General features: G+C 71.4%; 54 protein-coding genes, 1 tRNA gene, 2 pseudogenes and 1 riboswitch (1 of these 58 running past the window's edge). Of the genes and pseudogenes, 27 read left to right on the plus strand and 30 right to left on the minus strand.

What is annotated here, in order from left to right:
- The 3 genes and pseudogenes from IE136_RS27300 to IE136_RS27310 all read left to right on the plus strand — a co-directional run.
- Positions 1 to 262 (plus strand): annotated as a pseudogene (locus IE136_RS27300) (ABC transporter); the annotation flags it as partial.
- Positions 259 to 1047, plus strand: a complete 789-nt coding sequence (locus IE136_RS27305) for an ABC transporter permease (RefSeq protein WP_189601688.1) — start codon at positions 259 to 261, stop codon at positions 1045 to 1047. The pseudogene IE136_RS27300 and the gene IE136_RS27305, both read left to right, overlap by 4 nt.
- A gap of 79 nt (positions 1048 to 1126) precedes the next feature.
- Positions 1127 to 2125, plus strand: coding sequence for a hypothetical protein (locus tag IE136_RS27310; protein WP_229819201.1), 999 nt, complete (start codon positions 1127 to 1129; stop codon positions 2123 to 2125).
- Positions 2126 to 2174: 49 nt separating this feature from the next.
- On the opposite strand, the gene IE136_RS27315 is transcribed toward IE136_RS27310, so the two are convergent.
- The gene (locus IE136_RS27315; RefSeq protein WP_158988945.1) at positions 2175 to 2456 is read right to left on the minus strand and encodes a DUF4031 domain-containing protein; all 282 of its coding nucleotides are present in this window, start codon (positions 2454 to 2456) and stop codon (positions 2175 to 2177) included.
- Positions 2457 to 2469: 13 nt separating this feature from the next.
- Positions 2470 to 2826 carry a DUF8819 family protein gene (locus IE136_RS27320; protein WP_189601689.1) on the minus strand — a complete coding sequence of 119 codons (357 nt, stop codon included), beginning with the start codon at positions 2824 to 2826 and terminating at the stop codon, positions 2470 to 2472.
- 102 nt (positions 2827 to 2928) lie between these two features.
- On the opposite strand from IE136_RS27320, the gene IE136_RS27325 reads away from it, so the two are divergent.
- Together IE136_RS27325 and murQ are read left to right on the plus strand one after the other, a co-directional pair.
- Complete coding sequence (locus IE136_RS27325) at positions 2929 to 3930, plus strand: MurR/RpiR family transcriptional regulator (RefSeq protein ID WP_373309149.1); 1002 nt, start codon at positions 2929 to 2931, stop codon at positions 3928 to 3930.
- Positions 3931 to 3984: 54 nt separating this feature from the next.
- A complete protein-coding gene (murQ, locus tag IE136_RS27330) occupies positions 3985 to 4905 on the plus strand; it encodes an N-acetylmuramic acid 6-phosphate etherase (protein ID WP_158988939.1) in 921 nt (306 codons plus the stop codon).
- A gap of 34 nt (positions 4906 to 4939) precedes the next feature.
- Here murQ and IE136_RS27335 read toward each other — a convergent pair whose 3' ends face one another.
- The 4 genes from IE136_RS27335 to IE136_RS27350 form a co-directional block, all read right to left on the minus strand.
- Positions 4940 to 6427: an alpha/beta hydrolase gene (locus tag IE136_RS27335; protein WP_158988937.1), complete on the minus strand. Its 1488-nt coding sequence runs from the start codon at positions 6425 to 6427 to the stop codon at positions 4940 to 4942.
- Positions 6428 to 6563: 136 nt separating this feature from the next.
- Positions 6564 to 7556, minus strand: coding sequence for an HTTM domain-containing protein (locus IE136_RS27340; protein ID WP_158994535.1), 993 nt, complete (start codon positions 7554 to 7556; stop codon positions 6564 to 6566).
- A 142-nt stretch (positions 7557 to 7698) separates the two neighbouring features.
- Positions 7699 to 8406, minus strand: a complete 708-nt coding sequence (locus IE136_RS27345; RefSeq protein ID WP_308432474.1) for a DUF5819 family protein — start codon at positions 8404 to 8406, stop codon at positions 7699 to 7701.
- Between the two features lie 109 nt (positions 8407 to 8515).
- Positions 8516 to 9673 carry an ice-binding family protein gene (locus tag IE136_RS27350; RefSeq protein ID WP_308432475.1) on the minus strand — a complete coding sequence of 386 codons (1158 nt, stop codon included), beginning with the start codon at positions 9671 to 9673 and terminating at the stop codon, positions 8516 to 8518.
- Positions 9674 to 10491: 818 nt separating this feature from the next.
- Here IE136_RS27350 and IE136_RS27355 point away from each other — a divergent pair.
- On the plus strand, positions 10492 to 11304 hold the full coding sequence (locus IE136_RS27355; RefSeq protein WP_189601691.1) for a hypothetical protein: 813 nt from the start codon (positions 10492 to 10494) through the stop codon (positions 11302 to 11304).
- 16 nt (positions 11305 to 11320) lie between these two features.
- Here the strand turns inward: IE136_RS27355 and IE136_RS27360 are convergent, their stop codons facing one another.
- The 6 genes from IE136_RS27360 to thrC all read right to left on the minus strand — a co-directional run bounded on the left by IE136_RS27360 (position 11321) and on the right by thrC (position 16681).
- Entirely contained in the window at positions 11321 to 11872 is a 552-nt protein-coding gene (locus IE136_RS27360; RefSeq protein ID WP_229819202.1) for a GNAT family N-acetyltransferase, read from the minus strand.
- Positions 11869 to 12336, minus strand: a complete 468-nt coding sequence (locus IE136_RS27365) for an SRPBCC family protein (protein ID WP_158988931.1) — start codon at positions 12334 to 12336, stop codon at positions 11869 to 11871. Before IE136_RS27365 ends, IE136_RS27360 begins: the two co-directional genes overlap by 4 nt.
- Positions 12337 to 12481: 145 nt before the next feature.
- Positions 12482 to 14110 carry a chaperonin GroEL gene (gene groL / locus IE136_RS27370; RefSeq protein WP_158988929.1) on the minus strand — a complete coding sequence of 543 codons (1629 nt, stop codon included), beginning with the start codon at positions 14108 to 14110 and terminating at the stop codon, positions 12482 to 12484.
- A gap of 345 nt (positions 14111 to 14455) precedes the next feature.
- Positions 14456 to 14659, minus strand: coding sequence for a cold-shock protein (locus tag IE136_RS27375; protein WP_005315736.1), 204 nt, complete (start codon positions 14657 to 14659; stop codon positions 14456 to 14458).
- Positions 14660 to 15053: 394 nt separating this feature from the next.
- Positions 15054 to 15332: a MoaD/ThiS family protein gene (locus IE136_RS27380; protein ID WP_158988927.1), complete on the minus strand. Its 279-nt coding sequence runs from the start codon at positions 15330 to 15332 to the stop codon at positions 15054 to 15056.
- 38 nt (positions 15333 to 15370) lie between these two features.
- Positions 15371 to 16681: a threonine synthase gene (gene thrC, locus IE136_RS27385; protein ID WP_158994531.1), complete on the minus strand. Its 1311-nt coding sequence runs from the start codon at positions 16679 to 16681 to the stop codon at positions 15371 to 15373.
- Positions 16675 to 16869, minus strand: a riboswitch (SAM riboswitch). (Overlaps the previous gene by 7 nt.)
- A 120-nt stretch (positions 16870 to 16989) precedes the next feature.
- On the opposite strand from thrC, the gene IE136_RS27390 reads away from it, so the two are divergent.
- The 3 genes from IE136_RS27390 to IE136_RS27400 all read left to right on the plus strand — a co-directional run bounded on the left by IE136_RS27390 (position 16990) and on the right by IE136_RS27400 (position 21322).
- The gene (locus IE136_RS27390; RefSeq protein WP_158988926.1) at positions 16990 to 17943 is read left to right on the plus strand and encodes a glucosyl-3-phosphoglycerate synthase; all 954 of its coding nucleotides are present in this window, start codon (positions 16990 to 16992) and stop codon (positions 17941 to 17943) included.
- 56 nt (positions 17944 to 17999) lie between these two features.
- On the plus strand, positions 18000 to 19793 hold the full coding sequence (locus IE136_RS27395) for a DUF7927 domain-containing protein (protein WP_229819230.1): 1794 nt from the start codon (positions 18000 to 18002) through the stop codon (positions 19791 to 19793).
- An 86-nt stretch (positions 19794 to 19879) separates the two neighbouring features.
- Entirely contained in the window at positions 19880 to 21322 is a 1443-nt protein-coding gene (locus IE136_RS27400) for an alpha,alpha-trehalose-phosphate synthase (UDP-forming) (RefSeq protein ID WP_189601693.1), read from the plus strand.
- An 86-nt stretch (positions 21323 to 21408) separates the two neighbouring features.
- Here IE136_RS27400 and otsB read toward each other — a convergent pair whose 3' ends face one another.
- From otsB to IE136_RS27415, 3 genes are read right to left on the minus strand one after another with little or no spacing between them, the layout of a single operon-like run.
- A complete protein-coding gene (gene otsB / locus IE136_RS27405; RefSeq protein ID WP_158988920.1) occupies positions 21409 to 22251 on the minus strand; it encodes a trehalose-phosphatase in 843 nt (280 codons plus the stop codon).
- A gap of 23 nt (positions 22252 to 22274) precedes the next feature.
- Positions 22275 to 22532 carry a DUF3263 domain-containing protein gene (locus IE136_RS27410; RefSeq protein ID WP_189601694.1) on the minus strand — a complete coding sequence of 86 codons (258 nt, stop codon included), beginning with the start codon at positions 22530 to 22532 and terminating at the stop codon, positions 22275 to 22277.
- Positions 22533 to 22570: 38 nt separating this feature from the next.
- Positions 22571 to 23842, minus strand: a complete 1272-nt coding sequence (locus IE136_RS27415; protein WP_229819204.1) for an ABC transporter substrate-binding protein — start codon at positions 23840 to 23842, stop codon at positions 22571 to 22573.
- Positions 23843 to 24062: 220 nt separating this feature from the next.
- On the opposite strand from IE136_RS27415, the gene IE136_RS27420 reads away from it, so the two are divergent.
- From IE136_RS27420 to IE136_RS27430, 3 genes are all read left to right on the plus strand, one after another.
- Positions 24063 to 25013, plus strand: coding sequence for an ROK family protein (locus IE136_RS27420; protein ID WP_189601696.1), 951 nt, complete (start codon positions 24063 to 24065; stop codon positions 25011 to 25013).
- Positions 25013 to 26158: an N-acetylglucosamine-6-phosphate deacetylase gene (gene nagA / locus IE136_RS27425; RefSeq protein WP_189601697.1), complete on the plus strand. Its 1146-nt coding sequence runs from the start codon at positions 25013 to 25015 to the stop codon at positions 26156 to 26158. The genes IE136_RS27420 and nagA overlap by 1 nt, the downstream gene beginning before the upstream one ends.
- A gap of 134 nt (positions 26159 to 26292) precedes the next feature.
- On the plus strand, positions 26293 to 27222 hold the full coding sequence (locus tag IE136_RS27430) for a 1-phosphofructokinase family hexose kinase (protein ID WP_189601698.1): 930 nt from the start codon (positions 26293 to 26295) through the stop codon (positions 27220 to 27222).
- A gap of 79 nt (positions 27223 to 27301) precedes the next feature.
- Here IE136_RS27430 and IE136_RS27435 read toward each other — a convergent pair whose 3' ends face one another.
- On the minus strand, positions 27302 to 28267 hold the full coding sequence (locus IE136_RS27435; RefSeq protein ID WP_189601699.1) for a CBM35 domain-containing protein: 966 nt from the start codon (positions 28265 to 28267) through the stop codon (positions 27302 to 27304).
- Between the two features lie 121 nt (positions 28268 to 28388).
- Positions 28389 to 30020 carry a diguanylate cyclase CdgB gene (gene cdgB, locus IE136_RS27440; RefSeq protein WP_158988908.1) on the minus strand — a complete coding sequence of 544 codons (1632 nt, stop codon included), beginning with the start codon at positions 30018 to 30020 and terminating at the stop codon, positions 28389 to 28391.
- A 314-nt stretch (positions 30021 to 30334) separates the two neighbouring features.
- Between cdgB and IE136_RS27445 the strand changes: the two genes are divergently transcribed.
- Entirely contained in the window at positions 30335 to 30898 is a 564-nt protein-coding gene (locus IE136_RS27445; RefSeq protein ID WP_162467834.1) for a flavin reductase family protein, read from the plus strand.
- 69 nt (positions 30899 to 30967) lie between these two features.
- On the opposite strand, the gene arfB is transcribed toward IE136_RS27445, so the two are convergent.
- Entirely contained in the window at positions 30968 to 31405 is a 438-nt protein-coding gene (gene arfB / locus IE136_RS27450; RefSeq protein WP_158988900.1) for an alternative ribosome rescue aminoacyl-tRNA hydrolase ArfB, read from the minus strand.
- 129 nt (positions 31406 to 31534) lie between these two features.
- Here arfB and IE136_RS27455 point away from each other — a divergent pair, with 129 nt between their 5' ends.
- Positions 31535 to 32110 carry a TerD family protein gene (locus IE136_RS27455; protein ID WP_189601700.1) on the plus strand — a complete coding sequence of 192 codons (576 nt, stop codon included), beginning with the start codon at positions 31535 to 31537 and terminating at the stop codon, positions 32108 to 32110.
- Positions 32111 to 32214: 104 nt separating this feature from the next.
- Here the strand turns inward: IE136_RS27455 and IE136_RS27460 are convergent, their stop codons facing one another.
- On the minus strand, positions 32215 to 33615 hold the full coding sequence (locus tag IE136_RS27460) for a M1 family metallopeptidase (RefSeq protein WP_189601701.1): 1401 nt from the start codon (positions 33613 to 33615) through the stop codon (positions 32215 to 32217).
- A 151-nt stretch (positions 33616 to 33766) separates the two neighbouring features.
- The gene (locus tag IE136_RS27465) at positions 33767 to 34306 is read right to left on the minus strand and encodes a GlcG/HbpS family heme-binding protein (protein WP_158988895.1); all 540 of its coding nucleotides are present in this window, start codon (positions 34304 to 34306) and stop codon (positions 33767 to 33769) included.
- Positions 34307 to 34545: 239 nt separating this feature from the next.
- Between IE136_RS27465 and IE136_RS27470 the strand changes: the two genes are divergently transcribed.
- From IE136_RS27470 to IE136_RS27485, 4 genes are all read left to right on the plus strand, one after another.
- A complete protein-coding gene (locus IE136_RS27470) occupies positions 34546 to 35712 on the plus strand; it encodes a sensor histidine kinase (RefSeq protein ID WP_189601702.1) in 1167 nt (388 codons plus the stop codon).
- The gene (locus tag IE136_RS27475) at positions 35709 to 36329 is read left to right on the plus strand and encodes a response regulator (RefSeq protein WP_158988891.1); all 621 of its coding nucleotides are present in this window, start codon (positions 35709 to 35711) and stop codon (positions 36327 to 36329) included. Before IE136_RS27470 ends, IE136_RS27475 begins: the two co-directional genes overlap by 4 nt.
- A 135-nt stretch (positions 36330 to 36464) precedes the next feature.
- Positions 36465 to 37700 (plus strand): FAD-dependent monooxygenase, encoded by a 1236-nt coding sequence (locus tag IE136_RS27480; protein WP_189601703.1) that lies wholly within the window; start codon positions 36465 to 36467, stop codon positions 37698 to 37700.
- A gap of 234 nt (positions 37701 to 37934) precedes the next feature.
- A complete protein-coding gene (locus tag IE136_RS27485) occupies positions 37935 to 38435 on the plus strand; it encodes a hypothetical protein (RefSeq protein WP_158988889.1) in 501 nt (166 codons plus the stop codon).
- 23 nt (positions 38436 to 38458) lie between these two features.
- On the opposite strand, the gene IE136_RS27490 is transcribed toward IE136_RS27485, so the two are convergent.
- On the minus strand, positions 38459 to 39130 hold the full coding sequence (locus IE136_RS27490) for a pentapeptide repeat-containing protein (protein WP_189601704.1): 672 nt from the start codon (positions 39128 to 39130) through the stop codon (positions 38459 to 38461).
- A gap of 97 nt (positions 39131 to 39227) precedes the next feature.
- Between IE136_RS27490 and IE136_RS27495 the strand changes: the two genes are divergently transcribed.
- The 4 genes and pseudogenes from IE136_RS27495 to IE136_RS36845 form a co-directional block, all read left to right on the plus strand.
- Positions 39228 to 40424, plus strand: a complete 1197-nt coding sequence (locus tag IE136_RS27495; RefSeq protein WP_189601705.1) for an NAD(P)-binding protein — start codon at positions 39228 to 39230, stop codon at positions 40422 to 40424.
- Positions 40425 to 40482: 58 nt separating this feature from the next.
- On the plus strand, positions 40483 to 41481 hold the full coding sequence (locus IE136_RS27500; RefSeq protein ID WP_189601706.1) for a zinc-binding dehydrogenase: 999 nt from the start codon (positions 40483 to 40485) through the stop codon (positions 41479 to 41481).
- A gap of 125 nt (positions 41482 to 41606) precedes the next feature.
- On the plus strand, positions 41607 to 42467 hold the full coding sequence (locus IE136_RS27505) for a hypothetical protein (RefSeq protein WP_189601707.1): 861 nt from the start codon (positions 41607 to 41609) through the stop codon (positions 42465 to 42467).
- Positions 42468 to 42504: 37 nt separating this feature from the next.
- Positions 42505 to 42684, plus strand: a pseudogene (locus IE136_RS36845) (transposase); the annotation flags it as partial.
- Between the two features lie 237 nt (positions 42685 to 42921).
- Here the strand turns inward: IE136_RS36845 and IE136_RS27515 are convergent.
- Positions 42922 to 43398, minus strand: coding sequence for a GNAT family N-acetyltransferase (locus IE136_RS27515; protein WP_158988883.1), 477 nt, complete (start codon positions 43396 to 43398; stop codon positions 42922 to 42924).
- Positions 43399 to 43417: 19 nt separating this feature from the next.
- Positions 43418 to 44338: an aminoglycoside phosphotransferase family protein gene (locus IE136_RS27520; RefSeq protein ID WP_189601744.1), complete on the minus strand. Its 921-nt coding sequence runs from the start codon at positions 44336 to 44338 to the stop codon at positions 43418 to 43420.
- Between the two features lie 133 nt (positions 44339 to 44471).
- Between IE136_RS27520 and IE136_RS27525 the strand changes: the two genes are divergently transcribed.
- The gene (locus IE136_RS27525; protein WP_189601708.1) at positions 44472 to 45863 is read left to right on the plus strand and encodes an NAD(P)/FAD-dependent oxidoreductase; all 1392 of its coding nucleotides are present in this window, start codon (positions 44472 to 44474) and stop codon (positions 45861 to 45863) included.
- Positions 45864 to 45946: 83 nt separating this feature from the next.
- Here the strand turns inward: IE136_RS27525 and IE136_RS27530 are convergent.
- Positions 45947 to 46020 (minus strand) — tRNA-Thr (locus IE136_RS27530).
- A gap of 182 nt (positions 46021 to 46202) precedes the next feature.
- Between IE136_RS27530 and IE136_RS27535 the strand changes: the two genes are divergently transcribed.
- The 3 genes from IE136_RS27535 (at position 46203) to IE136_RS27545 (ending at position 48747) form a co-directional block, all read left to right on the plus strand.
- Positions 46203 to 47300, plus strand: a complete 1098-nt coding sequence (locus IE136_RS27535; RefSeq protein WP_158988879.1) for an ABC transporter ATP-binding protein — start codon at positions 46203 to 46205, stop codon at positions 47298 to 47300.
- Positions 47301 to 47521: 221 nt separating this feature from the next.
- Positions 47522 to 47935, plus strand: coding sequence for a hypothetical protein (locus IE136_RS27540; protein WP_158988877.1), 414 nt, complete (start codon positions 47522 to 47524; stop codon positions 47933 to 47935).
- A 95-nt stretch (positions 47936 to 48030) separates the two neighbouring features.
- Positions 48031 to 48747, plus strand: coding sequence for a nucleotidyltransferase family protein (locus tag IE136_RS27545; protein WP_189601709.1), 717 nt, complete (start codon positions 48031 to 48033; stop codon positions 48745 to 48747).
- Positions 48748 to 48878: 131 nt separating this feature from the next.
- On the opposite strand, the gene IE136_RS27550 is transcribed toward IE136_RS27545, so the two are convergent.
- The 6 genes from IE136_RS27550 to IE136_RS27575 form a co-directional block, all read right to left on the minus strand.
- Positions 48879 to 50480 (minus strand): DoxX family protein, encoded by a 1602-nt coding sequence (locus IE136_RS27550; protein WP_158988873.1) that lies wholly within the window; start codon positions 50478 to 50480, stop codon positions 48879 to 48881.
- A gap of 164 nt (positions 50481 to 50644) precedes the next feature.
- Complete coding sequence (gene rlmB, locus IE136_RS27555) at positions 50645 to 51607, minus strand: 23S rRNA (guanosine(2251)-2'-O)-methyltransferase RlmB (protein ID WP_158988871.1); 963 nt, start codon at positions 51605 to 51607, stop codon at positions 50645 to 50647.
- Positions 51608 to 51728: 121 nt separating this feature from the next.
- Positions 51729 to 53129 carry a cysteine--tRNA ligase gene (gene cysS, locus IE136_RS27560; RefSeq protein ID WP_158988869.1) on the minus strand — a complete coding sequence of 467 codons (1401 nt, stop codon included), beginning with the start codon at positions 53127 to 53129 and terminating at the stop codon, positions 51729 to 51731.
- Between the two features lie 64 nt (positions 53130 to 53193).
- Positions 53194 to 53730 carry a 2-C-methyl-D-erythritol 2,4-cyclodiphosphate synthase gene (ispF, locus tag IE136_RS27565; protein ID WP_229819209.1) on the minus strand — a complete coding sequence of 179 codons (537 nt, stop codon included), beginning with the start codon at positions 53728 to 53730 and terminating at the stop codon, positions 53194 to 53196.
- On the minus strand, positions 53720 to 54469 hold the full coding sequence (gene ispD / locus IE136_RS27570; protein ID WP_158988867.1) for a 2-C-methyl-D-erythritol 4-phosphate cytidylyltransferase: 750 nt from the start codon (positions 54467 to 54469) through the stop codon (positions 53720 to 53722). Before ispD ends, ispF begins: the two co-directional genes overlap by 11 nt.
- A 365-nt stretch (positions 54470 to 54834) precedes the next feature.
- A complete protein-coding gene (locus IE136_RS27575; protein ID WP_003953493.1) occupies positions 54835 to 55317 on the minus strand; it encodes a CarD family transcriptional regulator in 483 nt (160 codons plus the stop codon).
- 610 nt (positions 55318 to 55927) lie between these two features.
- Here IE136_RS27575 and IE136_RS27580 point away from each other — a divergent pair.
- A protein-coding gene (locus tag IE136_RS27580) for a DUF461 domain-containing protein (protein WP_158988865.1) crosses the window boundary here: on the plus strand, positions 55928 to 56413 show its 5' portion. The gene runs 138 nt beyond the window's last position; only the first 486 of its 624 coding nucleotides appear in the window; its start codon is at positions 55928 to 55930; its stop codon lies off the right edge, out of view.

Consider the following 56413-nt stretch of genomic DNA (forward strand, 5'->3'; position numbering starts at 1 on the left):
GCGGCTGCGGTTCGCCGACCCGGCCGCGTACCAGAACGCCACCACCGCGCTCCACGACGTCACGCGGGACGACGAGGCCCTCGCGCTCCAGATCCCCAGCGACGGCAGCCAGCGCGCACTGCGCTCCGTCCTCGACCGGCTGCACACCGCCGGCATCGAAGCCGACGAACTGACCGTCCACACCCCCGACCTCGACGACGTCTTCTTCGCCCTGACCGGCTCCACCACCGTGCCCAGCCAGCCCAAGGAGGCTGTCCGATGAGCTCCTTCTCCCTCGCCGTCCGCGACTCCCACACCATGCTGCGCCGCAACCTGCTGCACGCCCGGCGCTACCCGTCCCTGACGCTCAATCTGCTGCTCACGCCGGTCATGCTGTTGCTGCTGTTCGTCTACATCTTCGGCGACGCGATGAGCGCCGGCATCAGCGGCGGCGGAGGCCGCGCCGCGTACATCGCCTACATCGTCCCCGGCATCCTGATGATGACCATCGGCTCCACCGTGGTCGGTACGGCCGTGTCCGTCTCAACGGACATGAACGAGGGCATCATCGCCCGCTTCCGCACCATGGCGATCCACCGCGGGTCGGTGCTCTTCGGGCACGTCGTCGGCAGTGTGCTGCAGGCCATCATGAGCGTCGTCCTCGTCGGCGCCGTCGCCGCGGCCATCGGCTTCCGCTCCACGGACGCCACCGTCCTGGAATGGCTGGCGGCATTCGGGCTGCTCGCGCTGGTCGCCCTGGCCTTCACCTGGATAGCGGTCGGCATGGGCATGGGCAGCCCCAACGCCGAAGCCGCCAGCAACAACGCCATGCCGCTGATCCTCCTGCCGCTCATCTCCAGCGCCTTCGTCCCCCTGGACGCCATGCCCGGCTGGTTCCAGCCGATCGCCGAGTACCAGCCCTTCACGCCCGCCATCGAAACCCTCCGCGGACTCCTCCTCGGGACCGAGATCGGCAACAACGGCTGGATCAGCGTCGCCTGGTGCCTGGGCCTCACCGTCCTCGGCTACTTCTGGTCGAGGGCACAGTTCAACCGCGACCCCAAGTAGGTCCCCACGCGCCGCGTATCGTCGCGGAGGCCCCCTCTCCGGAGGGGAACACGCCGAAGACGAGAAACAGGGGAGCTCAGTGATACCCAGCAGGATCCGCACCGCAGCGGCGGTGGCCGGGGCGGTCGTACTCGCCGCCGCGGGCACGGTGTTCGGCGCCGCGCCCGCCACCGCCGCCTCGACGGACTTCACCTACGAGGTGACACGGAACGCCGAGACGTACAAGGACGTGCCGGGCACCGCGATCACCTTCGACGCGGCCGCCGGTGAGAGGTCGTACCTCTGGTCCCGGTACTTCTCGACCGACCCCGTCGACACGCTCGCGGCCGGGGACAACATCGGCAACACCTTCGCCATCCGCTGCCGCAACGCCGACGGGACCGCGCTGCCGACCGGGACCGAAGCCGGGTCCTACTGGGCGGCGAATCTGGTCCCGCCCGGCGAGACCTCGCTGACCGCCGGTCTGCGCTGGCTGTTCATCGCGCCCGCCGACGGCAGCTACACCTGCCGCCTGTCGATCGTCTCGTACTCCTCCATCATCGTGAACGGCCGCACCGTCACCATGCGCGTCCCGGCCGGCGCCGAACTGGCCCGCGCGGTCTACCCCGCGATGTCCCGGTGGACCCTGCTCGCCGGCACCGGTGTCACGGTCGCCCGCTCGACCACGGTCTCCACCCTCGGCTCCACGCACACCCCGTCGGGCGGCGACGAGATCGCCGTCTACCAGGACGCCGCACTCTCGACCTGCGCGGCCGGCTCCCCCATCTGCTCCGGCGGCACCACCGCCTACACCGGCACCACCGTCGAGACCTGGGTCGAGGCGCAGCCCAAGAACCCCGACGGCTCTCTCTGCGGAGCCCCGGTCAAGGGCCCGGTCTCCCGCTGGAACATCTCCAACGCCAAGCACCACCAGACGGCGGCGAACACCCTCAAGCTCACCACCGCCCAGCTCGGCGGCTGCACGCAGATCCGTACGACGCTGAAGGTACGGAACGTCGACGGCAACCCGGTCAAGATCCATGACGGGTACGCCTCGGGAACGCTGGCGGCGACGCACGGGGCGGCGATCACCTACTGAGGCCGCGGGCCGGAGGGCGCAGGCCCGGGAGGCGCTGGATCGTCGGCGATCAGCCGGACGGATCCGGCGCGGGCCTCCCCTTCGGCCGGCGCAGTCCCGCCTCCGTGATCCGGCGGACCAGCTCCTTGGAGCCGACCTCGACCGCACCCGCCGCCACCGCGTCGGCGTAACGCTCCGACGGGATGTCGTAGTGGTCGCGCTCGAAGGCACGCGGCGGGGCGCCGATCGCGGCGGCGAAGGCGTGGAGCTCCTCGTAGGAGACGTCGCTGACCAGGTGCGACCACATGCGGCCGTGGCCGGCCCAGGTCGGCGGGTCGATGTAGAGGGTCACCTCGCGGCCGCCGTCACTTCAGGCCGCCGACCGGGGCGACGACCACGCCCGCCTTGCCGCAGACCCAGTGGGGGTCAGGACCGAGTTCGGGTTCGACGTCCAGGGCGTGCGGATCGCCCGAGAAGCAGACAGGACAGAGCGGCCACCGGCCGTAGCGCTCCAGGAGCGCGTCCTGCACGTCCTGGGCCACGAGACCGGCGACGTACGTGATGCCCTCAGGCCACTGCTCGACCCACCAGCGGCGGTGCGTGACCGCCTCCTCGACCATCGAGACGACCTCCGCGGCGGCCACGTCCCGCGCCGCCAGATCGGCGAGGACGAGCGCGCGGGCGGCATGCAGCGCCTGTTCCAGGGGGTCGATGTCGTCCATGAGCTCATTGTCACCCGACAAGCCTGGGGCCGGCGAAGGTCCTCCGCATCCGGACGCCCCGGAGGTCTTGACGCACCCTGGGGCCGAAAATATCTTTCAGATGTGACCGATGACGTGAAGGAAAGTTTCAGAGCCCCGGCCGCCCGGACCGGCGGGTCCGGCTCCGGCCCCACTTCAGGCTCCGCCCCCGCACCAGCCTCCGGTTCCGGTTCCGGGAGTGACGCCCCGCCCGCGCCCGCCGCCCTCGCCGCCAAGGTCCGTACCCTCGCGCCGTCCATGACCCGCTCCATGCAGCGGGTCGCCGAAGCCGTCGCCGGAGACCCGGCCGGCTGCGCCGCCCTCACCGTCACCGGACTCGCCGAGCTCACCGGCACGAGCGAGGCCACCGTCGTCCGCACCGCCCGCCTCCTCGGCTACCCCGGCTACCGCGACCTGCGCCTCGCCCTCGCCGGCCTCGCCGCCCAGCAGCAGTCCGGCCGCGCCCCTTCCGTCACCGCCGACATCGCCGTCGACGATCCCATTGCCGACGTCGTCGCCAAGCTCGCCTACGACGAGCAGCAGACCCTCGCCGACACCGCCGCCGGACTCGACACCGTCCAGCTCGGCGCCGTCGTCGCCGCCCTCGCCGGGGCCCGCCGCATCGACATCTACGGCATCGGCGCCTCCGGCCTCGTCGCCCAGGACCTCGGTCAGAAACTGCTCCGCATCGGCCTGCTCGCGCACGCGCACAGCGACCCGCACCTCGCCGTCACCAACGCCGTGCAGCTCCGCTCCGGCGACGTCGCCATCGCCATCACCCACTCCGGCTCGACCGGCGACGTCATAGAGCCCCTGCGTGTCGCCTTCGACCACGGGGCGACCACGGTCGCGATCACCGGCCGCCCGGACGGTCCGGTGACGCAGTACGCCGACCACATCCTCACCACCTCGACCGCCCGCGAGAGCGAACTGCGTCCCGCCGCCATGTCGTCCCGTACCAGCCAACTCCTCGTCGTGGACTGCCTGTTCACCTGCGTCACGCAGCGTACGTACGAGACGGCGGCGCCCGCCCTCGCGGCCTCGTACGAAGCCCTCGCCCACCGCCACTCCCCTCGCACCCGCTGATCTCGTCACCCTGCCTGACCCGTCAACGACGACGACGCACCGAAAGAGCCGCACGTGTCCTCTACGTACTCCAAGCTCCAGGCGCAACTGGCCACCCTCACCACCGAGGCGTTCCGTCCCGAGCTCGCGCGGATCGACCAGCTCCCGACGCTCGACATCGCCCGCACCATGAACGACGAGGACCGGACCGTCCCGACCGCCGTCGCCGCGCAGCTGCCGAGGATCGCCGCCGCGATCGACGCGGCCGCCGTACGGATGGGGCGGGGCGGCCGTCTCGTCTACGCCGGCGCGGGCACGGCGGGCCGGCTCGGCGTCCTCGACGCGAGCGAGTGCCCGCCCACCTTCAACACCGACCCGGGCGAGGTCGTCGGTCTGATCGCGGGCGGCTCCGCGGCGATGGTCAAGGCGGTCGAGGGCGCCGAGGACTCGCGCGCCCTCGCGGCCGAGGACCTCGACGCGCTCGGCCTGACCCCCGACGACACGGTGGTCGGCATCTCCGCCTCCGGCCGTACCCCCTACGCCATCGGCGCGGTCGAGCACGCCCGCTCGGTGGGGGCCTTGACCATCGGCCTGTCCTGCAACGCGGACAGCGAGCTCGCGGCCGCCGCCGAGCACGGCATCGAGGTCGTCACCGGACCCGAACTCCTCACCGGCTCCACCCGGTTGAAGGCGGGCACCGCCCAGAAGCTGGTCCTCAACATGATCTCCACGATCACGATGATCCGGCTCGGCAAGACGTACGGAAACCTCATGGTGGACGTCCGCGCCTCGAACGAGAAGCTCCAGGCCAGGTCGAGGCGGATCGTCGCGCTCGCCACCGACGCGCCGGACGAGCGGATCGAGGCCGCGCTCGCCGAGGCGGACGGCGAGGTGAAGACGGCGATCCTGATGCTCCTCGCCGACATCGACGCCAAGACGGCAAAGGACCGCCTCGCCACCTCCCGGGGCCACCTGCGCGCCGCCCTGACTCCCTGACGCCGTCACTCACCTCGGCTCCGAGAGCGGGTGGTCAGCCGCAGTACGTGTCGGAGGCCGGCCGTACCCCCGTACGGAGGAACGCCGTCACCGCCCGGTCCCCGCACGCGTTGCCGTTCCCCAGGTACATCCCGTGCCCGCCCTGGTCGACGGCGACCAGCCGGGCCCGGTCGCCGAGGGCCGCGCGCATCTTCAGACCGGCGGCGTACGGGGTGGAGGGGTCGCGCAGGGACTGGATCATCAGGATGTTGGAGGGGCCCCGGTCGGTGATCCGGGTCGGCTTCTCGGCCGGGGCCTTCCAGAAGGAGCAGGGTGTGATGTTCGCCGGGAAACCGGCCGTGAGCGGGTGACGGACGCGGTCCTCGGCGACGGCGCGCCGGTGGGCGGGGACGGAGCGGGGCCACCGTACGTCATTGCAGATGACGCCGATCATGACCGCCGCGTCCTCCTCGGACAGCGCGTCGGCGAGCTCCCTCGGGAGCACGGGGTTCCGGGCCGGATCCAGAGCCTCCACCACCAGCCGGGCGAACCCGGGGAACGCGGCGTCGCCGTACAGCGCGTTCTGCAGCGCCTGCCGCAGCACATTCCCGGTCAGCGGTACGCCCGGCTTCGACGACTCCTTCGGCTCGCGGTCCAGCCTCTCCGCCAGCGCGATCACCAGCGGCCGCACGTCCTCCGGCCGCTCCGCGAGCCGCAGCCCCTGCTTCGTCCGGTCGGGGTGCGCCGCCCATTCCGCGAAGTCGGGGAACCTGTCCTCGGCGCCCGGGCCCAGAAAGCCGAGCCAGCCCCGGGCCACACGCTCCGGGTCCGGATCGCTGCTGCTGTCCAGGACCCAACGGTCGGTCCGGTGCGGGAACTTCTGTGCGTACACCGCCCCGACGTACGTCCCGTACGAGACCCCCCAGGCGGACAGCTTCTCCTCCCCGAGCGCCTGCCGGAACCGGTCGAGGTCCCGTGCCTGGTTCGCCGTCGTCATGCTCGCCAGCACCTCGCCCCCGTTACGCGCGCACGCCTCGGCGGTACGCCGGGACCGGGCCACGTTCTCGTCGATCCCGCCGTCGGCGTCCGGCCAGGACCGCAGGGTCACCAGCCGCCGGTCGCTCTCGTCGAGCCGACAGTTCGCCTTCGCGCTGCCGCCCACCCCGCGCGGGTCCATCGCCACCAGGTCGTACGCCCCGCCCAGCTCCCCGCGCAACGCCGCCCCCTTCGACGCCAGCCGCCGCACCCCCGAACTCCCGGGCCCGCCGGGAATCACGGCCAGCGTCCCGCGCCGCTCCTCGGGCCGGTCACCGCGGATCCGCGACACGGCGATCCCGATCCGCCGCCCGCCGGGATCGCTGTAGTCCAGAGGTACGGAGAGGGTGGCGCACTGCTGTCCGGGCACCGGCTCGGGAATCGCGCAGTCACCCCACGCGAGGCTCCCGCCCGCGCCGGCCGTGTCGGCCCGGGCCACGGTGAGCGAGGCCGCGGCGGCGGCTGAGGAAAGGGCGAGGAGGAGGGCGGTGCGCCCGTAAGTCGTCATGGGAGCAGCTTCGTTGGCGGAGCAGCACGATCACATCCGGCAGCCGGGCGGGTCCGGGGTGGGGCTTTCCCCCGGGCCCGAACTCGGGTCGGCCACTTCGGGCGGCAACGGCATCACGCTGCCGCCCGAGAGCGGCTCACCGCAGGGCGGAGGCGTCACCCGCCGGTCCCGGCTGCGGCGGCACCGCGGCAGCCGCCGTCCCGGGACGGGCCTCCGCTTCCATGGCGCCTGTTCGTCGGGCGGTACGCCGCCACAGCCGTCCCGCGGCGCGGTAGAAGCGGTCCGGCAGGAACACCGCATCGGCGAAGATCATCGCGCCGGAGAACACCGGCAGTCCCATGAGCACCGCAATGTTCACGTGCATGCCCAGCAGCAGGATCAGGAGCGGGTACTTGAGCCTGCTGAAGAGGGCGAACGGAAACGCGACCTGCGCCAGCACCGTCACATAACCCAGGGCCGCGAGCAGTACATGGTGGCCGTCGATCGCCTGGGACAACTCAGGCCAGGGACGGAACAAGCCGAGGTTCAGGACGTAGTGGAGGGCGGTGCCGTCGGCCCACTTCTGCCCCTGCACCTTGTACAGCCCCGCGCATCCGTAGAGGAAGCAGACCTGCGCCGCGATGACGAACATGCCGCAGTTGTGCAGCACGGTGGTCAGGACGGAGCGCGCGTCCCGCAGTTGGTGCCGCAGGCCGTTCCCGAGAGGCTCGGCGGCTTTGCCGGCCGCGGCCTTGCGCCGAGTCCTGCGCGCGTCGAGGGACCAGCGGCGACCACATGCGGTGAAGACCAGGTAGAGGGCCATGAGAACCATGAGGTTGTCCCCGCCGTCCACCATGTAGATCGCCTTGGCGTGGAACGACACCACCATGACCGCGAACAGCACGGACACCGCACGCGTGCGCCAGCCCAGCGCGAACAGCGCACACGTGACAACGGCAACGGCGTAGCAGACCTCGAAGTACACCCGGCTGTCGGACAAGAGGAGGACGCTGGCCCACCCGGTCTGGTCGTACATGAGCCGGGCCAGTTCGGGAGTCCATGGCGATCCGGGCCCCCACATCTCCTCGCGGTGGGGGAACTCGCGAAGCAAGAAGACGAGATAGAGCACCCCGTACCCGATGCGCAACATCGCCGCCGCGTACAAGGAGACGGGTTGCTCGGTCAGAAGGACGAGGAGAGCGTGGATTCGATCGGACACGCGCTGGAGCACGTGTACGACGGCCTGTCCGATGGCTCCTCGGGGCGCTGGGGACGCCGGGGCCGGTGCCTTCTCAGTGCGCTTCACGCGAGTCCACCTTCCACCAGGGCAGGTACCGGGTCGCGGTCGGTGCAGGTGCCGCCGCGGCCTGACGGGATCCGTCCGCCGGACGGGGAGGGTCGATGTGCACAGTGGTCACCCGTAGCTGGATGGAGTCGAAGGTGCCGCCCCGTTGCGCGGTGACGCGGTCCGTCGCGATGTTGCGGAGATACTCCTGGATCAGAGCAGCTCGCTCCGAGTGTGGCCGGTCGTCGGTACCGTGCGTTTCGGCGTAGGAATTCCAGGCACGGCGCAGCATGTTCTGGGACGTGTGGCTCGGGAAGACGTTGTGCTTGACGGCGGAATCGTCCATGGAGCTCAGATCGATCCAGTCGCTCACGTGCGTGGTGCCGTTCGGCGCTGTTTTCCCGACCCGCGCCGAGACCTGCCGATTAACAGACTGCGGGTCCGGAGCGAAGAGCCGCCAGTTCTGCGAGAACAGGGGCTGGACCCAGGCGTTGATCTGTTGGCTGTACGCCCTGGAAATGGCGTTCGATGGAGCCACGTACAGAAACACCAAGAGCACATGGACCAGGGTCACCGCGAGGCACAGGGCCACGGCGACTCCCGTTCCGGCGATCAGCAGGCGGGGTGGCTCTGAATTCCCGCGATTGCGACTCGGCCCTTCGCCACCGTCCTGCTGTGAATCCTTCGCGTGTGTCGACTCAACGCCGCCCAGCACGGCCCCACCCGGTCCTTCCCATTGCGACTGCTCGCACCTGCTTCTCCTGCTTCCATGGATGGCGCGCGACGGAATCGACGACGATCCGCCGCGCGCCGCCCTTACTCACTCAGTGGGGCAGGGGCGCGGGTCGCCCCTGGGGCTTCAGGTCGTAGGGCCCGGGCTTACCCGGCTTACCCGGCTTACCCGGCTTGCCCGGCTTCCCCGGCTTGCCGTGGTGGTCGCAGTCGTGGTGACCGCCTGTGTGGTGGCCACCCGTGTGGTCGCCGGTCGTGTGGCCGCCGGTCGTGGTGGTGGGCTCACCGGTCGTCGTGGTGGGCTCACCCGTCGTCGTGGTGGTGGTGGTGGGCTCACCCGTCGTCGTGGTGGTGGTGGTGGGCTCACCCGTCGTCGTGGTGGTGGTGGTGGGCTCACCCGTCGTCGTGGTGGTGGTGGGCTCACCCGTCGTCGTGGTGGTGGTGGTGGGCTCACCCGTCGTCGTGGTGGTGGTGGTGGGCTCACCCGTCGTCGTGGTGGGCTCACCCGTCGTGGTGGTGGTGGTGGGCTCACCCGTCGTGGTCGTGGTGGTGGGCTCACCCGTCGTCGTGGTGGGCTCACCCGTCGTCGTCGTCGGCTCACCCGTCGTGGTCGTGGTGGTGGGCTCACCGGTCGTCGTCGTCGTGGTGGTGGTGGTGGTGTCCTCGCACAGAGGGCGGGTGATCTCGTTGGTGTCAAGCGTCACGGCGCCGTTACGGGCCAGCGCGCGGCCCTCGATGTCCGCGCCCGTGGTGACACTGATCGAGGTCAGGGCCATGATGGTGCCCACGAAGGTGGATTCGGTCCCGAGGGTGGCCGAACTTCCGATCTGCCAGAACACATTGCACGGCGAGGCGCCGTTGATGAGGGACACGTTGCTGCCGGACGCCGTCGTCAGCGTCGAGCCGACCTGGAACACCCAGACAGCGTCGGGGTCGCCCTCCGCGTTCAGGGTGAGCGTGCCGGTGATGGCGGCACTGACAGGGGCGTTGTAGACGCCCGGCGTCAGCGTCCTGCCACCGAGCTCCACCGGAGGATCATCGGGGAAGACCACGTCCGGCGCCTGCCCGGCCGCATCGTTGTAGGCCGTCGTCAGGTCGCTCTGGGCTTGAGCAGCCACAGCGTCCGCGACATGCACGGCCCCGTTCACGATTCCGGGAGGGAATCCGGTGACGGACGTCCCCGGACTCACTCCGAGGTCTCCGTTGATCACCGAAGGGCCGGTGTTGGTGACGGCGGAGCCTCCCAGCACCGCGAAGCTCTCCGCCGTTCCCAGTTCAACTTCCGTGGCAACGGCACTTGCCCGTGTAGGCGTCACTGCCACCACGGCCAACGCGACCAGCAGGGTGAGTACCCCCGCGATCCAGGCCGTCATCGTGCGCCGATGCGAGGCATCGGCAGTATTCAGTCTCATCGAGGAGCCAACTCCTGAGGGATGGTGACGTCCGGCGTTCCTGATCGAACGGAATCGCCTCTTTTGTCGGCGGCATATTACGCAGGGGGCAAACTCGGATAGCGATTCAGGCGGTGGTGTTGCCGGAATCAATCAATATGCATCAACGAGTAGGTGCTCAAATACTGAGCCGAATGGCTGACATTGATCCCTGCTGCGTCCTGCCGCGCTTCACTGATACCGCGCGCCGCACGGATCGCTGGTGCCCGCTCGCCACAGGAGGCGGAGAAAAGTCCGCGATTCATCCAGATCAGTAGTTTTTCTCGGCCAGAAGGCGCTTGCCGTGAAAGGGAAGCGGGTGGCGGCGATTGCCCCGGATGGCGGAGGCCGGCGAGACCCCGGTCAAGCCGGCTCCGGGCTCCCGGGCCCTGCCTGAGGGCACTTCGGTCCCGCTCGGTCTCCCGGAGCTCAAGCCCCGGGCTTCGAGCCCCTTTTCTGCGGAAGGGGTGGGGGCTTGGGATCGAACCCGCCCACCCACCCCGCGAGTTGACCCTCGGCGACCGACTTGCCACGCAGTGTCATATGCCTCTAGCGTGTCCGGAAAACGAACGACCCCCGCCGGTGCTGGAACACCTGCGGGGGTCTGACCGATCGATCGAAAGCAGTGGTACCGATCAATGGCTGACGCCGAGTTTAGTCTCGCCGCCCACCCCCTCGCCAACCCCGGCTACGGCAAGCGCTCCACCCCGTACCAACGCCCCGCCACCGGCTCCGACTTCGCGCACCTCCCGCCGCGCGAAGCCGCCATCGCCGCGTACATCGACCGGCTGGCCGAGGGCAGCGACATCTCCGCGAAGACGCTGGCCAAGCACCTGCCGTACGGGCAGTGCGCCGTGCGCACCGCGCTCAACCGCATTCAGCGTGCCGGGCATCTCCGCCGTGGCGTCGAGTGCGTGGACGGTCTCTGGATCACCCGAACGTGGTGGTCCCGTACGGCACGTCACGACGCGTGGTGGTCCGCGTTCCAGCGCGGCGACGTACCCCGCGAGAAGCCCAGCCGCTCCCGGGCGTACATCCTGCTCGCAGCCCTCGGCCGCACCGACGCCGCCATGTCGCTGTCCCACGCCGAGTGCCGGGCCCTCGCGCCCCTGGTCGACGAATGGTTCGCCCGGGACGCCGATGAGAACGACGTGACCCGTGCCCTCACCACGGGTCTGCCGACGCCCGTGCACCACCCGGCCGCCCTCGCCCGCAACCGCCTCACCACCAAGCTCCCGCCCGAGCCCCTCCGCCGCGAGCGACCACCCCTCCGCTTCCTCGAATGCTCCAAGTGCGGCGCCCCGGGCTACGCCGGTGCCCTCAGCGACGGCGACTGCGGCCCCTGCCGCCGAGGCGAGACCGCCCCCAGACCCCCTGCCGGCGTCCTCCCCGCCTCCCGCGTCCACGCCCACGCGGCGGCCATCCGAGCCGGCGAAGGGGCTCACCCATGACGCCTGCCGGCGCCGCTCAAGCAGGACGTGAGCCGACCCGCCCGTACATCACCATGTCGCGCCGTTCCCCTCCCACCTCCTGCCACGCGCGCAGCACCCCCTCCCGTTCGAACCCCGCCCGTTCCGCCGTCCGTGCCGAGGCCGTGTTCCAGGGCTCCACGAGCAGTTGGAGGCGCGGCACCGCCAGCGTGCCCAGCGCCCACTCGCTCACCGCCGACAGTGCCGCGCCCGCCGCGCCCTCGCCCCTGTGCGGTGCCGCGATCCAGTAGCCGAGGGTCGCGCGGCCCTCCGGGAGGTCGCGGAGCCAGAGGCCGATCGTGCCGACGGGGCGCGCGTCGCGCCGGCGTTCGATGACGAAGGGGTAGCCGTCGCCGGTCTCCGACCGCGTCCACTGGCGGCGGACGAAGGCCTCGCCCTCCGCCCGCGAGTACACCGGCGGGACGGTGGTGATCAGCGGGATGTACGGGTCCGCCGAGGCCTCTCGTACGAGGGGGAGGTCGGCCATCTCCCAGGGGCGCAGGTCGTGGGCGCCCGCCGTCAGGCGCGGGACCACCAGGCTTTCGCTCACATCGTGCGAAGGTACTCCGCCAGGCGGTCGTACTCCTCCTTCACCCCGTCCTCCATCCCCGTCGCCAGCGCCTGGTCCCGGATCTCCGACGACGGCCAGATCGACTTGCTCGTCAGGGCCGTGCCGCCGTCCGGGGTGGCGTCGAAGGTGAGCGTGACACGGACGGGCGGGCCCGGCATCAGCTCGAAGGTCTCCGTGTAGACGAGCCGCTCGCCCGGGACGATCTCCTCGTACGTCCCCGAGAACACGATCTCCCGTCCGTCCGGCGCCTTCTGCCCCCAGCGCCAGGCGCCGCCCACACGCAGGTCGATCTCGCAGACGACCGTCGGCAGGGCGGCCACGCCGTACCACTGACGGACGTGCTCGGGTCGCGTCCACGCCTCCCAGACGCGGGCGGGCGGGGCGTCGAAGGTCCGGGTGATGACCAGCTCGCGGTCCGCGGGGGTCGTCAGCAGCGTGATCATGGTCCGTTCTCCCGCCGTGGAGGTCCTCCCACCAGCATCACCCCGAACGCCCGAGGGCGGCACCCCCAACAGGGAGTGCCGCCCTCGGCTGGACTGAGGTCGACCCGGACGACCGGACGGAGTCCGGTGCGTCGAGAGATCAGACTCAGAAGTCCATGTCACCGCCCGGCATGCCGCCCGGAGCGGCCGCGGAGGCCTTCTCCGGCTTGTCGGCGATGACGGCCTCGGTGGTCAGGAACAGCGCGGCGATGGAGGCGGCGTTCTGCAGGGCAGAGCGCGTCACCTTCGCCGGGTCGATGATGCCCTCGGCGATGAGGTCGACGTACTCGTTGGTCGCGGCGTTCAGGCCGTGGCCGACGGGCAGGTTGCGGACCTTCTCCGCCACGACGCCGCCCTCGAGGCCGGCGTTGACGGCGATCTGCTTCAGCGGGGCCTCGAGGGCCAGCTTCACGATCGCGGCACCGGTCGCCTCGTCACCGGCGAGCTCGAGCTCGAGCTTCTCGAAGACGTGCGAGGCCTGGATGAGCGCGACGCCACCACCGGCGACGATGCCCTCCTCGACGGCCGCCTTCGCGTTGCGAACGGCGTCCTCGATGCGGTGCTTGCGCTCCTTGAGCTCGACCTCGGTCGCGGCACCGGCCTTGATGACCGCAACACCGCCGGCGAGCTTCGCCAGGCGCTCCTGCAGCTTCTCGCGGTCGTAGTCGCTGTCCGAGTTCTCGATCTCGGCGCGGATCTGGTTGACACGGCCGGCGACCTGGTCGCTCTCGCCGGCACCGTCGACGATCGTGGTCTCGTCCTTGGTGATGACGACCTTGCGGGCGCGGCCCAGCAGGTCCAGACCGGCGTTCTCGAGCTTGAGGCCGACCTCCTCGGAGATGACCGTGCCGCCCGTGAGGATGGCGATGTCGTTCAGCATGGCCTTGCGGCGGTCGCCGAAGCCCGGAGCCTTGACCGCGACGGACTTGAAGGTGCCGCGGATCTTGTTGACGACCAGGGTCGACAGGGCCTCGCCCTCGACGTCCTCGGCGATGATCAGCAGGGGCTTGCCCGACTGCATGACCTTCTCCAGGAGCGGGAGCAGGTCCTTCACGGAGGAGATCTTGGAGTTGACGATCAGGATGTACGGGTCGTCCAGGGACGCCTCCATACGCTCCATGTCGGTGGCGAAGTACGCCGAGATGTAGCCCTTGTCGAAGCGCATACCCTCGGTGAGCTCCAGCTCCAGACCGAAGGTCTGGGACTCCTCGACGGTGATGACGCCTTCCTTGCCGACCTTGTCCATGGCCTCGGCGATGAGCTCGCCGATCTGGGTGTCGGCGGCGGAGATGGAGGCCGTGGAGGCGATCTGCTCCTTGGTCTCGACATCCTTCGCCTGCTCGAGCAGGGCGCCGGAGACGGCCTCGACGGCCTTCTCGATGCCGCGCTTGAGGGCCATCGGGTTGGCGCCGGCCGCCACGTTGCGCAGGCCCTCGCGGACGAGCGCCTGGGCGAGGACGGTCGCGGTGGTCGTACCGTCACCGGCGACGTCGTCCGTCTTCTTGGCGACTTCCTTGACCAGCTCGGCGCCGATCTTCTCGTACGGGTCCTCGAGCTCGATCTCCTTGGCGATGGAGACACCATCGTTGGTGATCGTGGGGGCGCCCCACTTCTTCTCGAGGACGACGTTCCGGCCCTTGGGGCCAAGGGTGACCTTGACGGCGTCAGCGAGCTGGTTCATGCCGCGCTCGAGACCGCGCCGGGCCTCCTCGTCGAACGCGATGATCTTGGCCATGTGAAGTGGTCCTCCCGGACAGGGGGTGGATAACGCTCCAGGACCGCGCCGACGCCCGCGACGGACGGCCTGCGAGCCCGGCGGTTCCTTGCCCCACCTGGTCGCGGACCTCATCTGCCCGATCCTCGTAAGCACTCTCACCTTCAGAGTGCTAACGCAATGATTAGCACTCGACCCATGCGAGTGCAAGCGCCTCTCGACGATCGGGACCCGGTTCATGGAGGCCGCGCGGGGTCGCCCGGGGCCACCCGGGGCCGGTCCCGGGAACGCACGAGGGGTCCGCATCCTGGTCAGGATGCGGACCCCTCGGCGTGAGTGCGTACGTGGTGGCCGATCGCGCCGTACTCAGACGGCGAGCTTGACCATGTCCGCCTGCGGACCCTTCTGGCCCTGCGAGATCTCGAACTCGACTCGCTGACCCTCTTCAAGGGTGCGGTAACCGTCCATCTGGATCGCGCTGTAGTGGACGAAAACATCCGCACCACCGTCGACCGCGATGAAGCCGTACCCCTTCTCCGCGTTGAACCACTTGACGGTGCCCTGAGCCATGCCTAACTCCCCTATTACTGGCCCTTGCGCGGGACCGCACTTCGCGGACCCGGGTCAGACCCTGCGCCGGAACGCGTCGACCGCGGCTGAATGTATCTGCCCAACTGCCCTCTGCAACAGGTCAATCGGGCGAGAATTCTGGGCATGCCAGAAAGGAGGAATGCGGAGAACTCCAGGAGTTCCGGGGCAAGTCGGGCCCGTCAAAGTACGCAGAAGGTACACAAGACTCGAACACTTTGGCTGCATCTCGTCGCGCACGGACGCATTCTCATATGCGCCTGGCATGAGCAGCGGAGGGGGCTTCCCCAACTCTACCGCGCTCAACCATGCAGAATTGCCCCCTCCGCTTTTGAAGCGGAAGGGGCAATTCAGTAACTACGGGTAAGGCGAGGGCTCAGCAGCCGCCGGCGACCGCCGGGATGATCGAGACGCCCGCGCCTTCCGGGGTCGCCGTCTCCAGGCCCTGCTCGAAGCGCACGTCGTCGTCGTTGACGTACACGTTCACGAAGCGGCGCAGCTTGCCCTGGTCGTCCAGGACGCGGGCGGCGATGCCCGTGTGGTTCTTCTCCAGGTCGGCGATGACCTCGGCGAGGGTCGCACCCTCGGCCGCGACCTCGGCCTGGCCGCCGGTGTACGTGCGCAGGATGGTGGGGATGCGGACCTTGACGCTCATGTCACTAACCTTTCGGGGGGCTCAGGTGGCCAGGGGGCTCAGTTGGCCAGGCCGGCGTCGCGGAACGCGTCCAGGCTCGGGCGGATGGTGGCGGTGGCCTGCGAGGTCTCGGCCACCGCGTCCAGGGTCTTGAGACCGTCGCCCGTGTTGAGGACGACCGTGGTCAGGCTCGGGTCGATGAGGCCGGCCTCGATCAGCTTCTTCGTCACGCCGACCGTCACACCGCCCGCCGTCTCGGCGAAGATGCCCTCGGTGCGGGCCAGGATCTTGATCGCCTCGACGACCTGCTCGTCGTTCACGTCCTCCACCGCGCCGCCCGTCCGGCGCGCGATGTCCAGGACGTACGGGCCGTCGGCCGGGTTGCCGATCGCCAGGGACTTGGCGATGGTGTTCGGCTTCTGGGGCCGTACGACGTCGTGGCCGGCCTTGAAGGCCGCCGACACCGGGGAGCAGCCCTCGGCCTGGGCCCCGAAGATCTTGTACGGCTTGTCCTCGACGAGGCCCAGCTTGATGAGCTCCTGCAGACCCTTGTCGATCTTGGTGAGCTGTGAGCCGGAGGCGATCGGGATCACGAGCTGGTCGGGGATGACCCAGCCGAGCTGCTCGCAGATCTCGTACGCGAGCGTCTTGGAGCCCTCGCCGTAGTACGGGCGCAGGTTGACGTTGACGAAGCCCCAGCCCTCGCCGAGCGGGTCGCCGATGAGCTCCGAGCAGAAGCGGTTGACGTCGTCGTAGTTGCCCTCGATGCCGACGAGCTCGCCGCCGTAGACGGCGGCCATGACGACCTTGCCCTGCTCCAGGTCGTGCGGGATGAACACGCAGGAGCGGAAGCCGGCACGGGCGGCGGCGGCGCCGACGGCGCCGGCCAGGTTGCCGGTGGAGGAGCAGGAGAGCGTGGTGAAGCCGAAGGCGCGGGCGGCCTCGAGGGCCTGGGCGACGACACGGTCCTTGAAGGAGTGCGTCGGGTTGCCGGAGTCGTCCTTGACGAAGAGCTTGCCCGGCTCGACGCCCAGCTCGCGGGCGAGGTTGTCGGCCTGGACTAGCTTGGTCCAGCCCGGGTTCAGGTTCGGCTTCTCGGCGACGTCGGCGGGGACGGGCAGCAGCGGGGCGTAGCGCCAGATGTTGGCGGGGCCGGCCTCGATCCGCTTGCGCAGCGCCTCGGGGTCGCCGGTGGGCAGGTCGTAGGCGACTTCGAGCGGGCCGAAACAGAGCTCGCAGGCGAAGATGGGGCCGAGGGGGAAGATTTCACCGCATTCGCGACAGGAGAGCCCTGCGGCGGGACCGAGATCGACGGTCGAGGCGGTGGAAACAGTCTGTACAGCCATGGAGGCGAGGCCCTTTCTCCTCATCTTTCCCATGGCGAATTTCGCCATGAGACGGATTTGGCACCTTCCCTAGCCGGGGACCTCGCGTAAAAGCCTGCGTCCGTCAGGACACCACCAGGGGTGGTGGCCGGGAGACGGGCGGGCGAGACGAACCGACTGGAGGGTTGCCGGGGCTTCAACGGGCCGTTTCCCTCTGCCCCTCTGGATGAGCGGTATTCGGTTGTGAGACGCGGGCGGCACCCCGACATGCATCGGGCATCCGCGTTGTTCAAGACTGTAACCGAAGGCCCGGACGGTTGAGATGGTCGTCCGAACCGCGAGATGGAGATCACGTGCTGGATGAAGTGGAGCGCTGGCTCGAACGGCGGTCCTGGTCCGTGACGGACCGTTCGCTCGACCGGATCCTGGCGGCGAAGCACGCCACCACGGTCAGCGTCGTGCTGCCCGCGCTCAACGAGGAGGCGACCGTCGGCGACATCGTCTCGGTGATCCGGCGCGAGCTGATGTCCGACGCGGTGCCGCTCGTGGACGAGCTGGTGGTGATCGACTCCGGTTCCACCGACCGTACGGCCGAGGTGGCTGCGGCGGCCGGGGCCAGGGTCGTGGCGCGGGACGCGATACTCCCGCGGCTCCCGGCCGTGCCCGGCAAGGGCGAGGTCCTGTGGCGGTCGCTCTTCGTGACGCACGGGGATGTCGTGTGCTTCGTCGACGCGGACCTGCGGGACTTCTCGGCGGACTTCGTCTCCGGCATCGTGGGCCCGCTCCTCACCGATCCCGGCGTCGACTTCGTCAAGGCGATGTACGACCGCCCGCTCGGTGACGCACCTGGTCAGGGCGGCCGGGTGACGGAGCTGGTGGCCCGCCCGCTGCTCAATCTGCACTGGCCGCAGCTGGCCGGCTTCGTGCAGCCGCTGGGCGGCGAGTACGCGGCGCGCCGCTCGCTGCTCGAGCGCCTGCCCTTCCCGGTCGGTTACGGAGTGGAGCTGGGCCTGCTCGTCGACGCCCTGCACACCGTGGGTCTCGACGCGCTCGCGCAGGTCGACGTCGGGGTCCGCAAGCACCGTCACCAGGACGGGCAGGCGCTCGGCCGGATGGCGGCGGCGATCTACCGGACGGCGCAGCTGCGGCTTTCGCGCGGCCATCTGGTGCGGCCCCGCCTGACGCAGTTCGAGCGGGACGAGACGGGCGAGGGGAGGCGGTTCGCGCCCCGGACGTACGACGTGGACACGGAGGAGCGGCCGCCGATGGCCGATGTCGCGGAGTACGCGCACCGCCGCGTGGCGTAACCCCGCATGATGATGCGCTTTGCCTACATTTCCGTTTTATGCGGTTTGTGAAGCGAATGCATCGGTTGGGATCTCTGTCGGCGGCCCTCTGCCTCGTCGCCGGCCTCGCCGTCGGCACGCACTCCCTCATGGTGGCCGGCCCGGCCGCCGCGGACGTGGTCGAGCCTTTCGGCAAGCGGTACGAGGAGTCGCTGTACGGCGACTTCCGGACCGTCGGCAACACGGTCATGGGCTGCCCCACCGCCCCCGCCGACCTGGCCGCGCGCTGCGCGACCGCGGCGGCGGGCCGGGGCGGCGACAACAACAACACCTTCGTGTTGGAGCGGCTCAACACCGCCTCCATGGCCGACGGGTACGGCTCCAGCACCGGCCGCGTGGAGATCCCGGCCGGCGCCAGGGTCGCGTACGCCCGGCTCTTCTGGGGCGGCAACGACGGCACGTACAAGGGGCCGAGCGGAGTGCGGCTCAAGCGCTGCGACCTCTCCGGCGGTGATGTGCGGCCCTCGCCCGGCGACTACGCGACGACGGCGCCGCGCATCAGGGTCGGGGCGGGGCCCGAGACGCCGGTCTCCCTCGACAGCATGGTCGCCGACCCGGCGGACACCGACGGCCCGCACTACTACACGGGCGAGTCGGACGTGACGGCCGCCTTCGCGGGTGTCACCGGCGGTACGGACACCCGGATCGCGGTCGGCAACATCTGGGCGGCCGCCGGCAAGGGCTGCGTGGCGGGCTGGTCCCTGACGGTCGTCCACGCGTTCCCCGGCCCCGAGCCCACGCACGCGCCGGAGCGCCGCAACGTGTACGTCTACGGCGGCCACGTCCTGCAGCGCTCCACCTCCCCCGCGACGACGATCACCGTCGACGGTTTCCACCGGACGGCGGGCACGGTCCGGGCGAGCGTGACGGCGTACGAAGGGGACCGGAACACGCCGGGGGACACGTTCCTCGTCGGCGGCGAGAAGGTCGCCGAGGCGCACACCGGCAGCACCGGAAACTTCTTCACCGGCGACGACGACGGCGCGGTCTCCCCCCGGCTGGTCGACAACCTGAGCATCGACGCCAGGGCCTTCGACGTCCCGGACCGTGCGATCCCGGTCGGGGCGCGCTCCGCCGGGCTGACCTTCTCCACCAGCGGCGACACCTACGTGCCGGCCGCGCTGGCCCTCTCCGTACCCGTGCCGGACCTGGAGATCACCAAGACGGCGCACCCGAAGAAGGCGAAGCCGGGCGACACCCTCACCTACACGATCACGGCGAAGAACACCGGCAAGCTCGACCACCGGAACGCCGAGCTGAGCGACGACCTGACGGGGACCCTCGACGACGGTACGTACAACGGCGACGCGAAGGCGACGCTCGGGACCGTGACGTACAAGGGGCCGAAGATCGGCTACGTCGGGGACATCCCGGCCGGCGGGACGGCGAAGATCACCTACTCGGTGACGGTCGACGACCCGGTGCGCGGCGACGGCAAGCTGGTGAACGGCGTGGTGGTGGAGTCGCCGCGCTCGAACTGCGGGCGCGGCAGCGAGGACCCGGCCTGCGGGGCGGCCCCGGTGATCGACCCGCCCGAGCGGAAGCCGACCCGGACACCGCCTCCGACCCCGACAGCGACTCCGACCGTCCCCTCGCCGTCCCCCGACCCCGTGGAGTTCTCCGCCTTCCCGACGCCGGTCCCGGACGCGACGACGCAGCAGCCGCGCCCGGTCCCGCACGGGCCCGGCGGCTCGATGGCCGAGACGGGCTCCCACGGTGAGCGGCTGTGGCTGCTCGGCGGGCTCGCGCTGGCTCTGGCGGCGACGGGCGTGGTGGCGAAGGCGGCGATGCGCGGCCGACGCGAGAGCTGAGACGGGAGGCACAGCGGGTGAGGCGAGGAGTCGCCACGCTTGTATACGTACGTTTGAGCGTTTACGGGACGGGCTAGGTTCGCCACATGGCTTCTGTGCTCGTTGCCTCCAATCGGGGCCCCCTCTCGTACGCCCTCGCCGCCGACGGCACGCTCAGTGCCGGGCGCGGCGGGGGCGGTCTCGTCTCCGGCCTGTCCGCCGCCCTCGCCGAGCAGCCCGACGCGCTGTGGGTCTGCGCGGCGCTGTCGGACGGGGACCGCGAGGCCGTGCGCCGGGGCGTCTTCGAGCCCGGCGTCCGGATGCTGGCCCTCGACCCGGAGGTCTACGACGACGCGTACAACGGCATCGCGAACTCGGTGCTGTGGTTCCTCCACCACCACCTGTGGGACGTGCCGCGCGAGCCGGTCTTCGACGCGGAGTTCCGGCGCCGCTGGGAGTCGTACCGCGCCTACAACCGCTCCTTCGCGGAGGCGCTGGCGGAGCAGGCGGCCGAGGGCGCGGAGGTCCTGGTGCAGGACTACCACCTGGCGCTGGTGCCGGGGCAGCTGCGGGAGCTCCGCCCCGACCTGCGGATCGCCCACTTCACCCATACGCCGTGGGCGTCGCCCGACTACCTGGGGATGCTCCCGGACGACATCCGCGAGGAGCTTCTGTGGGGGATGCTCGGCGCGGACGAGCTCGGCTTCCACACCTGGCGGTGGGCGTCGGCGTTCATCGGCGGAGCGGGCATCGACAGCGCCGAGGGGGTTGCGCAAGGCTTCTCGCCGAGCGGTGACCCGTGGCGCGGAGTGCACCACCGCCGCGAGGGCGGGCCCAAGCGCTCCACGCGCGTGCGGGTGCACCCCCTGGGCGTGGACGCGGACGAGCTGCGGTCGCTGGCGCACCGGCCGGAGGTGGACGAGCGGCTGGCGGCGCTGCGGGCCGAGGTCGGCGACCGGAGGACGATCGTGCGGGTGGACCGCACGGAGCTGTCGAAGAACGTGCTGCGCGGCCTGCTCGCCTACCGCGAGCTGCTGCGCGAGCGGCCCGAGTGGCACGACCGGGTCGTCCACCTGGCCTCGGCCTACCCGTCCCGCCAGGACCTGGCGGTGTACCGGGCGTACACGGCGTCGGTGGCGGAGCTGGCCGAGGAGATCAACGCCGAGTTCGGCACGGAGAACTGGCGGCCGGTACTGCTCTCGGTGAAGGACGACTTCACGCGCTCCCTCGCGGCCTACCGGATGGCGGACGTGGCCCTGATCAACCCCGTGCGGGACGGGATGAACCTGGTGGCCAAGGAGATCCCGGTGGTCTCGGAGGCGGGTTGCGCGCTGGTGCTGTCGACGAGGGCGGGGGCGTACGAGGAGCTGCGCGAGGACGCGCTGACGGTCAGCCCCTACGACGTGTCCGAGACGGCGCGTGCCCTGCACCGGGCCCTGACGATGCCGCCGGGCGAGCGCGCCGAGCGCACGAAGCGCCTGGCGGCGACCGCGACCGCACTGCCGCCGCAGCGCTGGTTCCTGGACCAGTTGGACGCCCTGCGCGGCTGACCGGCTCCGGCAGCGCGCCGGATGGACATGAGGGGCGCCCCGGGAGACCCCGGGGCGCCCCTCATGTCCCTACGCCTCGCGTGGGCTCAGGCTTCCTCAACCGCCTTCGCCAGTCCCGCGAGGAACTCCACCACCGCGGCCGGCCCCGGGACCGACAGGTCGGCCCGTTCCGCCAGCTCCGTGACCTCGGCCGAGCCGCTGCACACCAGCAGGCCCGGGGTCCCGTCCGAGCGCAGTTTCTCCACGGCCGCGAAGGCCGGCAGGTCGCCCAGGTCGTCGCCCGCGTACAGCACGGACCCGGCGCCCACCTCCCGTACGTACTCGGCGAGGGCCACGCCCTTGTCCACGCCGGGCGGGCGCAGTTCCAGGACCATGCGGCCGGGTTCGAGGACGAGGCCGTGCCGGGTGGCGAGGTCGGCGAGCGGTCCCTTGAGGGCCTCGAAGGCGGCCTGCGGGTCGGTGGAACGGCGGGTGTGTACCGCGACCGCGCGGCCCTTCTCCTCGATCCAGGTGCCCGGCCAGGCGCCGTTGCGGTCCAGGTAGCCCGGAAGCTCGGCGCGGACGGCCGCCACGCCCGGGTGCGGGGCGGCGGCCCGGACGGTGCCGGTGACCGCGTCCCAGCGTTCGGCGCCGTAGTGGCCGAGGACGACGAGGTGTTCCAGGCCCGGCACCCCGGCGAAGCCGCCGTACCGTACCGCCACGCCTGCCGGGCGTCCGGTGACCACCGCGACCGAGGCGATCCTGGGCGCGAGGGCGGCGAGGGCGGGGACGGCGCCGGGGTGGGCGCGGGCCTGTTCGGGGTCGGGGACGATCTCGGCGAGTGTCCCGTCGAAGTCGAGGGCGACGACGGCCTTGTCGGGCCGCGCGAGCAGCGCGGCCAGGCCGTCTCGGCCGGCGGACGTGGTCGGGTGCGGAAGGCTGCTGACCATGGGACGACCCTACCCAGGCGTGCTCAGCGGCGCTGCTCCTTCTCCGCACGGACCCGTCGCAGCCGGTTGACGGTCACCGGATCGTGGGCGAGCGCCCGGGGGTCGTCGAGGAGGGCGTTGAGGAGCTGGTAGTAGCGGGTCGGCGAGAGGCCGAGCCGCTCGCGGACTGCCCGCTCCTTGGCGCCGGGGCCGGGCCAGGAGCGGCGTTCGAGGGCGAGGACGGCCCGCTCCCGTTCGCCGAGGCCGTCCTCCCCGGGTCGGGGGTCGCTCGCGTCGGTCATACGAACAACCTATTACTCCCCCGCTGCCGCGGGCGCTCCTACTCCGCGCTCTCCGCCGTTGTCGCCTCGCGCCCGATCTTCCCCAGGACGTCCACGGGCCGGGTGCCCGGCGCGACGGCCTTGCCGATGTTCTGCTTGATGTTCTCGCTGACCTGGGCCCAGGACGTCTTGCCGACCGGCGGCAGCTGCGAGCTGGGCAGCTCCTTCAGGAACGCGCGGAGGTTCTTGTGCTCCTCCTCGCTCTCCATGCGGGAGTACGCGCTCACGGTGACCGGCAGCAGGTCGTTGCCGCCCGCGAACGCCAGGACGTTCTTGTCGCTGAAGACGAAGTTGAGGAAGTCGCCGATCTCCTGGCGGTGGCCGTTCTGCTTGAAGCCCATGATCCAGTCGGCGACGCCCATGGATGCCTTGGCCTTGCCGTTCGGGCCGGGCAGTGCGACCTTGCCGACCGTCACGCCCTTCTTCTCGGCCTCCTGCATGAGGGACGGGTGGCCGTTGAGCATCCCGACCTCGCCGCGCGTGAAGGCTGCGAAGGCGTCCTTGCGGTTGAGCTTGCCGGGGGCGACGGGCCCGGTGAGCTCCTTCTCGACCAGGTTCTTCTTGAGCCAGTCGAAGGTCGCCACGTTCTGGTCGGAGTCGATGCGGTAGCGGTCCGTGGCGTCGGTGTAGCCGTCCCCGCCGCTGAGCAGCCACATCATGGTCTCGGCCTGCGCCTCCTCCGGGCCGAGCGGCAGCGCGAAGGGGTACGGGACATCGTCGTCCTTCAGCTTCTCCGCGGCGGCGGTCAGCTCGGCCCAGGTGGTCGGGGCCTCGGTGATGCCCGCCCGGTCGAAGAGCTTCTGGTTGAAGAAGAGCAGCCGGGTGGAGGCGGCGAACGGCAGTCCGTACTGGGTGCGCTTCATCTCGCCGGCGGAGGCGAGCGGCGCCAGGAAGTTGGCCTGGACGGGTATGGAGAGCAGTTCGTCGGCGGAGTAGAGCTGGCCGGCGGCCGCGTAGTCGGCGTAGGCGCCGATCTGGGCGATGTCGGGTGCCTGGCCGGCCTTGACCATCTCGGCGACCTTGCGGTCGACGTCGTTCCAGGACTCGATCTGGACCTCGACGTTCACGCCGGGGTGCTCGGCCTCGTAGGCGGCGGTGAGGTCGTCCCAGTACTTCTGGGTGGTGTTGCCGCCGGTGAGGTCGTAGTCGGCGGCGACCAGCTTGAGGGTCACGTCGCCGGAGTCGGCGCCGGTGAGGCCACAGCCGGAGATCACTCCGGTCAGGCCGAGCGCGGCGATGGTCGCGGTCAGTCCAAGAATTCGCCGCTGCACAGCGTCGCCCCACCCTCTTGCTCGTCGTCGAGCCGTGATTCTCACTCCGGGGAAAGCATAAGGTCTACACCACTTGGGTATCGATTCGCCCCCCCTGGGGCCGGGGCGGCCCACGCCGGGCGGCCGTCGCCGCACGTCGGCGGCCCGCATTTGTATGACCCCGCAACAATACGGCCCAGTGGACTAGACCTTTCGGCCGTGTACGCGGGACACTGTCCCCGTGAGACACGTCATCGCCCTCGATGTGGGCGGCACCGGTATGAAGGCCGCCCTGGTCGGGGCGGACGGCACCCTCCTCCACGAGGCACGCCGCGCCACCGCACGCGAGCGCGGCCCCGAGGCCGTCGTCGAGACGATCCTCGAATTCGCCGCCGAGCTGCGCGCCTACGGCCTGGAGCGGTACGGACAGCCCGCCGCGGCGGCCGGCGTCGCCGTCCCCGGCATCGTCGACGCGGAGAACGGCATCGCCGTCTACGCCGCCAACCTCGGCTGGCGCGACGTGCCGATGCGGGCCCTGCTCAGCGAACGCCTCGCCGGCGCCCCCGTCGCCCTCGGCCACGACGTCCGCACCGGCGGCCTCGCCGAAGGCCGGATCGGCGCCGGCAACGGCGCCGACCGCTTCCTCTTCGTGCCCCTCGGCACCGGCATCGCCGGCGCCATCGGCATCGGCGGCGCCATCGAGGCCGGCGCTCACGGCTACGCCGGCGAGATCGGCCACATCGTCGTCCGCCCCGGCGGCACGGAGTGCGGCTGCGGCCAGCGCGGCTGTCTGGAGCGCTACGCCTCCGCCTCCGCCGTCTCCCTCGCCTGGGCCGCTGCCTCCGGCGACCCGGGCGCGGACGCGGCCGACTGCGCCAAAGCCGTCGAGTCCGGCGACACCACGGCCGCACAGGTCTGGCAGGACGCCGTCGACGCCCTCGCCGACGGCCTCGTCACCGCGCTCACCCTGCTGGACCCGCGCACGCTCATCATCGGTGGCGGTCTCGCCGAGGCCGGGGAAACCTTGTTCACACCACTGAGGGCCGCGGTCGAGGACCGCGTGACGTTCCAGAAGCTGCCCGCCATCGTCCCGGCGGCCCTCGGGGACACCGCCGGATGTCTGGGCGCGGGCCTCCTCGCCTGGGACCTGCTCGCCGACCAGCGCCCCACCGATTCGGAGGTATCCGCCTGATGGCCGTTTCCACTGTTCTCGCCGGCGCCCGCGTGGTGCTGCCGACCGGGATCGTCGAGAACGGACGCGTGATCGTCGAAGGCGGCCGCATCTCCGGCAGCACGCCGGAAGGCACACCCTCCCTCGACCTGGCGGGCCACTGGGTCGTACCCGGCTTCGTCGACATGCACAACCACGGCGGCGGCGGCGCCTCCTTCACCTCCGGGACCGTCGACGAGGTCCTCCACGGCGTCCACACCCACCGCCTGCACGGCACCACCACCGCCGTCGCCTCCTTCGTCACCGGCGACATGGACTTCCTCGGCCGGCGCGCGGGCCTCCTCTCCGAACTGGCCGAACAGGGCGAGATCGCCGGCATCCACTTCGAGGGCCCCTTCATCTCCCCGTGCCGCAAGGGCGCCCACGACGAGGCGCTGCTGCGCGACCCCGACCCGGCCGAGGTCCGCAAGCTGATCGACGCCGCCCGCGGCCAGGCCAAGATGGTGACCCTCGCCACCGAGCTGCCCGGCGGCATCGACTCCGTACGCCTGCTCGCCGAACACGGCGTGATCGCCGCCATCGGCCACACCGACGCCACGTACGAGCAGACCGTCGAGGCGATCGACGCCGGCGCAACCGTCGCCACCCACCTCTACAACGCGATGCCCGGCCTCGGCCACCGCACCCCCGGCCCCATCGCCGCCCTCCTGGAGGACGAGCGGATCACGGTCGAGCTGATCAACGACGGGACGCATCTGCACCCCGCCGCGCTCGAACTCGCCTTCCACCACAAGGGCGCCGACCGGGTCGCGTTCATCACCGACGCCATGGACGCGGCCGGCTTCGGTGACGGCATGTACGACCTCGGCACGCTCGCCGTCGAGGTCAAGGACGGGGTGGCCCGGCTGGTCGAGGGCGGCTCCATCGCGGGCTCCACCCTCACCCTGGACCGCGCCTTCAAGCGGGCCGTGACCATCGACCGGCTGCCGGTCGAGTCCGTCGTCCGCGCCATCTCCGCCAACCCGGCCCGGCTCCTCGGCATCGACGACCGGGTCGGCTCGCTGGAGCCCGGCAAGGACGCCGACCTCGTCGTCCTCGACGAGAACTTCGACGTCAAGGGCGTCATGCGCCGGGGCACCTGGGTGGTTGACCCCCAAGTGGCCTGATTTCGGCCGGACGTGCGTACGGGCGGTTGGTTCCGGGTCTGGGCCAACCGCCTTCTCTTTGGCATGATCGGGGCGCGAACGGCAAGCGCTTCACGGGCGCGACGGGGCCGCGAGGCCAAGGAGGGGGTGGGCAGGTGATTCTCACGGTCACCCTCAACACGGCACTGGACCTCACCTACCGCGTCCCCGCCCTCACCCCGCACGCCTCCCACCGCGTCACCCAGGTCATCGAGCGCCCCGGCGGCAAGGGCCTCAACGTGGCCCGCGTCCTCGCCGCCCTCGGTTACGAGACGGTCGTCACCGGCTTCGCGGGCGGCGCCACGGGCGAGGTCCTGCGCGGCCACCTCGCGGGCCTGCCTCTGACCGACGCGCTCGTCACCAGCGCCGGGCCCACCCGCCGTACCGTCGCGGTCGTCGACACCTCGACCGGCGACACCACCCAGCTCAACGAACCGGGGCCGGCCCTCACCTCCGCCGAATGGTCCGCCTTCACCGGCCACTACGCCGGCCTGCTCGCCGACGGCGCCGACGCGGTGGCGCTGTGCGGCAGCCTCCCGCCCGGCATCCACGTCGGGGCGTACGCGGAGCTCATCCGCCTCGCCCGGGCCGCCGGGGTCCCGGTCCTGCTCGACACCAGCGGCGAACCCCTGCGGCGCGGCATCGCGGCCCGCCCGGACCTGGTCAAGCCCAACGCCGACGAACTGGCCCAGCTCACCGGCTCCCGCGAACCCCACCGGGCCACCCGCGACGCCCGCCGCCGGGGCGCGCACGCGGTCGTGTCCTCGCTCGGCCCCGAAGGCATGCTGGCCGCGACGCCTGACGGCGTCTGGCAGGCCGCCCCGCCGGCCGCGATGAAGGGCAATCCGACGGGCGCCGGCGACTCGGCCGTCGCGGGACTGCTCTCCGGCCTGGTCGACGGGCTGCCCTGGCCGGAGCGGCTGGCCCGCGCGGTGGCGCTCTCGGCGGCCACAGTGCTCTCGCCGGTCGCCGGCGAGTTCGACCGGTCGGCCTACGAGGGGCTGCTTCCCCGGGTGACGGTGACGGAGCGGGCCGAGGCGGCGTGACGAGCACCGCATGGCGCAGGCCCCGCGGAACGATGTTCCACGGGGCCCGCCGGTGCCGCACGGCCCGGAGCCGTAGGACTCAGAGGTTGCTGATCTTCACCCAGTCGAAGATCACGTCGCACTGGTTGCCCTGCTCGCAGGAGAGCTTGATCGTGTTCTGACCCTTGTCGAGCGACACCTGGGACCAGGTGGTCTGCCAGTTCTTCTCGTAGTTCGGGTCCGAGGATCCGATGAAGTTCTTCAGGTTCATCGGATTGGGGTTCGCCTTGCCGTTGACGGTCACGGTGGCGTTGGCGTCCTTGGCCGGGATCGCGTACCGCACGGACATCTTGTACTTACCGGCCGCGGGCACCTCGGTCTGCCAGGTGACGGACGAGCCGATGGCGTTGAACCCGGTCACATAGGCGCCGTCCGCGCCTTCCGCGCCCTGGATGTCCTTGGCGAGCAGGGCCGCACCGCCGAGCTTGAGCGTCGCCGCGTCCTGCTGCGGCAGCTCGGCCGGGGTCTCGTCCGGGCTCGGCTGGGTGGGCGGGGTCTCCTGGACCTGCGTGGAGCCGCCGGTCGGCTTGCCGCCCGCCGCCCCGCCGTCGGGGTTCTCGTCCCCGGTGTTGCTGATCAGGGCGGCGGCGATGCCGATCACCACCACGGCGACGACCGCGATCGCGCCGATGAGAAGGCCCTTGGTGTTGGGTCCGCGACCGCCGCCCCCGCGCTGGTGCGGGATCGGGGACTGCCGCGTCCGCTCGCCGGCGTAGGTCTCGGGCGCCGCGTACTGCGCGTTCGGCCGGCCGTACTGCTGCTGCCCGCCGTACGTCTGCTGCTGCGGTACGTGCGCCTGACCGTGACCGCCGTACTGGCGCTCGCCGACCGTCCTGACCTGGTTGTACGAGGTTCTGGGGACACCCGGCTGCGCGGCCGGACCCGGGTAGCCGTAGCCACCGGCCTGGCCGGGCGGCTGGGCGCCCGCCGCCTGGCCGTCCGCGTACAGGTAGCCGAACGGATCGTCGTCCTCGGGCGTGTTCGCGCCGTCGTTACCGGCAGCCATCCCTGGTCACTCCTATCCATGCTCGCCAGCCGTCGCCGACCGGCCGAGCCTACCCCGAACGGGCCACTGGGCGATCCGGCCCTTGACCGACCGTGAAGTGACCCACAGGTGGCTTCGCGGCCTATCCGGCGCGCCGGTGGACCTTCGCGCGGGACCGCTTCTCGATGTACATCCGCTGATCGGCGGAGTTCAGGACCTCTTCGACGGACATCCCGCACTCGGCCCAGCCGATGCCGAAACTCGCTCCGACCCTGACCGCCCGGCCGTCGACCCGGATGGGCGGAATGATGGCGTTACGGAGGCGTACGGCCAGGTCAGCGGCGTCGGCGGCGCCGAGGCCGTCGGCGAGGACGACGAATTCGTCACCCCCGAGCCGGGCGACGGTGTCCCCGTCCCGGACGCCGGTGGTCAGCCGACGGGCGACCTCGATGAGAACGGCGTCGCCGGTGTGGTGCCCGAAGCGGTCGTTGATCGACTTGAAGCCGTCCAGGTCGCAGAAGAGGACGGCGAGCCCCTTCGTACCGTCGTCGACATCACCCCCGGCGGGCGCGACGGTGTGGACGTGATGGTCGTACGGCCCGCTCACCGGCGGTGCCGTGTCGAAGCCGAAACCGTGCTCGTGGCCGTACGGGGAGGGGTACGGGGTGTCGTCCTCGACCTGTGCGGCGTAGGGGCGCTCGCAGAGCCGGGCGCTGAGCCGGGAGCGGAGCTCGGCGCTGTTGGGCAGGCCGGTGAGGGCGTCGTGCGAGGCCCGGTGGGCGAGCTGGAGTTCGTGGCGCTTGCGCTCCTCGATGTCCTCGACGTGGGTGAGGAGGAAGCGGGGGCCGTCGGCGGTGTCGGCGACGACGGAGTTGCGCAGCGAGACCCAGACGTAGGTCCCGTCCCGGCGCCCGAGGCGAAGCTCGGCGCGGCCCCCCTCGGCGGAGGTCCGCAGCAGTGTTCCTATGTCCTCGGGGTGAACCAGGTCGGCGAAGGAGTAGCGGCGCATCACGGAGGCCGGGCGGCCGAGGAGGCGGCACAGGGCGTCGTTGGTCCGCAGGAGACGGCCGTGCTGGTCGCCGCCCATCTCGGCGATGGCCATGCCGGAGGGGGCGTACTCGAAGGCCTGCCGGAAGGACTCTTCGCTGGCGCGCAGGGCCTGCTGTTCGCGCTCCAGGCGGACGAGGGCGCGCTGCATGTTTGCTCGCAGCCGGGCGTTGCTGATCGCAATCGCCGACTGGGAGGCGTACATCTGCAGGGCTTCCTGGCCCCACGGGCCGGGGTGACGCCCGTTGCGCGGCCGGTCCACGGAGATCACGCCGAGGAGTTCGCGCTTGGAGCCGGAGGCGTACATGGGGGCGTAGAGCCGGTCGTGCGGATGCCACTCGTCCTCGAAGCGGGGGGCGGGACCCTCGGTGTGCCACTGCGGCACGTCGTCCTCTATGAGGACCCAGCCCTCGGTGTGCGGGATGAACCGCAGGTCACCCCAGGCGACGCCCATGGAGAGCCGGCGCTCCCACGACTCGCGGGAGCCGACGCGGCCGGTAATCAGGGCTTCGGCGGCGGTACTGCCGGCGAAGGCGGCGACGACGAGGTCTCCGTCGGGTCGGACGAGGTTGACGCAGGCCAGCTCATAGTTGAGACCTGCGACGACGCCGTCCGCGACGGTCTGCAGGGTGTCCGCCAGGCTGCGGGCTGTATTGAGGTCGGCCACGACCTGATGCAGCTGCCGCAGGGTCGCAAGACGGACGTACGGCTCCGACTCGGTCTCCATCGCTCGCTCTCCCCGAGACCTCGACAGCAACTCCAGGGTTCTCATCGGCTCTCGTACTGCACTGTCTCCGCCACTGAATCACAGCGAGCTGTGCACCCGGTACACAGGGTCAACAAATACTGGGCTCTGTGACTCAAGTCACAAGCGGTGATGAAGGGTTGCAAGGGGGCATGGAAAGCGCTCCCGGGGTTTTTTGAACGCAAACTGAACAGGCGCGTACGGCATGGGGCACTGGTCCTAGGACCGGCGGGGGTGGTCGTTCTGGTCCCCGGGCCCGATGTTTCGGCGCGGCGGCCGGGGTTAGCGTGCCAGATGTGCTGACGACGACCCCCGCCCCGCCCCCCGCCTCGGATCTGGCGATCCCTCATGCTGAGGGGGTGAGCAACGACGAGTTCCGGGCGGCGATGTCCCGCCTCGCGGCGGGCGTGGTGCTGGTGACGGCCCATGACCCGGACGACGGGCCGCGCGGTGAGGACGTGGGCATGACGGCGACCGCGTTCATGTCGGTCTCCCTGGACCCGCCCCTGGTCCTGGTCAGTCTCCGCAACGGCTCACGGATGGACGACCTGCTCGCCGAGGTCCCGGTCTGGGCGGTCTCGGTACTCTCCGAGAGCCAGCGTCACGTCGCGGGCCGCTTCGCGATGAAGGGCCGCGTCAGCGACCGCCTGCTCTTCGCGGACATCCCCTGCACCCGGGGCGAGGAGAGCGGTGCGCCGCTGGTGGGCGGCGCGCTGGCCACCCTCGAATGCCGCACCGAGAACCGCGTCGTCGCCGGCGACCACACCCTGGTGATCGGCCGCGTCCTGACCGCGTCCTTCCCGTCCCCCGAGGGCGCCCCGCTGACGTATTTCAAGGGCAAGTACCGCCATCTGAGCTGACGGGCCCTTGCGGGTCCTGTGGGGCTCGGCGGCTTGCGGGCTTGCGGGGCTGGGGGCCCTGTGGGCGAGTCAGGACCAGTCGCGGCCCTGCCGGCCCCGCTTCGTCTCGGAGCGCTGCTTCTTCACCCGCAGACGCCGTTCGTTGATGCCCCGCGGAATCTTCGTCGCGCGGCGCGGCTTCGGGGGCGGGGCCGTCGCTTCGGCCAGCAGGGCCGTGAGACGGACCGCCGCCGTCTCGCGGTTGCGCCACTGGGAGCGGTGCTCCGAGGCGCGGACCGTCACCACCCCGTTGACGAGCCGCGAGGCCAGCCGCTCAAGGGCCCGCGCCTTCCAGACCTCTGGCAGCGCCTCGGTCGACGCCAGGTCGAAACGGAGCTCCACCTGCGAGTCGCTGGTGTTGACGTGCTGCCCGCCCGGCCCCGACGACCGCGAGAAACGCCACATGAGCTCGGCCTCGGGCAGTGAGACGGAGCCGCGGATCAGATACGGACCGGACATGTCCTCCATGTTCCCCGCAGCGGCTCCTCCGCGTCACCCCGTTTTCCCGCCCTGGAACCGACAGGGCGCCGTCGGCGTTATCCCGTGTGACGCGTGACGCGCGACGAGTGACGACAAGTACGAAGAAAGGGACATCCCATGGCTGTAAGCCTGTCCAAGGGCGGCAACGTCTCCCTGACCAAGGAGGCTCCGGGCCTCACCGCCGTCACCGTGGGCCTCGGCTGGGACGTCCGTACCACCACCGGCACCGACTTCGACCTCGACGCCTCCGCCATCGGTGTCGACGCCGCCGGCAAGGTCGCCTCCGACGCCCACTTCGTCTTCTTCAACAACAAGGCGACGCCGGACCAGACCATCGTCCACACCGGTGACAACCGCACCGGCGAGGGCGGCGGTGACGACGAGCAGATCAACGTGAACCTCGCCGCCCTGCCCCCGAACGTGGACAAGATCGTCTTCCCGGTCTCCATCTACGACGCGGTCAACCGCTCGCAGAACTTCGGCCAGGTCCGCAACGCCTACATCCGCATCGTCAACCAGGCCGGCGGCGCCGAGCTCGCCCGCTACGACCTCTCCGAGGACGCGGCCGTCGAGACCGCCATGGTCTTCGGCGAGCTGTACCGCAACGGCGCGGAGTGGAAGTTCCGCGCGGTCGGCCAGGGTTACGCCTCCGGCCTCGAGGGCATCGCCCGCGACTTCGGCGTCAGCCTCTGACGTACGGCGTCAGCCGCCAGGGCCCCGGTGCGTGCGCACGCGCCGGGGCCCTGGCGTTGCGGCGCTCACGTCCCTCACGGGTCCGTCGGCCGGTCGCCCCCCCCTCACGGGCTGGTCGGCCGTCCGTCCCCGTACAACCACACGTCCCACAGGCCGCTCAGGTCCTCCCCTGCGACGTCCTCCACATAGGCGGTGAAGTCGTCGGTGGAGGCGTTCCCGTGACGGTGCTTCGCGGGCCAGCCCGCCAGGATCTCGTAGAAGGTCTCGTCGCCGACCTTCTGCCGGATCTTGTGCAGCACCATCGCGCCCCGCTGGTACACCGGCGGGTCGAACAGGTTCTCCGCCGTGGGCGGTTCGGCGGGCGGGAAGGCCCAGTTGACGTCGGCGGCGAAGGCCTCCTCGAAGCTCTGCTGCGCCGGCGTGTCCTCGAAGTCCTCCGCGTAGAGCCACTCCGCGTACGTCGCGAAGCTCTCGTTCAGCCACATGTCCCGCCAGGTCGCGGGCGAGACGGAGTTTCCGTACCACTGGTGCGCCAGCTCGTGGACGAGCGTCGGGAGGTCGAAGGAGCTCTGCGGGAAGACCGGCCGCGTCTGGGTCTCCAGCGCGTAGCCGACGTCGCCGGCCGGCTCGACGATCGCGCCGGCGGAGGAGAACGGGTAGGGCCCGAAGTTCTCCTCGGCCCACTCCAGCAGTTCGGGGATCCGGTCGAGCAGCGCCCTGCTCGCGGCGGCCACGGACGGGTCGGCGGCGCTGAGGACGGTGACCTTCGAGGGGGTGGTCGCGGTTCTCGTCTCGTACCGTCCGACGGCGACCGTCGCGAGATAGCTCGCCATCGGCTCCGGGGAGTGCCAGACGGCGGTGGTCCGGCCGTTCCGCGTCCGCTCGGACGCCCGCATGCCGTTGGCGAAGGCCCGCAGCCCCTGCGGGACGGTGACGGTGATGTCGTACGTCGCCTTGTCGGAGGGGTGGTGGTTGCCGGGGAACCAGGCCATGGAGCCGACCGGTTCGCCGAGCGCGAGCGCCCCGTCCTTCGTCCGCAGCCAGCCCTCGCCCGCGCCGTCCCCGTCGGTGATCTTCTCCGGAACGCCGGAGTAGGCGACGGTGGTCCGGAACTCCCGGCCCCGGTCGATCTCCTCGCGCGGCCGCAGCGTCAGCTCGTTCCCGGCCCGGTTGACGGCGGCCGGGGCACCGTCCACGGTGGCGCGGTCGACGGTGAGGCCGGTGAGGTCGAGGTTGAAGGCGCTGAGGTCCTGGGTGGCGCGGGCGGTGATCTCGGCGGTGGCGTCGAGGCGCCCGCTCCTGGGGTCGTAGGCGAGGGTGAGGGCGTAGTGGCGTACGTCGTAACCGCCGTTGCCCAGCTTGGGGAAGTACGGGTCGCGCAACCCGGCGGCGCCGGGGGTCCCCCGCACGGAGCCGTCCGTGTCGCCGGTGCAGCCGGCGAGCAGGATGAGGGCGGCGACCGCCGCGGCGGCCGGTGCGGTGCGGGCTCGGCTACGCGTGGTCACGTGGCGATCCTATGCGGCGGCTTCGTACGGCTCTCGTGCGGCTTTCGTACGGACTCGGTGGCGTCCGGCGAGGGTCCGGCGGTGGCGTCCGGCGGGGGTCCGGGCGCGACCGGTGGTCCGGGCCCCGACCGGGGGCCCGGTCGGCGTGGGCCTACTTGTCGAGGGCCTCGACGCCGGCGCGGGCGAACTTCTCGTCCAGGTCGCCGCTCGGGGCACCGGCCACGCCGATGCCGGCGATCGGAGCGCCCTTGACGGTCACCGGGGCGCCGCCGCCGAGGAAGAGGGTGCCGGGGATGTCCTTGAGGTTCGGCGCGGTGGCGAGGCGCTTGGCCAGCTCGGAGGTCGGGGCGTTCCAGGAGACCGCGGTGAAGGCCTTGCGCTCGGCGGACTCGTAGGACTGCGGGCCTGCGCCGTCGCCGCGCAGGGTCACGATGGTGTTGCCGTTGCGGTCGACGACGGCGACCGAGACGCGCTGGTTCTCGTCCTCCGCGGCGTCCAGGGTGGCCTGCGCGGCCTTGGTGGCGGCCTCGATCGTCAGGTGCGTGGACTGCTGGAGGTTCCCGTTCGCCGCGTCGGCCTTGAGGGCGACGGCGGGCGCGGCGGCCGGGGCGGAGGCGTTGGCGGAGACTGCGCCGAAGGTACCGGCGGCGACGACGGCGGCGGTGGCGGCACCGATCAGGATCTTCTTCATGGTGGGCTCCTTCGAGGAAGTTCGGGCGGGCGGCGTTGTTTCCTTCGCTCTGCCATCGATCCTCCGGCCGGATCCGGGTCCGTCCGGTCCACGGAGCGGCTGCCTCCGCCGCGCGGTACGGACGACACGCGGGTCAGCCGATCGGTTGATGCCGGTGTGGTCCCCCGGGGCCACCATGGATACGTACACCCAGGTCAGGGCCGCGCCCGCCGCACAGCGTCTCGAGAGGCACAACCACGATGGAGCAGGACCCGGACGCCCGCTGGCTGGCGCGGGTCATGCACATCGCCTTCTTCCTGCTCCTCGGCGCGTCCCTGGTCCGCTTCCTGCTGCGGCACCCCTGGGAGGACCGCAGCCCCTGGATCGTCGCCCTCTCCGCCACCCTGGCCTCCCTCTACCTCCTCGGCCCCGTGCTCGGCACGCGCGCCACCCCCCGCCGTATCGCCTGGCTCTTCACGGTCGTCGCGGTCTGGATGGTCCTGGTGGTCCTCGCGCCCAGCTTCGCCTGGTGCGCGGTGCCGCTCTTCTACACCGGCCTGCGCACCCTCCCGCCGCGCGCCGCGCTCGTCCTGGTCACGCTGCTCACCGTCTTCGTGGTCACGGCGCAGGTGCAGCTCTCGAACGGCGGCTGGGACCCCAACCTCGTCGTCGCCCCGCCGGCCGTCGCCGCCATCGCCACCGCCGTCTTCGTCCACGCGCAGCGCCAGGCCGACCGCCAGCGCGCGCTGATCGACGACCTGATCAGGACCCGGCGCGAGCTGGCCGCCATCGAGCGCCGCGAGGGCACCCTCGCCGAGCGGCAGCGCCTGTCGATGGAGATCCACGACACCCTCGCCCAAGGCCTGTCCAGCCAGCAGATGCTGCTCCAGGCCGCCGACCGCACCTGGGACAGCGACCCGGCGACGGCCCGCCGTCATGTCCGTACCGCCGAGTCCATCGCCGAACGCAACCTCGCCGAGGCCCGCCGCTTCGTCCACGACCTCGCTCCCGCCGACCTCGCCGAGGGCGGCGGCCTGGAGGAGGCGCTGCGCACCCTCGCCGGCCGCGAGTCCGCCGCCTTCCGGGTCGACGGCACGCCGGTTCCGCTCCCCGACCGGGTGCAGTCGGCGCTGCTGCGCATCGCGCAGGGCGCCCTCGCCAACGTCCGCGAGCACGCCGCCGCCACGTCCGCCGCGCTGACTCTGACCTACCTCGACGACCAGGTGGTCCTCGACATCGCCGACGACGGCCGGGGCTTCGAGCCCCCGTCGGCCCGGGAACCGGGCGTACGCGGCCACGGGCTGCCCGCGATGCGGGTGCGCGCCCAGCAGCTCGGCGGCACGCTGACCATCGAGTCCACGCCGGGCGAGGGCACGGTGCTCTCGGCCGCGATCCCGCTCTCGATCCCCCCGGAGGCCGGTCCATGACCGTACGGATCCTGCTCTGCGACGACCACGCCGTCGTACGGGCCGGGCTGCTCGCGCTGCTCGGCAGCGAGCCGGACATCGAGGTCGTCGGCGAGGCGGGCAGCGGCGAGGAGGCCGTGGCGATGGCGGCGAAGCTGAACCCGGACGTGGTCCTGATGGACCTCCAGCTCGGGCCCGGCATCGACGGTGTCGAGGCGACGCGCCGGATCGCCACCCCCGACGTGCACGTGCTGGTCCTGACGACGTACGACACGGACGCCGACATCACCCGCGCCATCGAGGCGGGCGCGACCGGCTACCTCCTGAAGGCCGAGCGCCCGGAGGAGCTGTTCGCCGCGATCCACTCCGCCGCCCAGGGCCGTACGACGCTCTCCCCGCCCGTCGCCAGCCGGGTCATGGACCGGATGCGGGGCGCGGCCGGTCCCACCCTCACCGATCGTGAACGGGACATCCTGGGCCAGCTGGCGCACGGCCTCGGCAACCGGGAGATCGCCCGCGCGCTCTTCATCAGCGAGGCGACCGTGAAGACGCACCTGGGCCGGATCTACGCCAAGCTCGGCGTCGACACGCGAGCGGGCGCGGTCGCCGTGGCGAAGGAGCAGCGTCTGCTGTCGTAGGCCGTCCGGCCCCTGCGTAGACATTCCGGGCTGCCTGCCCCGGGCCCCGGTCCTCCACATCCCACACGGGGGCTCCACACCCTGCTACCCTGCGTTGCCATTCCGTCACAAGGTGTGAGAGATGGGGGAGCGCGCGTGAAGATCGCCTGCGTCGGCGGGGGGCCCGGCGGCCTGTACTTCTCGATCCTGATGAAGCGTCAGGATCCGTCCCACGAGATCACCGTTCACGAGCGGAACCCGGCCGGCTCCACGTACGGCTGGGGCGTGACCTACTGGGCCGGCCTGCTCGACAAACTCCGGGCCGGCGACCCGGAGTCGGCCGACGCCATCAGCGAGGCGTCCGTGCGGTGGACCGACGGCGTCGCCATCGTCCGCGACGAACGGACCGTCCACCGCGGTGACGAGGGCTTCGGCATCGGCCGGCGCCGGATGCTCGGCCTCCTCGCCGAGCGGGCCGAAGCGCTGGGCGTCCGGGTCGAGTTCGAGCACGGCGTCACCGGCCCCGACTCCCCCGAACTCGCCGACGCCGACCTGGTCGTCGCCGCCGACGGGGTCAACAGCGTGCTGCGCGAGGCCCACGCCGGCCACTTCGGCGCCGAGGTGACCACCGGCCGCAACCACTACATCTGGCTCGGCACCACCAAGGTCTTCGACTCCTTCAGCTTCGCCTTCAAGGAGACCGAGCACGGCTGGATCTGGTGCTACGCCTACGGCTTCAGCGGCGAGCGGTCCACCTGTGTCGTCGAATGCTCCCCGCAGACGTGGCAGGGGCTCGGTCTGGACGTGATGTCCGAGGCGGACACCCTGAACCAGCTGGAGAAGATCTTCGCCGACCTTCTCGACGGCCACGCCCTGATCGGCCGGGCACAGGCCGACGAGGCCGCCCAGTGGCTGAGGTTCCGGACCCTGACCAACCGCACCTGGCACCGGGGCAACCTGGTCCTCCTCGGCGACGCCGCCCACACCACGCACTATTCGATCGGCGCCGGCACCACCCTCGCCCTGGAGGACGCCCTGGCCCTCGCGGCCGCGCTGAGGGACGTCGGCGGGGGACCGGGCCGCGACGGCGGGGATCTCGACTCCGCCCTGACCCGCTACGGCCGGCGGCGGCGCGCGGAGCTCCTCTCCGTGCAGAGCGCCGCCCGCTACAGCGCGCAGTGGTACGAGAACCTCCCCCGCTACATGAGCCTCGACCCGGTCCAGATGTTCGCGCTCCTCGGCCAGCGCCACTCCCCCCTGCTGCCGCACATCCCGCCCCAGCTCTACTACCGGCTCGACAGGGCCGCGGAGCAGCTGGAGCCGCTGCGCCGCCTCAAGCGCTGGCTGGGCCCCCGCCTCGCCCGCAGCCTCCACGCCCGCACAGGGGCTTAGGGGCGGAGCCCGACCCGAGGCTGAGGGGCGGAGCCCGACCAGGGGCTGAGGGGCGGAGCCCGACCAGGGGCTGAGGGACGGGGCTCGACCACCCGCCGCCTGGGGGTCCGGCAACGGCCCCCGCCGAGGTCCGGCCGGCCCCCGCCCCGGAGCGGGCATCGCTCCCGCCGGTCCGGGCCGCCCGCCGGCCCGGACCGGGAGCCGTCCCACGGTCGGCCGTGGGACCATCGTCCCGTGCTCGACATCGGCTACTCCCTCTCCCGTCGCTTCCCCGACCCCCCGCAGACCGACTACCGCCGCGCGGACGTCCACGCCCTGCGCCACGACCTCTTCTGCGGGGACGTCTACCTCGCCGACCCCAAGGCCGACCGCGAGGTGTCCACAGCCTGGGGATGGGTGCCGGTGCTCGACTTCGCCTGGGCGCTGTGCGACATCGTCGAGCAGATCGACCAGGACCCGCGCGGCAACCGGGCCTCGCAGCCCCAGTACGCCGAGCTGGACTTCACCGAGTCCTCGGACCGCATGCTCTTCGAGCGCCGCTTCGGCTGGGTGGACGTGGAGGCCGACTGGATGCCGGGCGACGAGCCCCCGCTCACCTTCAGCCACCGCGAACTGCGCCGCGAGGCCCGCGACTTCCTGCACGACCTGATCGCCGACCTCACCGACATGCACGAGGGCCTCGGCGACAACCCCGTGATCTGGGACCTCCAGGCCCGCTTCCCCCGCGTCCCGTAAGGCATCGCCTCGCCCCCGACCGGTCAGTCCTCCACCCGCACCCCCAGCTGCGCGGCGAAGACCGGCGCGAGGTCGAACAGCTGCGCCGTGCTGATCACCGCCCCGGACAGGGCGTCCACCCCCCGCACGATCTCCAGACGCTCCACCGTCCGCAGATCCACGTCCTTCATCCGCGCCCCGGTGAAATCCGCGCCCGTCAGCACACAGTCACGGAACTCGACCCTCTCCATGACCGCGCCCCCGAAGTCGGGCTCGTTCAACACGCACCCCTCGAAGACGACGTCCTTCAGCTTCGCCGAGCGCAGATTCAGATAGTCGATCTTCCCTCCCTTCACCACCACGCCCATCAGCACCGCCCCGTGCAGCTGCGTCCCGCCGAGCCGCGCGTCCACGATCTCCACGTCCCGCAGCGACGCCCCCGCCAGGTCCGTGCCCACCCCCCGGATCCCGCTCAGGACCGAGTCCAGCACCCGCGCCCCGGTCAGCCGCGTCCCGTCCACCGCGCACTCGCGCAGCGCGCAGTCCAGGAACCGCGCCCCCGCGCCCTCCTGCCCCGCCAGATCGAGCCCCGTGAACGCGAGGCCGTCGTAGTCCCCGTCCGGCTCCAGCCCCCCTTCGTACGCCGTCAGCGGCGGCAGCCGCACCGCCACCCGCCGCGCCGCCGCCACCGCTCTCCCGCCGCTCCGTGTCGTCATGCCCCCATGGTGACGTGCGCCACTGACAACGCCCCGATGTCACATCGCCCACCCCCTCGCCCGTCCCACCCGTGAGACCGACACGAGGGAGAGGCACATGCAGCGGAACACGTGGACCGCACGCGGCACCACCAGGCACATCACCGTCGTCGGCGGCGGATTCGCCGGCCTCACCGCGGCCGTCACCGCCGCCGAGGCCGGAGCGAAGGTCACCCTCCACGAGGCCCACCACACCCTCGGCGGCCGCGCCCGCACCGCCGAGGGCCCGTACCGCACCAACGAGGGTCCGCACGCGCTCTACCGCAAGGGCCCCCACTGGACCTGGCTCGAGCAGCGCGGCCTCCTCGGCCCGCTGGCGCCCCTGCCGCCCCTGGAGGGCGCCCGCTTCCGCTTCCACCGGGCCGGGGCGCTGCGCCGCACCCCGCCCCTCGGCTTCCTGCGCCACACCCTCCGTACGGCCGAGCAGGCGCCCGTGGACACCGACTTCCTCACCTGGGCCACCCGCGTCGCCGGCCCCGAGGCCGCCAGGACCGCGGCCGCCTACAGCGGGGTCGCCCTCTTCCACCACGACCCGGGCGCGCTCTCCGCCCGCTTTGTCCAGGAACGACTGCACCGGGCCGCCGCGCTGCCGCCCGAGGCCCACTACATCCGCGGCGGCTGGGGACAGCTGATCGACCGGATGGCCGCGCGCGCGTGGGAGCTGGGGGTGCGGATCGAGACCTCCTCCCGGCTCGACGAACTGCCGCTCACCGACGGGCCGGTGGTCGTCGCCACCTCCCTCTCGGCGGCCGCGCGGCTCCTCGGGGAGCCCGGCCTGACCTGGGAGAGCGGCCGCACCGTCCTGTTCGACCTGGCGCTGCGCACCCGTAAGGGCGATCCGTTCGTCATCTCGGACCTGGACGCGCCCGGCTGGATCGAGCGCTTCACCGCGCAGGACCCGTCCCTGGCCCCGGCCGGCGAGCAGTTGGTCCAGGCGCAGTTCCCGATCGGCCCGGACGGCTCGAAGGCCGACGGGGTCGCACACGCGGAACGCCTGCTGGACCTCGGGTTCCCGGGCTGGCGCGAGCGTACGGTCTGGCGCCGCGAGGCGGTCTCCGGTGGCCGTACGGGAGCGGTCGACCGGCCGGGCACGACCTGGCGCGACCGCCCGGCGATCGACCGCGGCGACGGCGTCTACCTGGCGGGGGACCAGGTCGCGGCCCCCGGAGTGCTGTCGGAGGTCTCCTTCACCAGCGCCGTGGAAGCGGTGTCCCTGGCGCTGCGCATGTCCCGCCTTGACCTCAAGCACGCTTGAGGTTGAAAGCTGGTCCACGTCAACGACCGCACCATGACAAAGACCAGGGGAGCCCGCCATGCACGCCATCCGCCTCCACGCCTTCGGCCCCGCGGAGAACCTCACGTACGAGGAGACCGAGGACCCTGTCCCCGGCCCCGGCCAGGTCCGGATCGCGGTCACCGCGGCGGGCGTCCACCTCCTCGACACCGCCCTCCGCAGGGGCGAGACCGGCCCGTTCCCCGCCCCCGTCGAGCTGCCCACGATCCCCGGCCGCGAGGTCGCCGGCACCGTGGACGCGCTCGGCGAGGGCACCGACCCGTCATGGCTCGGCAAGCGGGTCGTCGCCCACCTCGGCCTCGCCCCCGGGGGGTACGCCGAACTGGCCGTCGTGGACGCCGCCAAGCTCCACGAACTCCCCGACACGCTGGGAGACCCGGAGGCCGTCGCCATGATCGGCACGGGCCGCACCACGCTCGGCATCCTCCAGTTCACCGAACTCGGCCCCGAGTCGATCGCGATCGTCCCGGCCGCCGCCGGCGGCATCGGCACCCTCCTCGTCCAGTACGCGAAGAACGCCGGCGCCACCGTCATCGGCCTGGCCGGGGGCCCCGCGAAGGTCGCCCTGGTGAAGGAGAACGGCGCCGACCTCGCCGTCGACTACAAGCTCCCCGACTGGCCGGAGCAGGTCCGCGCGTACCTGGGCTCCCGTACGGCCACCGTGCTCTTCGACTCGGTCGGCGGCGACACCGGCCGCGCGGCGGTCGACCTCCTCGGCAAGGGCGGACAGCACCTCGTCTTCGGATGGTCTGGCAAGGGCCCCCACGACGGCGAACCCCTCACCTTCACCGACGAGGAACTCGCCGACCGAGGCATCACCTCGGAGAGCGTCCTGGGGCCGGTCATGATCCAGAAGGCCGGCGGCGACGTCCGCAACCTCGAACTCGCCTCCCTCGCCGCGGCCACCCAGGGCCACCTCCGCCCCGCGGTCCACCGCTTCCCCCTCTCGGAAGCCGCCCGGGCCCACCACGCCCTGGAAACCCGCGGCACGACCGGCAAGGTCGTCCTGATCCCCTAGGCCGTGTCCGTTCAGACGCCACCGCCCGGCGCCGGGTCGGGCGCCGGGCACGGAGGACGAGACCGGGACCGAGCACTTCCCCGGCCACGCCCACGGAGTGACCCAGGCGTCCCTACAGTGGGGCGGTGACCTCACGGACCACTTCCGCGCTCGTACTTCACGGAGCTCTCGGGCAGCGCGCCCGGCTGCGCTCGGGGGAGCTGCTGCTCCAGTCGAGGAGGGAACTCCGGCGGATACCCGTGGCGGCGATCGAGCGTGTGGTGGTCCGCGGACCCCGCGGGCGCACGCTCGCCGTCGTCCTGACCGGGCAGGAGCCGGTCGCGGCGCGGACCCACTCGTTGACCTCCCTCAGGCCCACCGCGGTGAAACGCTTCGCCGCCGTCCTGTGCGCGGCGCTGCCGGTGCGCGACGGGGCCGAGCTGAGCCGTTCCGGCTCGCCGCCGGTCACTGTCGAGCCGCTGGAACGCCGGGGCCGTCCCGCCGTTCAGTCCGGCTCGGTCGTAGCCGTCGCGTTCTGCCTGGTGATGGCGGCACTGCTGGTCACCCGGTCCTGGGGCGGGGCTTTCTGCTGGGTGTTCGTCCCGATGCTGGTCGGCGCCGGAGTCTCGTTGGCCGAGGTCGGCTGGAAACCCGTCCGGGAGGGCTGGATCCTGGCCGTGCGCGGGATCACGGTCGACGGGCGCCGGAAGAACTCGGGGGCCATCGACGCGGGAGACGTCGACGCGTCGTACGTCTACCTGTTCACCGACGCCGAAGGGGTACCGCGCGTGTACCGGGGCTCGAACGGGGGCCGCGACGAGGAGGAGATCGTCTACGATCCGCGGAACCCGGGACTCAACCAGCTGCGACGCCGCAACGCCGCGCAGTTCGCCGCCGGGCTGACCTTCCTGCTCCTCCTCGTCCTTCCCCTGCTGGGGAGCGGCACGGCCCTCGCCCTGGCGGCGCTCGCCGACCTGTTCGGCCTCTGGTCGTACGCCGCGCTCTAGAAGGCGCCTTTCCGATCATCGGATCGCTGGTCCGGTCGTGAGGGGGACTTCTGACGCCGCGTGGGCGGTGATCGCGCCGTTGCTGCCCACTGGGGGGCCGGCCTCGCGGCCGGTGGCGGGATCAACGCCAGGTCCTGGAGACATCGTGTTCACGTTCCGCACCGGCCTGCCCTGGAAGGACCTGTCCGAACGGTTCAGCCCCCGGCAGACCGTCCACGGACGGTTCCGCCCGGTGGGCCGCCGACGGGCACCTTCGGCCGCCTCCCGGGCAGCGGCCCAGACACGGACGGAGGTGGAACGGCCGGTCGCGATCGGCTTCACGAGCGAGCGAGCTCCCCCGCACACGGCTGCCCAAGGGGGCTCGAAGAACGCGGCCTCGGACGCTCCCGCCGCGGACCGACCGGCACACTCCACCTCGCCTGCGACGGACCCGGCCGGCCCCCGGCCTTCCTCGTCACGGCGCGCTCCCCAGCGACGCCAACGCCTCGTCGGTCAGCCGGTACACCGTCCACTCGTCCTGCGGCCTCGCGCCCAACGACTTGTAGAAGTTGATCGACGGGGTGTTCCAGTCCAGGACGGACCACTCCAGACGTTCGTACCCCCGCTCCACGCAGATCCGCGCCAGCTCCCGCAGCAGCGCCTTCCCGTGTCCGCCGCCCCGCCTCGACGGGCGTACGTACAGGTCCTCCAGGTAGATCCCATGGACCCCGCGCCACGTCGAGAAGTTCAGGAACCACAGCGCGAAGCCCACCACCTCGCCCTCGTCCGTCTCCGCGATGTGGGCGAACGCCGCCGGGCGCTCGCCGAACAGGGCCTCGCGGAGCTGCTCCTCGGTCGCGCGTACCTCGTCCAGCGCCTTCTCGTACTCGGCGAGCTCGCGGACCATCGCGTGAATGACAGGGACATCGGCAGATGTGGCGTTACGAATCATGGGACCAGCCTGCACCCCCTCAGGACGACCGTGCCAGGAGCGTCCGCGCGATGGACACCTGTTCCTCGTCCAAGGCGTCCTCGCCGTCCTCCACATCCCACAGGCCGTTCTGCAGCACCCGCCCCAGCGTCCACGCCACCGCCCGCCCCCGATCGAGCCCCAGCACCTCCGTCATCAGGTCGAAGCGCCACAACGTCTCCGCCGGTTCCCGAGCGGAATCGCTCGTCAGCGCCGGCAGCAGATCGAACCCCGGGTCCCCCGCCAGCGGCTTCGGATCGATCGCCAGCCACGGCTCGCGTTCGGCCGCCAGGACGTTGTCGACGTGCAGATCCCAGTGGAGCAGCCGGTCCCCCGGCTCGCCCACCACCTCCCGTACCGCCGCCGCGCAGTCCCTCAGCACCGCCGCGTCCCGCGCGCCGAGCCGTACCGCCGCCCCCGGGACGTCCTCCAGCATCCTCGCCGCGATGTCACCCAGTCCCCGCAGGCCCTCCGGCGCCGGAACCGCCACCAGCCGGGCCAGCAGTTCCGCCATGATCCGCGTCGCCTCCCGCGGGTCCCCCAGCGCCGACAGGTGCCGCGTCTCGTCGAGACGCTCGAGCAGCAGCGTCCCCGTCTCGGGATCCTCGTCCAGGAGACGTACGGCCCCTCGGCCGTCCCACGCCCGCAGACCGACGGCCTCACCCGCGCTCTCCTCGTCCAGGAGCTGCATCTTCAACGCGGCCCGCACACCGTCGGAGGTCCGGATCACCGGCAGCACCAGCGACGCCACCCCGTACATCGAAGGCCCGGTCCGCCGCAGCCCCCAGCGATCCAGAAAACGCGCGGCCAGCCCGGGCAGCGCCGCGACGAACGCACGGCCCGCGTCACCGTTGTACCGCGCCTGCGACTTGGCGAGCTCCTCCGGGACCCGGACCGCGCCTGCCCCGACCTCAGCATCCACCTCGGCATCCACACCCGCGAGGCTAGACACCCACGCCCTCCGACGCCCCTGAGAAACAGGCCTCGTCGGACACCGCCCGATCCAGTACCCTCCCGCCCACGCACCCCGGAGTGATCAGAGGGACAGAGGACACATGAGCAGCACCGTCAACGGCGGCATATCGTTCTGGTACGCACAGGAAGGCACCCCCGCCCCCCGCGAGCCGCTGCCCGGGGACACCACCGCCGACGTCTGCATCGTCGGCGCCGGCTACACCGGCCTGTGGACCGCCTACTACCTCAAGAAGGCCGTCCCCTTCCTCAACATCACCGTCCTCGAAGCCAAGTTCTGCGGCTACGGCGCCTCCGGCCGCAACGGCGGGTGGCTCTACAACGGCATCGCCGGCCGCGACCGCTACGCCAAGCTCCACGGCCACGACGCGGCCGTCCGCCTCCAGCAGGCCATGAACGACACCGTCACCGAAGTGATCCGCGTCGCGGCCGACGAAGGCATCGACGCCGACATCCATCGGGGCGGCGTCCTCGAGATCGCCCACTCCCCCGCCCAACTCACCCGCCTCAAGGCCTTCCACGCCGCCGAGATCGCCTTCGGCGAGAAGGAGCGCGAACTCTACGGCGCCCGCGAAACCGCCGACCGCATCCGCGTCTCCGGCGCCGTCGGCTCCAGCTGGACCCCGCACGGCGCCCGCCTGCACCCCGTCAAACTCGTCAAGGGCCTCGCGGCCGCCGTCGAGGCCCTCGGCGTCACCCTCCACGAGTCGACCCCCGTCACCGAGATCAAGCCGAAGCACGCGATCACCCCGTACGGCACCGTCCGCGCGCCGTACATCCTGCGCTGCACCGAGGGCTTCACCGCCTCCCTCGCCGGCCAGCGCCGCACCTGGCTCCCCATGAACTCCTCCATGATCGCCACCGAGCCGCTCACCGACGCCCAATGGGAGTCCATCGGCTGGAACGGCCTCGAAACCCTCGGCGACATGGCCCACGCCTACATGTACGCGCAGCGCACCGCCGACGGCCGCATCGCCCTCGGCGGCCGCGGCGTCCCCTACCGCTACGGCTCCCGCACCGACAACGACGGCCGCACGCAGCCGCAGACGGTCGAAGCCCTGCGCGAGATCCTCATCCGCTTCTTCCCCACCCTGGCCGGCGTCCCCATCGCCCATGCCTGGTCCGGCGTCCTCGGCGTCCCCCGCGACTGGTGCGCCACCGTGACCCTCGACCGCTCCACCGGCCTGGGCTGGGCCGGCGGCTACGTCGGCTCCGGCGTCGCCACCACCAACCTCGCCGCCCGCACCCTGCGCGACCTGATCCAGCAGGACTCCGGCCAGTCGGGCCCAACCGACCTGACCGGCCTCCCCTGGGTCAACCACAAGGTCCGCAAATGGGAGCCGGAGCCCCTGCGCTGGCTCGGCGTCCAGACGATGTACGCGGCCTACCGCACCGCCGACCACCGCGAATCCACCACCCACACCGCCACGACGGACCGCATCGCCACCCTCGCCGACCGCATCGCGGGCCGCTGACACGGGGAGGAGCACTTCCCGTAGACGTCGGCCGTAGATGTCAAAGACCCCCGACCATGATCGGTCGGGGGTCTTTGCCCTTGAGCCCCCTGTCGGGTTCGAACCGACGACCCCCGCTTTACAAGAGCGGTGCTCTGGCCAGCTGAGCTAAGGAGGCAGCGAGTGCAGTGTAACCAACGCCCGCCCCGCCCAGGTCGGAAATCTCACCCGCCCTGGACTGCTGACAGATCCCCGACGGCCAGGTAGCGTCACGGGGAGTTCACCTAGGTGGACTAGACCTCAATCCTTCCTTTACTCGGATCGTCCGGCACGTTCCTGCCGGTGAAGGGACACATCACCATGGCTTCTGTCACGTTCGACAAGGCGACCCGGCTCTACCCGGGGTCCGACAAGCCCGCCGTCGACCAGCTCGAGATCGAGATCGAGGACGGCGAGTTCCTCGTCCTCGTCGGGCCCTCCGGCTGCGGAAAGTCGACCTCCCTGCGCATGCTCGCCGGGCTGGAGGACGTCAACGGCGGCTCCATCCGCATCGGTGACCGCGACGTCACGCACCTGCCGCCGAAGGACCGGGACATCGCCATGGTGTTCCAGAACTACGCGCTGTACCCGCACATGACCGTCGCCGACAACATGGGCTTCGCCCTCAAGATCGCCGGCGTCAACAAGGCCGAGATCCGCGCCAAGGTCGAAGAGGCCGCGAAGATCCTCGACCTCACCCCGTACCTCGACCGCAAGCCGAAGGCGCTCTCCGGCGGTCAGCGTCAGCGTGTCGCCATGGGGCGCGCCATCGTGCGTGAGCCGCAGGTCTTCCTCATGGACGAGCCGCTGTCGAACCTCGACGCCAAGCTGCGCGTCTCGACCCGTACGCAGATCGCGAGCCTGCAGCGCCGGCTCGGCATCACCACCGTCTACGTCACCCACGACCAGGTCGAGGCCCTCACCATGGGCGACCGCGTGGCCGTGCTCAAGGACGGTCTGCTCCAGCAGGTCGACTCGCCGCGCAACATGTACGACCGTCCGGCCAACCTCTTCGTCGCCGGCTTCATCGGCTCCCCCGCCATGAACCTGGTCGAGGTCCCGATCACCGACGGTGGCGTGAAGTTCGGCAACAGCGTCGTCCCGGTCTCCCGTGACGCGCTGTCCGCGGCCTCCGCCAAGGGCGACACGACCGTCACGGTCGGCATCCGCCCCGAGCACTTCGACGTCTCGGGCGCCACCAGCAAGGAGGGCCTGGCCGTCTCCGTGAACGTCGTCGAGGAGCTCGGCGCCGACGGTTACGTCTACGGCTCCTCGCGCGTCGGCGGCGAGGACAAGGACCTGGTCGTCCGCGTCGGTGGCCGTGCCGTGCCGGAGAAGGGCTCCACGCTGCACGTCGTCCCGCGCGCGGACGAGCTGCACGTCTTCTCCACCTCGACGGGCGAGCGCCTCACCCGCTGACCGGGGCACCCCCACCGCGTCCCTACGGCTCCGCATCTGTTGCAGATGCGGAGCCGTTCGCGTAGCCCCGACCCATGTCGACAACTACCCCGGCAGATCGACCAATTCGGACACCGCCCGAGGCCCGGCGTCAACACGGAATTCGAAAAGTCGCCTCGAACCATCCCCCGGGAGGGTGACTAAATGTCGCCATATCTTCACCGACCGCTACGCTCGCCTGCGTGACGCACACTGCCCGCCGTATCGGCCGCTCTCTCGCTCTCGTCCTGCCCGTCGTCCTGGTGCTCTCCGGCACGCTCGCGGTGTCCGCGGTGCCGTGGGCCGGCCAGTCCTCCGGGACCCAGATGCTCACCGCATCCTCCAAGGACGTCTCCGCCCCCGCCAAGTCCCGTGCCCCGCAGGATATTCTGCGCGACCGGCTCCTCGCAGAACTTCAGGAGAAGGACCCCGGAACGGCTCTCACCCACCTCCAGCGCGAGGTCGAGAACCGCCCGTCGCTCGCCAAGCACTGCATGTCCATCGCGCGCGCCCTCGGCCGCGCCGCCGTGCAGCACTACGGCCCCGCCCGCGCCCAGTCCTACTCCCGCCCCGTCTGCGACACCTCGTTCGCGACCGGTGTGATGTACGCGAGCTGAGTCCCGAGCCGCATCGCAGCTGGACACCTGCTGACACCCGAGCGGACTCACGACACTGAGCGCCCGCACCGCGGGGTACGCATATCGTTCGCGCTATGCATACCTTCCCGACGCAGGCCGTGGTCCTGGCGGGCGGCCAGGGCTCGCGCCTGCGCCCGTACACCGACGACCGCCCCAAGCCGATGGTCGAGATCCCGGGCACCGGGACCCCGATCATCGGCCATCAGCTTTCCTGGCTCGCCTCCGAGGGCGTCACGGACGCCGTCGTGTCCTGCGGCCATCTCGCCGAGGTGCTCCAGGACTGGCTGGCGGACGCCGACCTGCCGCTGCGCGTGACCACCGTCGTCGAGTCGGAGCCGCTCGGCCGTGGCGGCGGCCTCAAGTACGCCGCCGCGCACCTGCCTCAGCCCGCCCAGCCCTGGTACGCCACCAACGGCGACATCTGGACCCGTTTCTCCCTGCGTGAGATGGCCGAGTTCCACGCGGAGCGGGCCGCCACCGCCACGCTCGCGCTCGCCCGCCCCCGGATCCCGTGGGGCGCCGTCGAGACCGACACGTTCGGGCACATCACCGACTTCATCGAGTCGCCGCCGTCGCCGTACCTCATCAACGCCGGCGTGTACGTCTTCTCCCCGGAGTTCACGAAGCTGCTCCCGGATCTGGGCGACCACGAGCGCACCACGTTCCCCCAGTTGGCCAGGGACCGTCGCCTGGCGGGCTTCCCGCTGCCCCAGGGGGCCTACTGGCGGGCGATCGACACGGCGAAGGACCTGACCGAGGCGGCCAAGGAGCTGGCGACTCAGGTGGCCTGACAGCCGCCTGACACCCCCTCGTGAGGACGCGTCGCAACGACTCCTCGTACGGCTTCGTACGCCGACACGCATGAGGGAGGGGCCGCACCCCCGTGGGGTGCGGCCCCTCCCTCGTCGGTGCCGTACGGGCGTCAGCCCAGCAGGCCGCCGATCGGGTTCCGGTTGGCGCCGCCGGTCGAGCCGCCGTCCGAGGAGCCGCCGGTGGTCGAGCCCGAGCCGCCCGAGCCGCCGGATCCGCCGGTCGTGCCGCCCGTGCTGGTCGGGCCCGAGCCGGTGGACGGCGGGGGCGCGGGCCGGGACTCGGCCGGGGTACGCCTGGTGCCGGTGCCCTGGGTGGCGGTGGGGCGGCTCTCCTCGGTCCGGCCGGTCTCCCGTGCGCTCTCGCGCGGTGAGGCCGGGCTGTCGTCCTCGGGTTCGCCGCTCGCGCCGGTCGTCGCCGACGGCTTGGGCGGTGTGGAGGCCGACCGGGACGGCGGCTGCGAGCCGGGCTCCTTCGGGAGCGTCCGGCCGGGGAGGTGGTTGATCGGGTCGTCGTTGGGGCCGGGGACGGTGACCATCTCGGTGGACCGTACGGCACCGCCGAGCATGGAGCCGACGAGCAGCGTGAGGCCGACGACGACGGAGGTGACGAGCGCGCCGCGGCGCAGCACACGGCGGCGCAGCTCCCACAGCTCGGAGCGGGGCCCGAGGGTCCGCCAGGCCTCGCCGGCCAGGCGGCCGTCGAGGGAGTAGACGGGGGCGCCGGCGATGATCAGCGGCGACCAGGCGGCGAGGAAGATGATGTCGGGGGCGTCGTAGACGGGGACGGACTTCCAGCTGACGGTCAGGATCATCGCGGCGGAGAGCAGGGCGCCGATGACCGCGGCGACCCGCTGCCAGAGTCCGAAAACGGTGAGGACGCCGACGACGACCTGGAGGAAGGCGACGGTCAGGCCGGCGCCGACGGGGTGCTGGAGGGCGAAGTCGCGCAGGGGCTCGGCGAGCGCCCAGGGGTGCAGCGAGTTGAGCCACTTGACCATGGAGCCGCGTTCGCCGCCGTCGAAGTAGACGGGGTCGCAGAGCTTGCCCATGCCGGCGTAGATGGAGATGAAGCCGAGGAAGACGCGGAGCGGGAGGAGCACCACGCCGAGGTTCATCCGGCGGCCGGGGTAGTAGGCGTGCCGGACCGGGTCGGCGCCGTGGCGGTGCGTCCGGGCGCTCTCGTCCTCGCCGTCTCCGTTCCCGTCACCGTAGGACTCGTCGTACGGACCGGCGTAGCGCGCGTCGTACGGCTCCTCGTGCGGCTGGTGGTCGTAGGCGCCTTCGGCGCGCCGCATCGGGGGCAGCAGCGGTACGCCGGCGGGGACGACCGGGGTCGCCCTCGTGTCGCCGATGCGCGGGATCGCCTGGGTGGCGCCGGCGTCGAGGGGCGAGAGGTGTGCCGGGGGTTCGAGGGTGGAGACGGAGGACTCCCGTACGGCCTGGAGGAGCCCGGTGGCACCGGGGTCGCCGGGCGCGGACCGTCCGGTCCATACGACGGGGCGGCGGCGCCCCGCGGTCGCGCCCGCGGCGGCTCCGGCGAGGGCGGAGCCGCGGGGGGCGGCGGAGAACTTCGGCTGCTGGGCCGGCGCGAGCCGCACACGGAAGCTGGCGTGGTTCACGATGACCTGCGCGGGGTCGGAAGCCACTTTGACCATGCTCAGCGCGGGCTGATCGTCGATCCCCGGCCGGGGCGTTCTGGTGTCCACACTCATCTAACCGAGTGACGCGGGATTAGGACACTGCCTTGACGGGCTCGGAATGTCCGAGACCCGTCAAGATCGCGTGATAGGTGAAAGGGCCCAGCTCAGCGAGGTGGGCCCTTCCCTTTGTCCTGCCGCTCGTCCGCCGCTCGTCCCGCTGCGGGGCGGCGGAGGGGTCAGCGCCTGGTGCGGCGGCGGGCGACCTCGTAGAGGACGATGCCGGCGGCGACGCCGGCGTTCAGCGACTCGGCGCCGCCCGGCATGGAGATGCGGACGCGGTAGTCGCAGGTCTCGCCGACGAGACGGCCCAGGCCCTTGCCCTCGCTGCCGATGACGATGACGACCGGGCCGTCGAGCGCCTCCAGGTCCTCGACCGTGTGCTCGCCGTCGGCGGCGAGGCCGACGACGGTCAGGCCTTCCTTCTGGAAACCTTCCAGGGCCCGGGTCAGGTTGGTGACGCGGGAGACCGGGGTACGGGCGGCGGTGCCGGCCGAGGACTTCCAGGCGCCGGCGGTCATGCCGGCCGCGCGCCGCTCGGGGACGACGACGCCGTGGCCGCCGAAGGCGGAGACGGAGCGGACGATCGCGCCGAGGTTGCGGGGGTCGGTGACGCCGTCGAGGGCCACGATCAGCGGGTCCTCGTGGGCGTCGTAGGCGGCGGCCGTGAGGTCCTCGGGGTGGGCGTACTCGTAGGGCGGGACCTGGAGGACGAGGCCCTGGTGGTTGAGCCCGTTGGTCATCCGGTCCAGCTCCTGGCGGGGAGCCTCCATCAGGTTGATGTTGCCGCGGTCGCCGGCGAGCTTGAGGACGTCACGTACGCGCTCGTCGTTGTCGATGAACTGCTGCACGTAGAGCGTGGTCGCCGGAACGCCGTCACGCAGGGCCTCGAAGACCGGGTTGCGGCCGACGACCATCTCGGACGTGCCCTTGGGGCCGCCGCGGCGGGGCGCGGGGCGGCGTGCGGCGGCGTGCTTGGCCTGGGCGGCGGCGATGCGGTTCTTCTTGTGACCCTTGCGGGCGGAGGCGGGCGGCGTGGGGCCCTTGCCCTCGAGGCCCTTGCGCCGCTGGCCACCGCTGCCGACCGTCGCGCCCTTCTTGTTGGACGTGCGACGGTTCCTGCGCTGGCTGTTCCCGGCCATGACTACCTATTCCTGTCGATCTCCGATCTACCTGTAGCTGTAGATCTCGTACACAAGTCTGTATGTGAAGTGTGCCGCCCGGCTCGCCGAGCGGCACATCCGTGCGGTCTCCCGCGGGCGCTCAGCGGGTGCCGAGCGTCCAGCGGGGGCCGTCCGGGCTGTCCTCGATGGAGAGGCCGGACTGGGTGAGCTGGTCGCGGATCGCGTCCGCCGTCGTCCAGTCCTTGCGCTCCCGTGCCGACTCGCGCTGCTGGAGCACGAGCCGTACGAGCGTGTCGACGACGCCGTGGAGCTCCTCGCCGCGGTCGGTCTCCTCGGCCCAGTGCGGGTCGAGGGGGTCCAGGCCGAGAACGCCGAGCATGGCGCGGACCTCGGCGAGGCGGGCGATGGCGTCGTCCTTGTCGTCGGCGGCGAGCGCCGCGTTCCCCTGCCGGACGGTGGTGTGGATGATCGCGAGCGCCTGCGGGACGCCGAGGTCGTCGTCCATGGCGTCGGCGAAGGCGGGCGGCACCTCGGTGGCGGGCGGGACGGTCTTGCCGGCCTTCTCGGTGACGCGCTGGACGAAGCCCTCGATGCGCGCGAACGCGGACTCGGCCTCGCGCAGCGACTCCTCGCTGTATTCGATCATCGAGCGGTAGTGGGGAGTGCCCAGGTAGTAGCGCAGGACGATGGGGCGCCAGTTCTTGACCATCTCGGAGACGAGCACCGAGTTGCCGAGCGACTTCGACATCTTCTCGCCACTCATGGTGACCCAGGCGTTGTGCACCCAGTACGAGGCGAAGTCGTCGCCGAAGGCCTTGGCCTGGGCGATCTCGTTCTCGTGGTGAGGGAAGATCAGGTCGAGGCCGCCGCCGTGGATGTCGAAGGCCGAGCCCAGGTACTTGTGGGCCATCGCCGAGCACTCCAGGTGCCAGCCGGGACGGCCGCGGCCCCAGGGCGTCTCCCAGTCGGGCTCGCCCGGCTTGGTCGCCTTCCACATGGCGAAGTCGCGGGGGTCGCGCTTGCCGGTGATGCCCTCCTCGGCGGGCTGGCGCAGGTCGTCGATGTCCTGGTTGGACAGGGACAGGTAGCCGGGGAAGGAGCGCACGTCGAAGTAGACGCTGCCGTCGGCCTCGTAGGCGTGTCCGCGCTCGATGAGGCCGCGCATCATCTCGACCATCTCGGTGACATGGCCGGTGGCGCGGGGCTCGTAGGTGGGCGGGAGGCAACCGAGGGCCTGGTAACCGGAGTTGAAGGCGCGCTCGTTCTCGTAGCCGATGGACCACCAGGGACGGCCCTGGTCGGCCGCCTTGGTGATGATCTTGTCGTCGATGTCGGTGACGTTGCGGATGAACGTGACGTCGTAGCCGCGGTACTCGAACCAGCGGCGCATGATGTCGAAGTTCAGCCCCGAACGGATGTGGCCGATGTGCGGGGCGGCCTGGACGGTGGCGCCACAGAGGTAGATCGAGACGTGGCCCGGTGTGAGCGGGGTGAAGTCACGGATCTGCCGGGCGCTGGTGTCGTACAGGCGAATAGTCACCACTCCAGGGTAGTGGGCGTGTGGTAGTGCCCCGCGACCGATTCCCGGTCGCGGGGCGACTTTTTCACGGGGTCGCGCGGACGCGGACCACGAGGGCGGTCGCGACGGCGGCGAGGCCCTCGGCGCGCCCGGTCAGGCCGAGACCGTCGGTCGTGGTGCCGGAGACGGAGACGGGGGCGCCGGCCGCCTCGCTCAGCGCCTTCTGCGCCTCGTCGCGGCGCTTGCCGACCTTCGGGCGGACGCCGATGACCTGGACGGCGACGTTGCCGATCTCGTACCCCTCGGCGCGGACGATACGGGCGGCCTCGGCGAGCAGGGTGACGCCGGAGGCGCCGGACCACTCCGGGCGGGAGGTGCCGAAGTGGGCGCCGAGGTCGCCGATGCCGGCGGCGGAGAAGAGGGCGTCGCAGGCGGCGTGGGCGGCGACGTCGCCGTCGGAGTGCCCGGCGAGTCCGTATCCGTCGCCGGCGGCCTCGTCCCAGAGGAGGCCGGCGCACCACAGTTCGCGGCCCTTCTCGAAGGCGTGGACGTCGGTACCGATGCCGACCTGCGGCATCGGCGTCGGCGTCGGCGTCGGCGTCGCGGGACGATCAGAAGCCATCGTTGGCCCTCCTGCGGGCGAGTACGGCCTCGGCCAGTACGAGATCGAGCGGGCGGGTCACCTTGAACGCCTCCTCGTGACCGGGGACGACCACGACCGGCGCGCCGAGGCGTTCGACCATGCCCGCGTCGTCGGTGGCGCCGTCGCCCGTGAGGGCGATGGTGGCGTGCGCGTTGACGAGGGTGTCATGGTCGAAGCCCTGCGGGGTCTGGACGGCACGCAGCCGGGAGCGCTCCGGAGTGGCGACGACCTGCTCGGGGTCGCCCTTGTGCTCGGCGGGCTCGACCTCCTTGACGGTGTCCGCCAGCGGCAGCGCGGGGACGACGGCGACGGCCCCGTCCCGTACCGCCTCGATGACCGCGTCGACGGTGTCGACGGGAACCAGCGGGCGGGCGGCGTCGTGGACGAGGACGGTGGTGATGCCCTCCGGCAGGGCTTCGAGACCGAGCCGTACGGACTCCTGGCGGGTCTCACCGCCGGGGACGACCAGGTAGTCGGTGCGCTCGGGCAGCGCGTGGGCGTCGAGGAGGTTCTTGACCTCGCCGGCGCCGTCGGAGGGGGCGACCACGACCACGAGGGAGACGGCGCGGGAGGCCGCCATCGCCCGGACGGCGTGGATGAGCATGGGGGTGCCGTTCAGCGCCCGGAGCGCCTTGGGGGCGCCCGGGCCGAGCCGTACGCCCCGGCCGGCAGCGGGAATCACCGCGGCGGTGCGCGCGGGACGCGTTTCGTCTGTCATCGGTTGCACTCCGGCAGGTTTGTTTCCGCGGCCGACATGGGTATGGCCTCAGCGTGCCGGACGCGACGCCTTGACCGGGCCCTTTCCGTGAAACGACGGTCGGGCGTATCGCGCGGCACAGGGGATGCGTGGTCCACGTAGGGCACGAAGGGTGGGGTTGTCCGTCGGTGCCCCGTCGTACGGCTCGCCACGGCGACGGGCACGGCGGAGAGGCCGGACACGGCGCGCAGGGACGGCGGGCGACGAGGGGGCGGCGGGCGACGAGAGGACGACTGAAGGCGGACATGCCGCAGCGCCCGGCGACAGCGCTGTTCACTCACAGCGCGTCAACGGGCACCACGGCATTGCTTCGCATCAGTCGCGAATCAGGACGCGAGGACCTCGTCGAGGAGAGCCTCGGCCTTGTCCTCGTTCGTGTTCTCCGCGAGGGCCAGCTCGCTCACCAGAATCTGCCGAGCCTTGGCGAGCATGCGCTTCTCGCCTGCGGAAAGTCCGCGCTCGCGCTCCCGACGCCACAGGTCGCGGACTACTTCGGCGACCTTGATGACATCGCCGGAGGCGAGCTTCTCGAGATTCGCCTTGTAGCGACGGGACCAGTTCGTGGGCTCTTCGGCGTACGGCGCACGCAGCACCTCGAAGACCCGGTCCAGCCCGTCCTGACCGACCACGTCGCGAACACCGACGAACTCCGCATTGTCCGCCGGCACACGAACCGTCAGGTCGCCCTGGGCGACCTTGAGCACCAAGTAGGTCTTGTCCACGCCTTTGATCTGGCGAGTCTCAATGGCCTCGATCAGCGCGGCCCCGTGATGGGGATAGACCACGGTGTCGCCAACCTTGAACGTCATGTGACAGGTACCCCTTCCGTGGCTATCCAGGGTAACACGGATACGGCTTCTTCTGAATGACGTTTTCGCAGGTCAGGGCATATCTCAGGGCTTGACAACAGCAACGCGAACGTGCTGCGGAGGGCTTCCGGAAGGCGGTATTCGCAGGTCGGAGCGGCTGTACGGACGGAGAGAAACCCATACGTCACACCCACCCGCAGGCCCGAGAAGAAGGAGCGATGTCCCGTTTTGTCGGCTTAGTGGCGGGCATCTTCATGTACTCCGTTCGAGGATCGCTCACCCGTACGGAGGCATCTCGGCCCGAATCCCGAATTGATCACCGAACCGCCCGCGCGGGTTTTTCCGCGGTCCGGGCGGCGGAATGCGCGGACGGCCGCCGAATTGATCAAGACTGTTATGTGAACGGCGGGCCAATGCGTCGCGATCCGGCCATCGCGGCGCTCCCGGACCCCGGACGAGAACGGCGGTGAGGATCGCGCCGCAGGCCGCGCGAGGATCACGCCGAGTGCCCAGGGGGCGAAGGGGCGGGTCGGGTGCGGGACGGAGAGTGCGGCTCGGTAACCTAAGCGCGTCCATCGTCCGTCCGTACGTCCTAGGAGTTGCCGCCGCCGTGAGCCGCAGCCTTCGACGCGGCGCCCTCGCCGCCTCCGCCCTCGTGATCTCGATCGCCTCGCTGGCCGCCTGTGGCGCGGGCAATGACGCTCAGACGCTCGGCGTGCGGCCGGACAACGCCGCCGTCTCGGTGGACGACGTCAAGATCCAGAACGCGATCGTCATCACCCAGCCGGACCCCGGCGCGCAGGGCCCGGCCGTCGTGTCGGCCACGATCTTCAACAACGGCCGTACGCCGCAGACGCTCGACGCGATCACCCTGCCGGGCACGAACGCGAAGGTGCAGCTGAAGGCCGGCGAGGGCAACGGCCCGATCACCGTGCCCGCGAACGGTTCGGTCATCATCGGCGGCAAGGACAACGCCTCCGCGACGATCGAGAACGGCCACGAGGCCGCGAAGAACGGCGACGCGCAGGAGGTCGTCTTCAAACTGAGCAGGACCGGCGAGGTCAAGCTGGACGCGTTCGTCGTCCCGGCGTCCGGC

Source organism: Streptomyces lateritius (genome assembly GCF_014649715.1).
GTDB classification, from domain to species: domain Bacteria; phylum Actinomycetota; class Actinomycetes; order Streptomycetales; family Streptomycetaceae; genus Streptomyces; species Streptomyces lateritius.

Excerpts from the sequence above, each read along its gene's own strand:
- IE136_RS27305 (WP_189601688.1), top strand. The coding sequence starts at position 259 with ATGAGCTCCTTCTCCCTCGCCGTCCGCGACTCCCACACCATGCTGCGC.
- IE136_RS27320 (WP_189601689.1), bottom strand. The coding sequence starts at position 2,826 with ATGGACGACATCGACCCCCTGGAACAGGCGCTGCATGCCGCCCGCGCG.
- IE136_RS27335 (WP_158988937.1), bottom strand. The coding sequence starts at position 6,427 with ATGACGACTTACGGGCGCACCGCCCTCCTCCTCGCCCTTTCCTCAGCC.
- IE136_RS27340 (WP_158994535.1), bottom strand. The coding sequence starts at position 7,556 with ATGTTGCGCATCGGGTACGGGGTGCTCTATCTCGTCTTCTTGCTTCGC.
- IE136_RS27355 (WP_189601691.1), top strand. The coding sequence starts at position 10,492 with ATGGCTGACGCCGAGTTTAGTCTCGCCGCCCACCCCCTCGCCAACCCC.
- IE136_RS27365 (WP_158988931.1), bottom strand. The coding sequence starts at position 12,336 with ATGATCACGCTGCTGACGACCCCCGCGGACCGCGAGCTGGTCATCACC.
- groL (WP_158988929.1), bottom strand. The coding sequence starts at position 14,110 with ATGGCCAAGATCATCGCGTTCGACGAGGAGGCCCGGCGCGGTCTCGAG.
- IE136_RS27375 (WP_005315736.1), bottom strand. The coding sequence starts at position 14,659 with ATGGCTCAGGGCACCGTCAAGTGGTTCAACGCGGAGAAGGGGTACGGC.
- IE136_RS27380 (WP_158988927.1), bottom strand. The coding sequence starts at position 15,332 with ATGAGCGTCAAGGTCCGCATCCCCACCATCCTGCGCACGTACACCGGC.
- thrC (WP_158994531.1), bottom strand. The coding sequence starts at position 16,681 with ATGAGGAGAAAGGGCCTCGCCTCCATGGCTGTACAGACTGTTTCCACC.
- IE136_RS27395 (WP_229819230.1), top strand. The coding sequence starts at position 18,000 with ATGCATCGGTTGGGATCTCTGTCGGCGGCCCTCTGCCTCGTCGCCGGC.
- IE136_RS27400 (WP_189601693.1), top strand. The coding sequence starts at position 19,880 with ATGGCTTCTGTGCTCGTTGCCTCCAATCGGGGCCCCCTCTCGTACGCC.
- otsB (WP_158988920.1), bottom strand. The coding sequence starts at position 22,251 with ATGGTCAGCAGCCTTCCGCACCCGACCACGTCCGCCGGCCGAGACGGC.
- IE136_RS27410 (WP_189601694.1), bottom strand. The coding sequence starts at position 22,532 with ATGACCGACGCGAGCGACCCCCGACCCGGGGAGGACGGCCTCGGCGAA.
- nagA (WP_189601697.1), top strand. The coding sequence starts at position 25,013 with ATGGCCGTTTCCACTGTTCTCGCCGGCGCCCGCGTGGTGCTGCCGACC.
- IE136_RS27435 (WP_189601699.1), bottom strand. The coding sequence starts at position 28,267 with ATGGCTGCCGGTAACGACGGCGCGAACACGCCCGAGGACGACGATCCG.
- cdgB (WP_158988908.1), bottom strand. The coding sequence starts at position 30,020 with ATGGAGACCGAGTCGGAGCCGTACGTCCGTCTTGCGACCCTGCGGCAG.
- arfB (WP_158988900.1), bottom strand. The coding sequence starts at position 31,405 with ATGGAGGACATGTCCGGTCCGTATCTGATCCGCGGCTCCGTCTCACTG.
- IE136_RS27455 (WP_189601700.1), top strand. The coding sequence starts at position 31,535 with ATGGCTGTAAGCCTGTCCAAGGGCGGCAACGTCTCCCTGACCAAGGAG.
- IE136_RS27465 (WP_158988895.1), bottom strand. The coding sequence starts at position 34,306 with ATGAAGAAGATCCTGATCGGTGCCGCCACCGCCGCCGTCGTCGCCGCC.
- IE136_RS27470 (WP_189601702.1), top strand. The coding sequence starts at position 34,546 with ATGGAGCAGGACCCGGACGCCCGCTGGCTGGCGCGGGTCATGCACATC.
- IE136_RS27475 (WP_158988891.1), top strand. The coding sequence starts at position 35,709 with ATGACCGTACGGATCCTGCTCTGCGACGACCACGCCGTCGTACGGGCC.
- IE136_RS27490 (WP_189601704.1), bottom strand. The coding sequence starts at position 39,130 with ATGACGACACGGAGCGGCGGGAGAGCGGTGGCGGCGGCGCGGCGGGTG.
- IE136_RS27495 (WP_189601705.1), top strand. The coding sequence starts at position 39,228 with ATGCAGCGGAACACGTGGACCGCACGCGGCACCACCAGGCACATCACC.
- IE136_RS27500 (WP_189601706.1), top strand. The coding sequence starts at position 40,483 with ATGCACGCCATCCGCCTCCACGCCTTCGGCCCCGCGGAGAACCTCACG.
- IE136_RS27515 (WP_158988883.1), bottom strand. The coding sequence starts at position 43,398 with ATGATTCGTAACGCCACATCTGCCGATGTCCCTGTCATTCACGCGATG.
- IE136_RS27525 (WP_189601708.1), top strand. The coding sequence starts at position 44,472 with ATGAGCAGCACCGTCAACGGCGGCATATCGTTCTGGTACGCACAGGAA.
- IE136_RS27535 (WP_158988879.1), top strand. The coding sequence starts at position 46,203 with ATGGCTTCTGTCACGTTCGACAAGGCGACCCGGCTCTACCCGGGGTCC.
- IE136_RS27545 (WP_189601709.1), top strand. The coding sequence starts at position 48,031 with ATGCATACCTTCCCGACGCAGGCCGTGGTCCTGGCGGGCGGCCAGGGC.
- IE136_RS27550 (WP_158988873.1), bottom strand. The coding sequence starts at position 50,480 with ATGAGTGTGGACACCAGAACGCCCCGGCCGGGGATCGACGATCAGCCC.
- rlmB (WP_158988871.1), bottom strand. The coding sequence starts at position 51,607 with ATGGCCGGGAACAGCCAGCGCAGGAACCGTCGCACGTCCAACAAGAAG.
- ispF (WP_229819209.1), bottom strand. The coding sequence starts at position 53,730 with ATGGCTTCTGATCGTCCCGCGACGCCGACGCCGACGCCGACGCCGATG.
- ispD (WP_158988867.1), bottom strand. The coding sequence starts at position 54,469 with ATGACAGACGAAACGCGTCCCGCGCGCACCGCCGCGGTGATTCCCGCT.
- IE136_RS27575 (WP_003953493.1), bottom strand. The coding sequence starts at position 55,317 with ATGACGTTCAAGGTTGGCGACACCGTGGTCTATCCCCATCACGGGGCC.